The organism is Bacillus sp. FJAT-27986 (assembly GCF_001685035.1).
In the GTDB taxonomy this organism is placed as follows: Bacteria; Bacillota; Bacilli; order Bacillales; family Pradoshiaceae; genus Pradoshia.
Map to the genome: position 1 here is coordinate 115343 of NZ_MAYV01000017.1, position 57671 is coordinate 173013.

The following is a 57671-nucleotide window of genomic DNA, read 5'->3' on the forward strand; positions in this document are numbered from 1 at the left end:
CCACCCTTTCTAATCTATCTACTCTCGAAAAAATATACCTGCAACGAATGATTGACATAAAATACAGCCATCTTATAGAATGAAACAGTCACTCATTTATATAGACCAGTCATTATACTTGAAAAGAGGGATTTCATGTGAGTGCAAAAATGGACTCGCGTCAAAAAATTTTAGAGGCTGCTACTCGCCTTTTCAACATACAGGGATATCATGCAACAGGCTTAAATCAAATTCTGAAGGAAAGCGGTGCCCCTAAAGGGTCTTTATATTATCACTTCCCTGATGGTAAAGAACAACTGGCCGTAGAAGCAGTCAATAAAATGGCCGTTCAAATTGAAAATGATATTAAGCTGGCCATGAATCAGTATGATCATACCTTAGAGGCATTCCAATATCATATTGAAAAAATCGCTCAACATTTCAATAAAAATGACCTTTTTGAAGGTTTACCAATTGGATTATTGGCAGCGGAAACTTCCTTAATGAGCGAACCTTTACGCAAAGCGTGCAAGGCAGCATTTGAAGGCTGGGAAACACTTTATTATGATAAAATGCTTCAAGATGGCTTTGAACCAGAAAAAGCGCACCGTTTAAGTCTATTGGTTAATTCAATGATCGAAGGAGCCATCACCCGTTCGCTAACCAATTTAAATGGACAGCCTTTACTAAACATCTCTAAATGTCTGCCCGATATATTAAAGAAATAAGCAAACATAAATGTATATCCTTAATCAGCGTATTATATAGACTGGTCTAGTAATTATACATAATGAAAGGGGAATATTATTTGAGTAATAATCATGCTACAAATTTAGAAAATAAGCAGATTAAGCCACTTCCAATCGTGATTGCTATTATGATTGGTGCTTTTATTGGACTCTTCAGTGAAACTGCCTTAAATATGGCTTTTACAAACATTATGGATGACTTTCACATTGGTCCCCATGTCGTTCAGTGGTTAACAACAGGATATTTACTTGTACTTGGGATTCTTGTGCCTGTAACTGCATTACTGCTCCAATGGTTTACTACCAAGCAACTATTTAGTGCCTCCCTCATTTTTTCAATCGTAGGGACCTTAGTAGGAGCTATGGCACCTAACTTTGCCATTCTTCTATTAGCACGTGTCATTCAGGCTATAGGAACAGGTCTATTACTACCGTTAATGACAAATGTTATTATGGTTATATACCCACCTCATAGACGCGGAACAATTATGGGGATGATGGGGCTTGTCATTATGTTTGCACCTGCTGTCGGTCCAACCCTATCAGGATTAATCGTAGACAGTCTGGGCTGGCAATCGATTTTCTGGCTATGCTTACCTTTGCTTATTTTTACATTCGTATATGGTCTCATCTATATGCAAAATGTATCAACCATCACAAAACCAAAAATAGATATTCTGTCTATTATTCTTTCATCCATTGGTTTTGGAGGAATCGTCTTTGGTTTCAGCAGTGCCGGGGAGGGTGCTGGCTCATGGAGCGACCCAGCTGTTCTTTTACCGATTATTGTTGGGGCACTCAGCCTTATCCTATTCTCTTTCCGCCAGTTTAAAATGGAACAGCCAATGCTTAATTTACGCGTATTTAAGTTCCCTATGTTCTCTATTGGACTTTTAATGGTATTCCTGGGTATGATGATCATCTTATCCTCATCCATTCTATTGCCTATGTACTTAAAGGGCGGAATGTTATTGTCAGCTTTTGCAGCCGGCCTTGTCTTATTGCCTGGCGGTATTGTGAATGGAATTATGTCACCAATTACGGGGAAATTATTTGATACCTTCGGGCCAAAATACTTGGTTATTCCCGGTTTTGTATTAACAACAATATTTACCTACTTATTTACTAATATAACAACCGAAACTACCCAATTAACGGTTATCATCTTGCACACATGCATGTTGATTGGGGTTGCCATGATTATGATGCCTTCGCAAACAAATGGGTTAAACCAGTTGCCAAGACAGTATTACCCTGATGGAGCTGCTGTCATGAATACACTTCAGCAAATTGCAGGGGCGATTGGGACAGCAGTTGCTGTTAGCATCATGTCAGCTGGCCAGGCAAGCTATTTGGCTACAGCTGATCCCAATAATCCGCTTGCTGCCTCTGAAGCTTTGACAGCCGGTGTGCAAAACGCCTTTCTATTTGCGTTGATTGCCTCCATAATCGGATTGGTAGTTTCTTTCTTCGTTAAGCGTGTAGATGTTTAAAAGTATATAGAATAAGAGGGTGGCAAAAATCATGCCACCCTCTTTTTTATTTATTAATCTAATAACATAACAAAATCTCTCTTGTAAACCCAATCTTCTTTGCTTCACATCGATCCTGTATAGTTAAGCCAGCTTCCTTGATCATGTCATCAATCCGTTCCCCTGTAACAATAACAATTCTGTCTGCAATGCGATTTGCATGCGTTAAAATTGATAATTGTTCTTTCGGGCTCGCTGTATGGCATAAATTATAGGGTAAATCAATGATAGCTGCATCATAATGGTCCGTAACTTCCTCAATTGCACCGATTGCTATATCACAGCTATATCCAAAATGAGCTACATTTTCTCTGGCACCAATAGCTGGCAATGGCTTGATATCACGTCCACAAATCGTAATCCCCATTGACAAGGCTTCCACCAGTACATTCCCAATTCCACAGCATGGGTCAATCGCTTTCACACCAACAGGGTTGGGAACCGCGATATTAGCAACAGCCCTTGCCATTCTAGTACTGAGAGCTGTCGAATACTCTCGTGGTTTCTTTTGATGATGCAACCAGACCGCTTCATTTTTTTCATAAATACCTACATACCATTTTCCGCCGCAAGTAATGATGCCAAGAACGATATCCGGCTTCTCCAAATCAGCTTCACCCTGGATTTTTAATCCTATTTCCCGTTCAATCTTTCTTCGGTGACTAAAGCTAACTTTATCCTCTAGATCATTTGTTTTCACAAAGATTGTTTTGAATGTCTGATCCGGAAAGGAAAGTTTGCCTGCCTTGTGATAAAGGGTCTCCAAACTATCCCCTTCGGTCAGGACCTCTATTCTTTCCCTAATAAAGGGGCTTCGGCTTGGATCGACTTTTCTTGTACTTTTAAAAACAAAATCATCAGGATTCATGTCAAACAACGCCCTGAATTCCATTTTGCATAAAGATTCTTCCTCTGAACTGCATGCATATGTGTATATAAAAATTGGCTCCACCAATCCCATTCTGTTGTATTCTCTTCAACAATCTATAAAAAGCTTATATCACTCTATTATAATGCATTTTTATAGGAAACTAAAATACCATCCATTATAGTTAAGAATATACCTCACCTGAAGGAGGCACCAAAAATGATTATTGAAATGGACGAAGAATCAAAAAAGTGGATTGTATCAAAAGGGGATCAAGTAACCATAAAAAATTTGGATGTTAAAGCTTGCTGTGCCCCCGGCGTTCAGGAACTTATAGCATTGCCCGGCAAACCTAAAACTCTAAATCATTATTCTCAAATCACATCCGATCAAGTATCATTTTATATTCATAAAAATGTGCGAAAAAAGGGGAAAGTGATTCTTACATTATCGGGCATTCCTTTCCTAAAATCCCTCTCCGTTAAGCTTCAATAATTCACTTTTAAACAATAAAAAAACAGGTAAAGGGGCCATTTATTACGACCCTTTACCTGTTTTTTTTACATTGTTTTCATCAATTCTTCCTCTGATTGTTTAACCAATTCTGCTTGTGGGATTTTGGATAGATTAACCCATTTTATGATGGAAGCCACCATAATCACGACACCTAACGCAAGCATGATAATGGATAGAACACCGTTCAATACATTATATCCACCTGCATCCGGATTCAAATAGACATTCTTAATCATCCAGAATCCACCCACATTAACCGTAACATATAGATACGCCAATGGGACTAAGCATGTCAGCATATACCAGCGTTTCTCTGCAATTTTTAAGACAACGGTAGCTCCGACAATCAGTCCGATTGACGCCATCAACTGGTTGGATACTCCAAACAGTGCCCAGACGGAACTGATATCTCCAGAGAATAATAGATATCCCCAAATAAAGCAGGCTAATGCACTGGCAAAAATATTAGCTCCCAGAGAATCTGTTCGTTTCAAAGGTTTAATAAAGTCTCCAAAGAAGTCCTGGATGAGATATCTGGCAACCCTGGTTCCTGAATCAATCGCTGTTAAAATAAATACCGCCTCAAACAGGATTACGAATTGATAAAAATAGGAAGCTAAGTGTTGGAAGAATGGTACACTGGTAAAGATTTCCGTCATACCAACAGCAAGTGTTACTGCTCCACCCGTTCTTCCTTCAAGGTCCATATCTACTGCTTCTTCCAATCTATCTAAATGGACTGTTTCCATTCCCAATGTTGAATAGACTTCAGGTGTAGAGTTAATCGCAAAATAATCTCCAGGTTGAAGGGCAACTGCAGCAATCAATGCCATAATAGCCACTAAACATTCTACTAGCATCGCACCAAAGGCTACACCTTTAATATCGCTCCAACGGCTGACCATTTTCGGAGTAGTACCTGATCCAACAAAAGCATGGAAACCTGAAATGGCACCACAGGCAATTGTGATTGAAATAAACGGCCATACTGGGCCGGCCACAATTGGACCTCCACCGTTAATGAAATCTGGAATAATAGCAGGAAACTCAACTGAAGGGTTAACGATAAATACACCAATGATAAGTGCCGCGAAAACTCCTATTTTCATAAATGTACTTAAATAATCACGTGGTGCAAGCAATAACCAAACAGGAAGTGCAGCAGCGAAAAAGGCATAGACTGGTAATATAATAGCAAGAGTGCTCTTTTCAAGCGTTAAGAAATCGCCTAACCATGTTCCCTGAATTTGTGGACCAAAGAAAATTGCTAGCATAATTAAGATAAATCCAACGGTCGTCGGGACTTTTAAATTCCCTGTCTTTTTATGATAGATTCCCACTAACATCGCAATCGGAATTGTAATCCCTACCGCAAATGTACCCCATGGGTTTCTTTCAAGTGCTCCAAGTACAACCAATGACAAACCTGCCATCGTAATTGTGATAATGAATAGCATGGCCAATCCTGTACAGAATCCTGCTACAGGTCCAAGTTCTTCTTTTGCTACCTCGGATAATGATTTACCATCGCGGCGCATAGAGGCAAAGAGCACTACTGTATCATGAACTGCTCCTCCAATTACTGCCCCAACCAATAGCCAAATCAGACCGGGTAAATAACCAAACTGAGCTGCCAAAATCGGACCAACCAATGGGCCTGCAGCAGCAATGGCTGCAAAATGGTGTCCAAATACTACCCATTTATTTGTTGGCACATAGTCCTGACCATCCTCAAGCTTTTCAGCTGGTGTTGGTTTATCATTGGATAATTTTAACACCTTGGCCGCCATAAATGTCCCATACAAACGATAGGCTATTAAAAGGATACAAATCGAACCAATAACAATTGTAATCGCATTCATTTTTGGTGTTCCCCCTTTTTTGCATACGTATTATATTTTCATATTATCAAATGAAAACACTTACACCTCATTTTCAAAATGAACCGCAAAATAAATGGGATGAATTACAACTTACAACTAATGAATAGCAAATCAATCCTATAATCCTAGTAATTGTTTCAGTTCCTTTACATAGGTTCGACTGACTGGAACCTCGGAACCATCCGACATACGTAAGTTATAGGTTGAATTAAACCATGGTAATATCTCCACGATATGATCGATATTCACAAGATAGCTCCGATGTACCCGAAAGAATTGTGTCCGGGGCAATTTTTTTTCTAATCCAATCAGTGCCTCACTTACTTTATAAAGATGATTAACAGCCCGGATTTTACACTTTCCTTCGTATGATTCTAGGAATACGATATCATTGCATGTAAGCAATATAATTTTTTCTTCTGTCATAACAGCTATTTTTCCCTTACATTGAAGATTACTGGTATCTACTTTTCCAGGCTCCTTTGTGTGTAAATGAAGCTTTTTAACTTTGTCCAGCATTTTATGAATACGTTCTTCACTGAACGGTTTCAAAAGATAATCTACCGCATTTACGTCAAAAGCCTGAAGAGCATACTCGTCATAGGCAGTCGCAAAAACGATAGCTGGAACCGGGTTCAGACCTTCTAGTTTAGCGGCTAAATGTAATCCGTTCTCTCCCGCTAATTCAATATCTAAGAAGACAATATCCGGCTTTAACAGTGGAATATCATGTAATGCATCATCTATACAATCACTCTCACCCAAGATCTCCACTTCTCTGCTTCTTGCTAGTAAATATTTCAATTCGTCCCTGGCTAATGGTTCATCATCCACTACATAGGCTCGTAGCATCCTGCTCGTCACCTCCTTTACTTTCCAGCGGGATTAAGATATTAACAGTGGTGCCCTCACCCACTTTGCTATCAACCTTAAAATGGGCTTGGTTATTATAAATACCTTTTAAGCGTTCACTAATATTAAAAATGGCTGTACCGTTTCCACCGGCTGACGGTACAACCTGCTTGCTCAGACTTTTCAACCTTTCTTCCACAATCCCCTGTCCATTATCCGCAACAATCATTCTCATATAATTGCCATGTGAGCACACTTGTATATTAATTTTCCCAAACTGTTTTCTTTGTGGAAATGCATAATGAATCGCATTCTCTACCAAAGGCTGCAATAAAAATGGGGGAATCAATACATTTTCTAATCCATTCTCTATATCAAAATTAACTTCATATTTATGAGGAAAACGTGTTTGCTCTAAAGATAAATAGGCTTTCACATTTTCCAGCTCTTTTTCTAACGGGATCAGCAACTGTCTGGCTCCCTGTAAATTGCCTCGAAAAAATAAACTTAATTCCAATAGTAGTTTACGAGCTTTATCAGGATCAGTCCGGCATAAGGCAGATATCGTATTTAAACTATTAAATAAGAAGTGTGGATGAATCTGAGCCTGCAGGGCTTTTATCTCAGCATCCTTTAAAAGCCTCGCCTGCCTTTCCGCTTCTGCCAGCTCAAGCTGAGTTGAAAATAAATTAGCCAGCCCCTCTGCTAACTGCTGCTGAACTCTGTCTAATTTATCCGGCTTTGTATAATACAATTTTAAAGTTCCAGAGATTTCCCCCTTCACTTTTAAAGGGAGGACGATGGCAGCTACGAGCGGACAGTCCTTATGCCTGCACTCGATTTCCTCCTTCGATTTGGCTATTGAAACATATCCTGATTCAAGTACTTTTTTAGTCAGCCCAGTACTCGGCTTCACGCCAGGTTTATGATGATCGGAGGCTGCCCCCAAATGTGCAAGAACCAAATGTTCATCCGTGATAGAGACAGCATCTGCATCGGTTAAATTAAGCATAATTTTTGATATTTCTTTGCATGATTGGGTGTTTAAGCCCTGTCGAAAATGCGGAAGAGTCTGGTCCGCAATTAAAAATGCCTGATTGGTTTGATTCGCACGCGCTATCTCCCCATCACGTTTTATAGACTGAACGATCAGCATAAATAATAGTGTTCCGAATCCATTCATGGTGATCATTGGTAAACCGATAAACTGCACGAGGCTCCATGCATGCTCAAGAGGTTTGGCAGTCGCAAGGATAATCACCATTTGCAAAGCTTCGAGGGACATCCCAATTCCTGCAGCAAACAAAGGAGTTATCTGACCCCCGCTCCTTTTTCTTCTGTTGCCTATATACCCTGCCAATATTCCGGCCAGGATGGTAGAAAGGGCGCAGGAAAAGGCTGTAAACCCTCCCAATGTATAACGGTGTATACCGGCTATCAGACCAGCTCCTCCTCCAACAACGGGACCTCCCAATAATCCGCCTATCACAACACCCATCACTCTTGTATTAGCAATGGCACTATCTTCTCCAATAGCTGAAAGCCATCTATTCTCTTCAACCATAGAATGATAAACTTCTATTCCAGTATAATTACTAATAATCCCAAACATGCCGAATAATAGAAATAATTTCAACTGCTCATTTAGATTATGGTCTGGGTGAATGATTTGGCGAAAGGAATTCATTTTAGAAATTAAAAAGGCTACAATGACAATAATGCCTACCTTTTCAAGCATAATTGGGACTAAATCTAACATAGCCATCTCCCCTGGTTAGCGAACTTTCCATCCTCTTCTATAATTGTTAATTCTCCCTTTATTATATTTGAAAAATTAAGAAAAACAAAAAGATAGCCCTTTCATTACTATTGTTATATTAAATGCACACTTCTATTATAGATTCATCCTTTAAATCCCTTGACACAGTTTACAATGAAATTATATTCTTGACTCTGTGACTCTATTAAAATTCATTTTTATTCACAGCTCTGCTCTCCGTTTTGCAATAGCAGCAGTAACGTCTTCTCACTTGAGTAAACGATTTTGTATGTCTTGTTATACGGGGTTCAGAAAGCTTATTAAACTTCAACAAGGAGAATCGTTATGTGGTTTATTTTTTCACTACTAACAGCTTTAGCATGGGGTGGTGCTGACCTATTTTATAAAAAGGGATCAGACAGCAACGACAAGTACAGCCATATTAAAATTATCATCATGGTTGGTCTTGTCATGGGAATTCATGCAACAGCCTATATGATTATAAAAGATATACAGTTCAATCCAATGGAGATGATTCATTATTTACCAGTATCTTCTTTATACATCCTTTCCATGGCATTTGGGTATATTGGTTTGCGCTATATTGAATTGTCTATCGCCTCACCAATACAGAATTCCTCAGGTGTCGTAACAAGCATTCTGCTCTTCATCTTTTTCACTCATGAGCTAAGTATCATTGAAGTACTTGGGATTATCATCATCACTCTTGGGATTGTGGGGATAGCCGTTCTGGAAAAAAGAGCAGAAGATGAAGCTCGTCGACTGAATTCTGAGCATATCGATAAAAAATACCAAATTGGTTTCTTGGCTATTATCTTCCCAATTTTATATTGCATTATTGATGGACTTGCTACATTTGCGGATGCCATCTATCTGGATGAATTGAATCTAATCAGCGAAAATTCAGCTTTACTTGCGTATGAATATACCTTTTTCCTATGCGCTGCCGTATGTTTTATCTATCTTCGCTTTATAAAGAAGGAATCCTTCCATGTATTTAAAGAGCGCGATAAAGGGATAGCAGCTATTTTGGAAACGATTGGTCAATTTTTCTACGTATTTGCCATGGCATCAGGCTATGCAATTATCGCAGCACCATTGATTGCTTCTTACAGTATCTTTTCAATTATCCTGTCACGAATCTTCCTAAAAGAGAAGCTGACTAAAAAACAATACATGATCATCGCAGTTGTTATCTTCGGTATTATCCTGCTGGGGATAGCGGATGAACTCTAAATTTGAATTTGCCTTTTAATAATGTAGATTAAAGACCAAATCCCTTATGGATTTGGTCTTTTTTTCAGAATGAATTGTGCTACTGCTAAGATAAACATGAAAAAGAGAGCTCTCGATTCTGGCCTTCCCCTTAACCTCATTGCCATGCTTATATTTCTAAAGGAAAAAACAAAAAAAGAGAGATACCTAGTACCTTTCTTTACTATTTAATACTTATAGTATGGTTTATCAGAACTGAAGCTTGTTTAGTATCATTAATTGATTGTTCAAAAGCATATGGATTATATATATTTCAAGTAAATCTTGGGCTCTTCCATATGCTTCAACAAATCATTTAATTACATGTACTTAGTTTGACAACATAATAATTTAGTGATAGCATTTTTTTCATAATATTTTTTCAGAATTATGTTAATAAGTTAACATAATCTAATAATTGATAATTTAATATAGCACGCTTTGATCGCTGTGGATAAAACTATGGCGGGAGCAGCTTCTGGAGAGACTGTATTTATACAGCGCCGAAGGATTCACAATCTCAGGCAAAAGGACAGAATGGTAACGATTTTTGTTATTCTTGCCCTTTTAGAGATTGGAGACAACCAATCTCTTTTTTTATTGTCAAATATCAATAGTGAGGTGAGACATAGTATCTAAATAAAGCGAGAAAAATGATAAATATCTATTTTACTAGGTGCCTGTTTTAGACATCTAAGATTAAACGGGGGCATGCAACTTGGCTAAGCAAGAGTTAAAAAGGGATTTAAAAAATCGTCATGTACAATTAATAGCAATTGGGGGCACAATTGGAACCGGCTTATTTTTAGGCTCCGGAAAATCCATTCATTTAGCCGGTCCATCCATCTTATTTTCTTATCTGATTATCGGAGTAGCTCTATTTTTTGTTATGAGAGCACTGGGTGAATTACTTTTATCCAATACAAATCATACATCATTTATCGATTTCGCAGCTGAATATTTGGGTCCATGGGCTGGATTTGTGACTGGCTGGACGTATTGGTTCTGCTGGATTATGACAGCCATGGCTGATATTATCGCTGTTGGTTTATATACACAATACTGGTTTGATATCCCGCAATGGGTGCCTGCCATCATCTGTTTAGTAATTCTATTAGGATTAAATCTATTAACCGTCAAACTGTTTGGTGAGTTGGAATTCTGGTTTGCGATTATTAAAGTCGTCACTATTGTTGCACTAATTGTCGTAGGAATCGTACTGCTTGTGATTGGATTTGAAACAGATAGCGGAACTGTTTCTGTTTCTAACCTTTGGAATCATGGCGGCATGTTCCCGAATGGAATATCAGGGTTCTTACTATCACTGCAAATGGTTGTCTTCTCCTTCGTCGGAGTTGAACTTATTGGTGTATCTGCTGCTGAAACAGCTAATCCACGAAAAAACATTCCATCTGCTATCAACAAAATACCGGTACGGATTTTACTGTTTTATGTAGGTGCCTTATTTGTTATTTTATGCATCAATCCTTGGGATCAATTAAGTGCGACAAGCAGCCCATTTGTAGGTGTCTTCGCCTTAATCGGGATTCCAATGGCGGCAGGTATTATCAACTTTGTTGTATTAACATCGGCAGCCTCTGCTGCAAACAGCGGTTTATTCTCAACCAGCCGGATAATGTACAACTTAAGCAATCATAATGAAGCACCAAAAAAACTTGGCAAATTAAATAAACACCATGTACCGAGCAATGCATTATTAACTTCTACTATTGTAGTTTCTGTCGGTGCACTGCTTAGCAAGCTGATACCAGAGCAGGCCTTTACAATCGTCACAACAATCAGCGCCATCTGTTTCATTTGGGTATGGAGCATTATTTTAATCTCGCATATCAAATATGTAAAAACAAGACCTGATTTAAGAGCTAAATCTACATTCAAAGCTCCATTAACACCAGCTATAAATTATGTAATCCTAGGTATGTTTGCTTTCATACTGATTGTAATGCTCATTGCTGCGGAAACACGCTTAGCAATGCTGCTTACACCATTATGGTTTGTCTTATTGTTCATTTTATATAACTATCATAAAAAGAAGAGATTATGATAATAGAGCAAAAGCAAAAATAATAATGCACTCCAGTTGTTAGATTACACTTAACAATTGGAGTGCATTTTTTTTCTATAGTATTCTGCTTGAGGTTTATTACTTAAGGTTATTGATTGGAATTATTCGTGTTTGTGCATATCGATGACCATACGGCCCTGGATTTTACCTGCTTCCATTTCTTCAAAAATATCATTTACTTCATGCAAGCATCTTGTTTCAACGATTGGCACTACTTTGCCCTCTGCTCCAAATTGGAAAGCCTCTTCTAAATCCTTACGTGTACCAACTAAGGAACCAACGATTTGAATACCATCCAATACGGTTTTCACGATAGCCAAATCCATTGTTTCAGGAGGTAATCCTACTGCAACAACTTTAGCAGTGGCACGAACAGAGTTAACAGCCTGGTTAAAGGCAACTTTGGAAACAGCTGTAACAACTGCAGCATGAGCTCCTCCAACTTTCTCCTGAATCCACTCACCTGCATCTCCATCTGTTAATGGGTTACATACAAGATCTGCTCCTACTTCTTTGGACAATGCCAATTTATCATCATTAATATCCACTGCAATTACTTTTGCATTGAATACATTTTTCGCATATTGGATCGCAAGGTTACCTAATCCACCACAGCCATAGATAGCAATCCATTGACCAGGTTTAATATCAGAAACTTTAATTGCTTTGTAGCAAGTTACCCCTGCACATGTAATACTGCTCGCTTGAGCTGGATCAAGACCTTCAGGTACTTTAACCGCATAGTCCGCTTCTACGATACATTGCTCAGCCATTGCTCCATCAACCGTGAAGCCGGCGTTTTGTACGCTGCGGCAGAAGGTTTCATTTCCCGTCACACAGTATTCGCAAGTTCCGCATCCCTTAAAGAACCAGGCAATGCTGACACGATCTCCTACTTTTAAACTTGTAACGTCGTCTGCAATTTCTTTCACAATGCCGATTCCTTCATGTCCAGGAATTCTTCCCGGAACTGCACCGAAATCACCTTTTGCTACGTGCAAGTCTGTATGACATACTCCGCAATATTCTACATCAACTAAAGCTTGACCGGGTTTTAACTTAGGAAGCTCCTTTTCAACTAATTCTACTTTACCAGGATTCTTTGCACTCACTACAGCTGCTTTCATTCCAATCAATCCTCCGTATGTATATTAACTTGCTCAATGTTTCACATACTTATTATAATTATAATAGTTAGCAAAGTAAATACATATTGAACGATTTTATATATTCAGATTATTAAAATATATACATCTCCAACTAACTTCCACAAATACGACTAAATTACGTGTTTTAGCAGAATTGTATACTCAGAAATGTATAATACACCTCAAAATTCAATACACCACGTGTTGCTTTCTTACTAATAAATCCATAAACACTAAAATGGCCATTCCATTTGAAGAGAAGGCCATTTTAGTTTCTATATATGATTATCATATTTGCATTTGTACAATGATTATTCAGCTTTTACTAATATTTTAATATGATTTCGTTCGTTTAATAAACCTTCAAAGCCTTCTTCAATCACATCATCCAACTTAATTCGTTTGGTAACGAGTTTGTCAGCTGGGAAGTAGCCCTGAGCCATTAAATTGATAACAGCAGGAAATATATCACGGTATCCAATAATACCGTTGATTGTACGTTCTTTCATAACAATATCGTTTGGATGAATAGACGCTTCTTTTTCAAAAATACTAACAATCATCGTTTCACCATTAAATTTAGTTGAATGAATAGCTTGTTTTAAAACAATCGGTACTCCTGTTACTTCATATGAAACGTCAACACCGCCATTTGTCAATTTAGTTAATTGTTCAACGACATCACCCTGATTCGGATCAATAGCAATAGCACCAAGTTCTTCTGCTTTTTGCCTGCGTTGTTCTGATAATTCTACTGCATAAATTTCAGCCGCACCAGCTGCTTTTAACGCTTCAATAACTAATAAACCAATTGGTCCTGTTCCAAATACCGCTGCTTTATCGCCAACTTTAAGTTTACTTTGTTTAACAGCGTGTACAGCAACAGCTGAAGGTTCTACGAGTGCCCCTTGTTCAAATGAAACATTTTCAGGCAGCTTATGTAACATATGTTCCGGTATAGAAGCGTATTCAGAGAATCCTCCACCGCCTCCTGCTAAACCATAAAAGCCCATTAGCTCACATAGATTATATTTTCCTTGTTTACAAGCTTCGCATTTTCCACAGGAGTAGACGGGCTCAACTGTAACACGGTCACCAACTTGGACTCTGGTTACGCCTTCGCCAACCTCTACAACTTGTCCAGAAAATTCATGTCCCATTACAATCGGAGCTTTCTCCTTACTCAATGGGTGTGGCTCTTCGGTTGGGATAAAAATTGGACCGGCTGTATATTCGTGTAAGTCACTTCCACAAATACCGCACCATTCAACTTTAATTTTTGCTTCTCCCTTTTTGGCAGTAGGTTCCTCTAAATTGTCTAACCTTAAATCTTTAGCATTGTACCATCTGAGTGCTTTCATATTGGTCATCTCCTAAAATTTTGTTAGAAACGCATAATACAGAACACTTTTATTATATCATTATATCGATTGACAACAAATTTATTAACTGATTAATCTGAATTATATTTGTTTTTATGACAAACACTTGAACAATAGAAAGGTAATCTTAATAACCCCTAAAAATATCTTAGTCATATATTTGTGTAAAATAACTTAAATATTAAAGGATGACTCCATCACTAAGAGCCATCCTTTAATTCACTAAAAACCAAGTTTTAATTAAAATCCTGCTTACGCTTCAATTCTTTTGCTTAAAAACAACTTAACTTCATCCATACTTGGATAAGAATTCTGTGTACCACGTTTTGTGACACTTAATGCTGCAAAGGCATTAGCCATTTTTATCGATTGGACAATATCCCCATTCTGAATATAATTATAGGCGAAACAGCCGATGAATGCGTCTCCGGCCCCCGTTGTGTCTACAGCATCAACCTTGAATGAATCAACGATTTGCGTTCCTCTATCGGTTATCCACATCACGCCTCGGCTTCCCATCGTCACGATAACATTTTTAACTCCTTTATCTATCAGGCTGACTGCAGCAGCTTTAATTTGCTCAATCGTTGAAACAGGCATGCCAGTCAAGATATCCAGTTCACTTTCATTGGGAACAAAAAAGTCACATTTGCATACATAATTGAAATCCAAATTTTTGGTAGCAGGAGCAGGATTCAGAATAACAGGAATCCCATGCTCGTTCCCAAATTCTATCGCCCGATAAACGGTTTCGAGCGCGATTTCTAACTGAAGAATAATTAAAGAACATATCTTGAGCTTTTCGGCCGCTTTATCGACATCCTCAGGTAAAAGGTACTGATTGGCCCCTTTAATGATTAAAATACGATTTTTGGAATCCGAATCTACAAAGATTGGTGCGACCCCGCTGCTGCTTCCGGGGACCTTATTCGTAAATTCTGTATCAATTCCATAGCGTTTAAGATTTTGAATGGTGTTATCTGCAAAAATGTCATCGCCTACCTTCGTAACCATCATGACCTTGGAGCCCAGTTTTGCAGCTGCCACTGCCTGGTTGGCCCCTTTTCCTCCACACCCCATTGAAAAGCTAGGTGCTTCAAGTGTTTCTCCCTCTTCTGGCATTCTATCAATATAGGAAATTAGATCGACCATATTGGATCCTATCACCGCAATATCCATGCTATTACCACCTTATTTTTCTCTTGCCGACTGAATTAAATATAGATCATTTTTTTTTTGCAGCGCTGCATTTCGGCAGAATAAGAGCGCCCGTATCTGTTGGTTGCTGTTAGTAAAATTAAACAGCCTGTCTCCAATCTCTTGTTCCATTCATGGGTGAATAATTCTCTTTAGATGTAATAGATAACCTGCAAAATTTATCTATCTAGTAACGAGTAATGGAAGACACATTTTTTTCCTATTTCTATACTACACTTATACATCATATTTCTCCTATATTCACAGTCATATTATTTGAAATTTTATTAAATTAGACAAATAATAGTATAGAAAACGCTTCACTGGTGTATTTTTATTCCAAAGTGGCATCAAAACTTTATATTTAAGAGTTTTCAATACGAACATAGGGGAGATATCAACATGATTTATGCAAATCCAAATACAGAAGGCGCAGTTGTGCATTTCAAAGAGAAATACGATAACTTTATCGGCGGAAAATGGGTCGCACCTGTTAAAGGTCAATACTTTGAAAATAAATCTCCGGTAACCGGAGAAGTTTTTACAAAGGCTGCTCGTTCTTCTGCTGAAGATATTGAATTAGCATTAGATGCGGCACATGCAGCAAAAGAAGCTTGGGGGAAAACTTCTACTGCTGAACGTGCACGTATTTTAAATAAAATTGCAGATCGTTTAGAAGAAAACCTGGAAATGCTCGCTGTAGCTGAGACTTGGGATAACGGGAAAGCAGTACGTGAAACATTGAATGCTGATGTTCCTTTGGCAATTGATCACTTCCGTTATTTCGCAAGTGCCATTCGTACACAAGAAGGAAGAACTACTCAATTAGATAATGATACAGTAGCTTACCACTTCCAAGAACCACTTGGTGTTGTTGGTCAAATCATTCCTTGGAATTTCCCAATTCTAATGGCTGTCTGGAAGATTGCCCCGGCATTAGCAGCAGGTAACTGCATCGTATTAAAACCAGCTGAACAAACTCCTGCATCCATTATGGTTCTTGTTGAGTTAATTCAGGATATACTCCCAGCGGGTGTTCTGAACATCGTAAATGGTTTTGGTATTGAAGTAGGAAAACCACTTGCAACAAATCCACGTATTGCGAAGATTGCCTTTACTGGTTCTACAGCAGTGGGACGCCAAATAATGCAATATGCTACTGAAAACATTATTCCTGTCACATTGGAGCTTGGCGGTAAATCACCTAACGTATTCTTTGAAGATGTAATAGACAAAGATGATGAATTTTTAAATAAAGCAATCGAAGGCTTAGTGATGTTTGCTCTAAACTCCGGTGAAATTTGCACATGCCCTTCCCGTGCATTAATCCAGGAATCAATCTATGATAAATTTATGGAACGTGCATTAGAGCGTGTGAAAGCTATTAAGATTGGCAACCCACTTGACACAGAAGTTATGATGGGCGCACAGGCTTCAAATGAACAAAAAGAAAAAATCTTATCCTACATTAAACTCGGCAAAGAAGAAGGTGCTGAATGTTTAATTGGCGGAGAAGAAAATGACCTTGGTGAAGACCTTAAAAATGGTAACTATATTAAACCGACTGTTTTCAAAGGTCATAACAAAATGCGTATATTCCAGGAAGAAATCTTTGGTCCAGTTCTTAGTGTAACGACTTTCAAAGATTTTGACGAAGCAATGGAAATTGCAAATGATACCTTGTACGGATTAGGTGCCGGTGTATGGTCCCGCAGTGGAGATCTTGCTTACCGTGCCGGCCGTGCGATACAAGCTGGTCGTGTATGGACAAACACATATCATCAATATCCAGCAGGTGCTGCTTTCGGCGGTTACAAATTATCCGGTATCGGCCGTGAAAACCATGCTATGATGTTAGATCATTACCAACAAACAAAATGTTTGTTAGTAAGCTATGATAAAAATGCTCAAGGTTTCTTCTAAAAGGAGTGACTCTAAAATGGTAGAACGTGTCGTAGCAACCGAAGAGGCACTTCAATTAATAGATTCATTAAAAAGAACTCACGGCTCTATTATGTTTTACCAATCCGGAGGCTGCTGTGATGGATCTGCTCCCATGTGTTATAAGGAAGATGATTTTAAAACGGGGGATTCTGATGTATACCTCGGTTCCATTGGAGGAGCACCGTTTTATATCCATAAGATGCAATATGAGTACTGGAAACATACTCAATTGATCCTAGATGCTACTGATGGAAGAGGAGCAGCCTTTTCACTTGATAGTATAGAAGATTGTCATTTCATTACGAAATCACGAGTATTCTCTGATGAAGAATATGCAAAACTAAAAAATCAAATAGAAGCCTAAATAAAAATGCCCCAAAGTTATCAATAACTTTGGGGCATTTTCTATTAAACATTATTTATTCTTCTTTATTTATCACACATAATCTAACATTTTTCGACATATTTCTATTAAATAAACAAAATTATAGTCTCTCAATTTTGATTTTTTAGTTAATCTAAAATAAAATGGTATATTGTACTACATCATGCTAAAGGAGAGAGAATTTTTGGTTAAATTAAACAAACAGTCGGGTGTTCCAGGCATTCCGAACACAGGTTTTTTCGGACACCCTAAAGGACTTTTCACATTATTTTTCACAGAGTTTTGGGAACGTTTTTCGTATTATGGAATGCGGGCCATCCTGGTCCTCTACTTATACGCTGAAGTTAGCAAGGGCGGACTGGGGTTTGATCAAACCACAGCCATGTCAATTGCTGCAATCTATGGATCTTTAGTCTATCTATCAGGTATTATCGGTGGATGGGTTGCAGACCGTTTACTTGGGACAAGCAGAACCGTATTCTACGGTGGAGTTTTTATTATGCTTGGTCATGTTGTTCTGGCATTACCGCTCGGGGCTGAAGCCTTTTTTGCCAGTATGTTCTTAATTATCATTGGTACCGGATTGCTAAAACCGAACATTTCCAGTGTTGTTGGTGACTTATATACAAAGGCCGACAATCGCCGGGACTCAGGATTCAGTATCTTCTATATGGGGATTAATTTAGGTGCTTTTATAGCTCCATTTGTTGTAGAAGGATTACGCGGGCATTACGATAGCTACCATGCAGGTTTTTCAGCTGCTGCTGTAGGTATGTTTCTTGGATTAATCGTATTTGTTATTACGAAAAAGAAAAATCTGGGCACCATTGGAACACAGCCACCTAATCCATTAAGCCCTGAAGGCAAAAAGAAATTTGCTCTTTATTTTGGGGTAACAATTGCTCTATTAATTGTCCTTTTCTATGCTCTGATTACAATCGGTTGGCTAACCATTGATCGATTTGTTTTACTCGTAACTATTTTGGCAGTTATTATACCAGTCGTTTACTTTGTTTGGATGTACAAAAGCTCTAAAACAACTGCAGAAGAACAATCAAGATTACTTGCCTATATTCCATTATTCCTGTCAGCAGTTATCTTCTGGGCTATTTATGAACAAGGCTCTAATTTACTGAATATTTATGCTTTAGAACGGACTAATTTAACATTGTTAGGCTTTAAAATCGCACCTGGTGTGCTACAGGCAATGCCTGCCCTCTTCGTGATCATCTTTGCACCAGTTGCAGCTTGGTTATGGATGAAGCTTGGGGATAGACAGCCTTCAACTTCCAGAAAATTTTCAATTGGCTTGCTATTAGCAGGTCTATCATTCATTGTGATGCTTGTACCAGGATACTTAAGTGGCGGTGACTCACTTGTTAGTCCTTATTGGCTCATATTGAGCTACCTAATCGTCACACTTGGAGAGCTTTGTCTATCTCCTGTTGGTTTATCTGCTACAACTAAATTGGCACCTGCTGCATTCTCCGCTCAAACGATGAGCCTATGGTTCCTCGCAAGCGCAGTTGCACAGGCTATAAATGCACAGCTTGTAAAACTTTATAGTACGGAAACGGAACTCCTGTATTTTGGATTAATTGGTGGATTCGCAATTCTATGTTCAATTATTATTTACTTCATCTCACCAACCATCCAAAAATACATGAGAGGCGTTAAATAAGGAAAAAAGATGCCCCTGGTTTTAAAACCGGGGGCATCTTTATGTTCTGAATGTTCTCTGCTATCAGGCAGCGAACAGACAATCACTTTAGCGCTCTCTGTTCACCATATAATTCAATAAGTGCTTTAAAAATGAACTCTTCGGTGAAATCTGTACAATAGCTTCCATAGCATAGCAGTAATGATCCCACATTACTTTACGAGCACCCTCCCTGCCAAGAACTGATACAAATGTAGAATTATTATTCTCTTTGTCCTGTCCGACTGGTTTTCCAAGTAAAAGGTCATCCCCCTCCAGATCAAGCAAGTCATCTTTAATTTGAAATGCGATTCCGGCATGATGGGCGAATTTTTTTAACTTCTCTATCTCGGATTCCCCTACTTGAGCAAGAATGGCAGGCATAATGAGTGATGCCTCAAATGCGATTCCTGTTTTGTAGAAGGAAAGCGTGTTTAATTCCTCTAAAGTCAGCATTTTCCCTTTCGATTCCAAGTCCATTGCCTGCCCTCTGCACATATCCATGGCTACCTGGGATGAATATCGAATTAACTGTAGAACAGACGCAGCATCAAACTGTTTCAGTGATGCTTGTTCCTTCATAGCATTCTGAATAAGATATACTGAAGTTATTTCTGCTATTCCTGTATTATGGACCGTATGCAAGGTAGCACGGCCTCTTCGAATAGGCGCATTATCCTGAGATGGCAGATCATCGAGAATAAGAGATGCCGTATGCATATATTCCAGGGATTTAAGAAGCGGCACAATCGCTGTAGAATCCAGCCCATACTCCCTGACTCCCATCATCCAGGTCACGATTGGCCTTAGCCTCTTTCCATCACCTTCAAGACTGTAATTTGCCGCATCAATGATTGGATCATTCGTCAAAAGTGTAGATTCTAGTTGATTAATAGGCAGATATTGATTAATCTCCTGACGAATGCTCTTTATTGTGTTAGCAAATTCGCTTTCCTCTTGACGATCCTTTCTCAGATTGGAAAGGATATGATCTCGGAGCAATTTATCAAAGAAATCCACATCATCTGCTTTCTGAACCATCGTTTGGATAAGGCGATTAAATGTCGGCATATTTGCTGTTAATAAATTCATCAATTCATCATACTGCTTAGTACCTAATCGTTCTTTATTTCTTTTTAGGCCATTAATTGCTCGATCTAGTATGACCTCACAAGCATGTGGATCAGAATCATATACATGATGAATCAAGTTGAAAATAACCGTCCAATATAATTCGAATGGGTTAATAAGGTCAGGACGCTTATCATGATAGGTTAGATAATACGTATATGGAGTGACCGCTCCTGCATCCATATCATCAAATAAATCCGCAAAGTCATCTGCCAATTGATTGTATATTCCATAGTAAAACGTGCGTTTGTTAAACCCTTCATCCTCTGGTGCACTAATAACAGAACGAACGATCAATCGTGAAGATGATGATTTTAATATGATTGGAATAAACAAATCTTCATTGGTGTAATGTTCATTTGTTAACTCTTTAACTCGGTCTACTTCCTGTGAATGAAAAAACACATACGCCTGGTCGAAAAATATCCTGGAATTTTCAGGGCTTTGGCAACCTTTAATATACTCGAATGCTTCCTTCAGTTCTGAATGAATAAACCGGATAAGTTCTTCATTTTTACCAGACCACTCGTCTATTTCTGGGACTGTCCCATTTATAAGCGTCATTCTAATGATAGTTGAAAACTGCTTTTTCTCCTCATCGGATAAAACATTTGCATCTAGTAAATCATCTATAAAAGGATAGGTCAGACCATAGGAATATCCTAGCCGAATGGCTTCATCAAGTTTCTGTGCCCGTTCCTCCGGGGAAATATCAGAGCCCATCTCTTCCCTAACGTGCATCATAACTCCACCTATGATTTTGATTAATTTACGTTGGGCATTTTCGGCATCCATTCCATTCGGTATAGAGGATGACACGATTCTTAGCTTGTCGAATAGCCAGATGATTGTTGACTCGATATTCTCCTTTTGACCCCATCTGTACAAACCGTGTGTACTAAACAAATCAAACTCACTAGCTTCTTCAAATTTATCTGTAACTATTTGAGAGATGAGCGTATCCACGACTTGTTTGATTTTAGTTTGTGTTTCAGGCTTGTCCAAGGCTTTGCCCAAATCTCTCAGATAGATATATGAAATACTTCGATGAAGATACTGCTCCAGTTTCCCTCTCTTATTCAACCAGCTTATATACTGATGATACTCCTTATTTGTTGTTTTTTTATTTTTATGAGCAAAAAGGGAAGCTAAGGATCGATGACGAATATGATTCTGCTTCCACGATTGAATATCTTTCGTTAATGCATCGATATAGCTCTTTTCAATCACCTGCGCACGCAAGGATTCAAAATACTTTTCAGCCTTCTCTTCAGCCAATACATAACATTTATCACTATTATTTATGACCTTCTCATTCATAAGTTCAACTACCTCTTGTTTTCTTTTGGTTATACAATTTCCTACTCACTTAATACAAAAGTACCATCTTTATAAGCATAAAGCTAAAATAAACAATGTGGTATTTTTGACCTATTTCTCACTGAACGATTATCGCCCCTGACCAACGACTTATTTATATACTCGTCAGGAAAACATACCTTTACTAACTATAAAAATCCCCCTTCAAACTTTGAAAGAGGATTTCTCATGCATGTTTTATAAATAACATTTAATTGATTTTTCAATCCAATAGGTAAATATCGTATTTGGACATCTTTTTTCAAATAATTTCATTTTTAAATACATATCAATCCCATCTGAAACATCATGCCATAAATCCGTAAAAACAAAATCAAATTGACCCTTTGCCATAGATTTTTGAGCATATTCAAAGGCATTAGCTTTAATGATCTTAATCTTTTGATGGTTTTTGAATTGCGGCAATATATACGTTTGGAACAAGTTAATAACGTCTTCATTCATTTCGACTACCGTGATGCTATCAACATTTTCTTTTTCAGAAATCATATAGGTATAATAGCCAAGTCCCAACCCATATGTAAGTACATTTCCAAACGCCTGTTCAATCGGTTCTTTCATGGTTTCAATTTCATTAGGCGTTACTGTCATCCATATTCTTCCGTTTTCCAAAATAGCTGGATACTCAAATTCTGTTTCAAAAAAACCAATTTGCGGGATTTGCCTGCCTTCTTTTGTTTTGACAATATCATTGCATACAAAGCCCTCAAACGGTTTATACTTTTCATATTTCAGTTCACTATTACCAATCTTCAACGTTGGGATCTTGATATTCTTATAATAAGTGTTTTCGTAAAATTCCTTTTCATCCAGTTTAAAAAACATTCCATTAAAGTAATTGTTGAATAGATTCTTATCATCCATCTTATCCACAATATCCAATCCAAAAGCAGACGCTAAAATGACCGCAAACGCATGCTCATAAGATACTCCAAACTGAACAATCTCTTTTATCTCTTCCCCATCAACAAAATCGGGCGCCTTATTTAAATAATTGCTTAGCAATGCGAACACTTTATAATTATCTTCTTTTACTCCATCATTCGGTTTCATTTCTTCACCTGTATTCATTGAGTTATAGTAAAATAATAGCGAAAAAATCGAGATGGAGCAATGAAACTGGAATTCCTCTTAAGTAAAACAGGCACTTCAGATAAATGAATGAATAAAAAAGTCCCTGATTCCAGTATAGAAATCAGGGACAGCTTACTGTATAGCTTTGCTGTAATTCGATTAGCAATTAATTATGTTACTTACTATGCACTTTTCGCCTTAGCTTGTTTACTTTCTCCAATTTTTTCTATATCCTCTAAACTGCGACCGCGAGTTTCAGGAACGCATGTCCGTATAAATAGGACTCCCAGTAAACAAATACCGCCGAAGATGGCAAAAACAGCTTCTTGAGGCATAAAAGCAATCATGATTGGGAAAAGCAATCCGACCAAGAAAGAACCAATCCAGTTAAATGATGAAGCTAATCCTGACGCACGTCCGCGAATGGCTAGCGGGAATATTTCTCCAACTATGACCCAAGTTAAAGGAGCCCATGTGAATGAATAAAACGCAACATAGATACTTAGAAAAACAACCATCATCATCGGATTCACATTAGGAATTAGTATGTTTAAGATGGCAGGAAAAATAAAGGAGAGTCCCATAATGGTTCCGCCAACTGTTAATAAAGTACGGCGCTTAAATTTATCAGCAATGACCAGGAATACTAATGAACCTATTACGAGGATAATCCCCTGAATGATTGGCCACATCAACGCGGAACTGGCTGCATGACCCGTAGCATTTTCCACAATCAAAGGAATGTAATAGAAGATGGCATTTGCACCCTGGAATTGTTGAAAAGCTGCTACACCTACACCCGCAAAGACCAAGTAACGGTATTTACCACTTAAGAGAGTTCCCCAAGACGTTTTCTGACTTACCGTTTTTTCTTCTTTTGCAGCTTCTTGAATTTGTTTTATTTCAGCATCAATATCTTTTTTATTTGAACGAATATAGCCCAATACCTTACGAGCTTCATCAAATTTATTATTCTTAATTAAAAATCTTGGTGATTCAGGTAACTTTAACATTCCAAAAAATAAGATGATAGCAGGTACTGCAGCCAAACCAAGCATCATCCGCCATGCCATAGTTTCTGGCAGGTCTTTCAATAGATAATCAACAATGTATGAGAGCAACATCCCAGAAACGATCATGGTTTGATTTATTCCTGACAGACGACCGCGCAATTTTGCAGGCGCCATTTCCGACATATAGGCTGGAACCAACGCAGAGGCAGCCCCAACAGCTAGTCCTAGAAACATCCGTGATACAATCAAAAATAGTATTCCATCATGGGGGGCTATGCCTGACAATATGGATCCCACAACAAAAATGACAGCAGATATTAAAATCATTTTACGTCGTCCTAAACGGTCAGACAGCTGACCAGCTACGACACCTCCAAAAATAGCTCCAAACATTACCGAAGAGGTAATCCAACCAATAGCGGTAGCTCTTCCTTCGAGGCTCCAATCACTTTCTAAAAAAGGTAATGCTCCCGTCATAACACCTATATCATAACCAAAAAGAATGCCGGCAAAAGCTCCAAAGAAATAAATAAAGCGACTTGATATTTTCTTTTCATTAACCATGAATGTTCCCTCCACAAGGTGCAAAAATATATTGCTAGAAATCCTACCACTAAGACTATTAATAGCCTTAACATATATAAAAGCGTTTTCAAGTCCTGCAAAATTGCTATAATACCAGTAAGTTTTTAATAGAATATTTACGTTCATAGCTTGTCTTACATGATAGTAGGTGTTGCCTATTTAATAATAGAGATGCTCTGTTTAATTTAATGAATAACGCATTAGGGTACTTTTGAATCAAATATAATGAATCCAAAAACATTTAGTTTTATTTCTTCATCTTAAACGCTTTCATATATATAAACAAAGAACACGCTTACAAATAAAAGCATCTTATTCTACCTTCTGGGATAATCTATTATCCTCCAAGAAAGCATAAGCCCCCTCGGAGGATAAAGCCATTACCTAATAACTACATAATCTAAGTCAACAAGCTTTGCATACGTGATAATTTGATCTGTTGTCAGATTCAATGAAACAACTGTATGGTGACCGCCGCCATTCTCAATCCACGCTTTAACCCCATCCTGGAAGTTTGGCTTTACTTCCCATAGTACACGTGCTACTGGAAGATTAGGTGCTTTAACAGTTGGCTCAAAAGCAGAAACTTCATTAATCAAAAGCTTGTAATGTGTACCAAAGTCAGCCATTGAAACAACAACACCATCTCCTGCCTTACCATCGAAAACTAAACGAGCCGGATCTTCACGATCACCGATACCTAATGGAGATACGACAATTTTTGGCTTGTTGCAAGCTAATGTTGGATCTACTTCAAGCATATGTGATTGAAGAGCAGCTTCTTGCCCAACAGCTAGTTCATAAGTGTAATCCTCCATAAATCCAGTCGATTGGTTATGGCTCATCACTTTAAGTAAGCGATCTAGGGCTGCAGTCTTCCAATCCCCTTCACCAGCAAATCCATATCCTTGGGCCATCAAACGTTGCACTGCAAGGCCAGGAAGCTGTTTCATGCCATATAAGTCTTCAAAGTTAGTTGTGAATGCATTGTAACCACCATCATCAAGGAAACGCTTAATGGCAATTTCATAGCTTGCTTGCACCTTCACGCTCTTTTCCCAATCTTCTTTGCTGTATATGCCATAATCAAATTCATATAGTTCCGCATACTCAGCAATTAAATCGTTCACTTCTTCGTCCTTAACGTCATTCACATATTGAACAAGATCGCCTATACCAAAGTAGTCAACAGTCCATCCAAATTGAATTTGAGCCTCTACCTTATCCCCTTCGGTTACTCCAACATTACGCATGTTATCACCAAAACGAGCAACTTTTATATTGAAGCTTTCGTTATAAGCAACCGCTACATCCATCCATTCTGCTATTTGCTTTTGGACTTCAGCACGTTTCCAGTAACCTACTACAACTTTATTTTGCTTTTTCAAACGCGCATTGATAAATCCATATTCACGATCACCATGAGCTGATTGATTCAGATTCATGAAGTCCATATCAATGGTTTCCCATGGAATACTTTCGTTAAACTGCGTTGCTAAATGTAGCAATGGCTTTTGTAATAATTTTGTTCCGCGAATCCACATTTTTGCTGGTGAGAAGGTATGCATCCAAGTAATTACGCCCGCAACCTCATCACGATAGTTCACTTCTTTCATAATGCTTGTAATTTTATCTGCACTTACAGCTAAATCCTGCAATACAAGCGGGTAAGGTAATATACCGCTTTCATTTAAGGCATCCGTCATCGTTTGTGCGTGTGCTTTGACTTCCGCCAGTGCTTCTTCCCCATATAGATGCTGTGAACCTACGACAAACCAAAACTCTTTTACTTTAGACATAATAATCCTCTTTTCGTAGTTTGATAGTTTGTATTATTTTTGCCCATAGTAGGCATTTTTTCCATGTTTACGTAGATAGTGCTTATCTAAAATACGTTGTGGCAATTCTTCAGCAAAATGATTTAGTTCTCGTGTAAATAAATTCATTTTTGAGACCTCTTCTAATACCACACTGTTCATAACCGCTGATTTTGCATCTTTGCCCCAAGTAAATGGTCCGTGTCCATGAAGTAAAATACCGGGAACTGCCAATATATCTAATCCACGTTGTTCAAATGTTTCGATAATGACCTTTCCAGTTTCCACTTCGTACCCACGGTCAACTTCCTCTTGAGTTAAAAACCTTGCACATGGAATGGAACCATAGAATGTATCGGCATGAGTAGTTCCCATCGCCGGAACATCTAAACCTGCTTGAGCCCATATAGTCGCCCAGGTTGAGTGCGTATGCACAATGCCGCCAATCTCTGAATAATGCTTGTAAAGTACTGCATGAGTTGCTGTATCTGATGAAGGATTCAATTCCCCTTCAACCACCTGACCATCCAAATCAACAACCACCATATCACTTGGCTTCATCGTCTTATAATCAACACCGCTCGGTTTGATAACAAATAAGCCACTATCACGGTCAATTGCACTTACATTTCCCCATGTATATTTGACGAGTCCATGCTTGGGCAATTCTAAATTTGCTTCAAATACTTCCTCTTTTAACTTTTCTAACACTTGAACCCCTCCAAACTTGGACTCATAAAATCAAATGATCGACAGCTGCCTGCTCAATTACAAGACCTTTTTTATATCGCTCTATAAATTTCTCAAAACCTTTAACATCAAACTGATCCGGATATATTTCTTGACTATCAACCTCGAAAAAGACTTTTTGGTCAAGGAATTCTTCCAAGTATTCCTTCTCATTTTTGTTCATCATGTAAGAAGCCAGAATAGCCATCCCCCACGCACCGCCCTCTCCGGCTGTTGCCATAACGGATACTGGTGCATCAATGGCAGCTGCGACGATTTTTTGACCTACAATAGGTGTTTTGAATAATCCGCCGTGAGCCAAAATGCCGTCAATTTCAACACTTTCTTCTTTAGTCATAATGTCCATTCCAATTTTTAATGCGCCAAATGCAGTAAAAAGATGAGCTCGCATAAAGTTTGCTAAATTAAACTGACTACCAGGAGGTCGTACGAATAGCGGTCGCCCCTCATCTAATCCTGTAATATTCTCACCGGATAAATAGCCATAGCTTAGCAATCCGCCAGCATCCGGTTCAGCCTCCAAAGCTTTATTCAGCATCACTTCATATAATTGATCCGTTTCTATCTTTTGGCCCATTGCTTCAGAGAACTCACGGAATAATTTCAGCCAGGCATTTAAATCACTGGAGCAGTTATTAGCATGAACCATCGCTACAGGACTGCCATCAGGTGTTGTTACTAAATCAATTTCCGGATACACTTTTGAGAGTTCTTTTTCCAGTACAATCATGGCAAAGACTGATGTTCCTACTGAAATATTACCAGTACGCTTTCTCACACTATTTGTAGCAACCATTCCTGTACCCGCATCACCTTCCGGCGGACAAAGCGGAATACCTGGTTGTAAATTCTGTGATTGATCAAGAATTTTTGCCCCAACTTCAGTCAATTCACCAGCTTGTTCTCCTGAAAGATAAACTTTAGGAAGAATCTCCTCTAGGCTCAAAGGACAACCCTTCGTGGAAATTAGTTCATCAAATTGCTTAACCATTGATTCATTATAATTCTTTGTTGATTCATCGATTGGAAACATACCTGAAGCATCTCCAATACCGATCGCTTTATTACCAGTCAGTAACCAGTGGATATAACCTGCTAAAGTCGTAACATAATCAATACGCGGCAAATGTTTCTCTTCATTTAAGATAGCTTGATAAAGATGAGCAACGCTCCATCGTTCTGGGATATTGAATTTAAATGTATCAGTCAATTCTTTAGCTGCCGCACTCGTTGTTGAGTTACGCCAAGTACGAAACGGAACAAGTAATTCTCCTGTATGATCAAAGGCCATATATCCGTGCATCATGGCTGAGATTCCAATAGAACCAATCTTCCGAATCGTTATCCCATAGTTTCTTTCAACTTCTTGCTTCATCTCACGATACGCTGCTTGTAGTCCAGTAATAATATCGACTAGGCTGTATGTCCAAAAACCATCCTCCAAGCGGTTTTCCCACTCATAGCTTCCAGATGCAACCGTTTCAAAATTATGATCAATTAACACTGCCTTGATACGTGTAGAACCAAATTCAATTCCAAGAGAAGTCTCTCCCCTAGCAATTGCCTCTTGTATGTTTGCTTTGTTCTTTCTCATATAAACCCCCATCTGATAGCGGTTTCAATATCCGGAATGATTACGCTTTCTATTTGTTAACTTGATTATATTTATTTGTACGTACAAATGTCAACTAATATGTAATTAGTACACACAAATTTAACATTCTCGATTTTAGTACAAATCAAACAAAGACCCACAAAACCATTTATTGGGTATACTATTAAAAGAACTAATGAAAGATGTTACTTATAAAATAGAATTAGATTGCTTATTTTATTTCTTACTAATTCAAAGTAAAATATGTACATACAACTATTTCGAATCAATCAATTAGTGCAAGAGCACCAATGAAGGAAGTGAGCTATAAATGAAACCAAAATATCAGGTCATCATTGATGATATAAAAAGCAAGATTCTTTCGGGAGATTATAAAGTTGGTGACCAAATCCCTACTGAAGCTTCCCTCCAAGAAAAATACGAAGTGAGCCGACAAACTGTTCGTAAAGCTATTTTAGAACTATCAAACGAAGGATTTTTAAGAAGTGAAAAAGGGTCTGGCACTTATGTCAGTAACCAATATCAAGCAAAATCTGGCGGTCAATCTAACACTAAAACAATCGGAGTCATTACAACCTACATTTCTGATTATATTTTCCCCTCCATTATTCGAGGGATTGAAGGCAGATTAAATGAAGAGAATTATTCGTTATTATTAGCCAGTACAAATAATGATGTCGAACAGGAAAAGAAAGCTTTGGAAATGATGCTGTCATTTGGAGTGGATGGTTTGATCATAGAGCCTACGAAAAGCAATCTATATAATCCAAACATCTCTTATTACCTGTCATTTAAAGAACAAGAGGTTCCATTCATTATGATTAATGCTTATTATGAAGAATTAAGTGTTCCCTTTCTTTGTCTTGATGACGTCCAGTCCAGTTATCTCGCAACAAAGGAATTAATTTCGAAGGGACATACACATATCGGGCTAATATCAAAATCAGATGACCTACAGGGAAAATATCGAATGAAGGGATATATAAAAGCGCTTGGAGAAGCCAAATTAGGATTTCGACCTGAGCATGTGCTTACATTCGATACAGAAACAAAGCCCAATTTATCAGCTAGCTTGAAGAAATTTTTAGAGGAAAACATTCGACTATTAACAGCGATTGTTTGCTATAACGATGAAGTCGGTTTAGAGGTAGCAAATGTGTGTAAACAGCTTAATATTTCAATTCCAGAGAAATTATCAATAATTGGGCAGGACAATTCCTATATTGCCAAAAACGCTAATATTGCACTGACAACATTAACCCATCCACAGGAACAAATGGGACGTGATGCAGCTGATTGGCTTATTAAGAAATTACAAGGAAAACGAGATTTACCAAACGAAACCTACTATCAGCCAGTGTTAGTTGAAGGAGAAACAGTAAAAGATTTAGAGATACATTAAGCAATAGTTATGAATATATTTTATTTCATATGGTGCTACTAAATTACTTAATGAAAAAGAAAAGCCCTGTTTATGCTCGTTATGATACCCGAGCATAAACAGGGCTTTACTCTATTTCTGCTATATATGGTATTTGACTGTGCACTAATCAAATCTTAACTACCAGTTAGCTACTTCCACCTCTGCTTTTAACCATTTTTCCCAAACAGAATCCGTTATTTTGAGTAAGCTTAATGAAATACCTTTCATATCTAAGGAAGTTAAATGGTTTCCAACCTTCACAAATCTAATATCCAAGCCTTCCAGCTCGCATAAACGTCGGATGTCATTGGTAAAGATATACTGTTCCATCAGCGGTGTAGCCCCTAACCCATTCACCAAAATGGCAAATTGATCTCCTTTTTTCCAACGATAAATACTTTTAAGTTTATTCATAAGCTCTATGGCTAAAATCTCAGATGAATGAAATTCTTCTTTCCGGTATCCTACTTCACCATGAATCCCGATACCGTAAAACACTTCATTATCCTGTAGTATAAATGAACTTCTATCTGTCTCAGGATGGGTTACCGGTGAAAGCGCAACTCCCAATGTATGTAAATGACTGATGACAGACTGGCCAATTTCCGTTAATTCGTTTAGAGAATATCCCTCACGTGCAGCAGCTCCAAGTATTTTATGGACAAACACTGTACCAGCCACACCACGTTTCCGCTTATTGAAGGAATTGTCGTCTTCAATGGAGACGTCATCACTTACAATGACATGATCAACAGTCCAGCCTTCTTTTTGGGCGATGGATTCAGCCAATAAGAAACTCTCTAAATCCGCTTTAAAGTTTTTGATGATGAGTAAAACACGCTTATTTTTATCAATCATCCGAATGGCGGCTACTATTTGCTCAGTTGTTGGCGGAGTGAAAATTTCTCCATTAACAGAAATGGAGAGCATTCCTTTCCCTACATATCCATAATGAGCCGGTTCGTGTCCGCTGCCGCCTCCGCTAATAATGACTACCTCCTCTCTTATATCTTTTAAATCTTTCCGATAAACAATATCATGCTTGGGCTCATAAGAAACCCTTTCTTTATGTTCAAAACAAAATCCAGCCAACATGTCTCTTACAACATGCTGAACATCATTAATTATTTTTTTCATTCTTATTCCCTCTCGCTGCTCACTCCTGCAGAAATGGCAGTAATTGATCATTTATCATATATTTCATCAAGGATGACATCGTGGAAGATTCGAGAGTGCAATCTTTCTCAATCCACTCTTTGATTATCCCTACAAACCCATAGCTATAAAAAGAAGCCATTAATTCTTTCCTTTCATTAGAAACCTTTAATCCGCTTCCGTCCAAACGGTTAGTAATAATCTCAAGATACAAATTCTTTGTGTGTTCATATAAGTATTCGTTAAAGGAATTTTGCTCTTCTACTTTAAATGCATTTTGATAGAATCGTCGATTCTGACTGAAGTATTCCAATAACAAATGAAAGATGTTCTCCCACTTTTCATATCCAATAAAGTCTGTAATATTTTCCTTCGTTTCTTCTTTATAAATCCAGCCAAGCAATTCATATTTATCTTGAAAATGGTAGTAAAATGTTTGCCTTCGCATCTTACAGTTTACCATAATGTCGCTTACTGAAATTTTATGAAAAGGTTCAGTTACCATTAAATCTTTTAATGATTTTGCAATTATTTTTTGTGTGATAATCGATGAGGTCATGGGTTACCTTCCCTATTAAAATTGTAATTTAATTATACAAAAATGATATAATTACGGCTATTTTGACAAATACGGTTATTTGTCCGTTTACTTTAAAACGCTTACATTATACTGTTAACAGTATGAATAAATTTAGCAAGACTACCAATTTTTAATAGAAACGGGAGGCAATACAAATGAAGAAGATTATAAATAAACCTGAGAACCTCGTAATGGAGATGGCTAATGGATTAATCATGGCACATCCGGAACTCGAGTTTCTGAAGAAATATAAAATTATTAAGAAACGAGTAATAAATGAAAACAAAGTGAGCTTAATTAGCGGGGGAGGCAGTGGGCATGAACCTGCACATGCGGGCTTTGTCGGAAAAGGTATGCTTGATGCTGCAGTATGCGGGGATGTGTTTGCTTCGCCATCACAAATACAAGTGTATCAGGGAATCAAAGCAGCTGCCGGTCAAAAAGGGGTCCTGATGATTATTAAAAATTACAGCGGTGACATCATGAACTTTAAAAATGGTGCCGCTTTAGCAATCGAGGATGGTATCCAGGTTGAATATGTTCGAGTAGCTGACGATATAGCCGTTGAAGACAGTCTGTATTCTGTAGGACGCCGCGGTGTTGCAGGAACTGTACTTGTTCATAAAATTGCCGGTGCAGCTGCCGAAGAAGGCAGAGACCTTATGCAGGTAAAAGCAATTGCAGAAAAAGCCGCAGAAAATGTAAAAAGCATCGGGGCAGCTCTTACATCCTGTACCGTTCCAGCTAAAGGAACTCCGACATTCAAATTAGAAGAAGATGAAATCGAATACGGTGTCGGCATTCATGGAGAACCAGGAATCAGAAGAGAAAAATTGATTTCTGCAAATGAGTTGGCTAAACAAATGATAGATGATCTTCTAAAGGATTTTGGACAAGATGGGGATGAAACATCTGATATTGCTATTCTTGTAAATGGCTTCGGAAGTACTCCACTTCAAGAACTCTATTTATTTAACAATTCGGTTATGAGAGAAATGAGTAACAGAAATATTCATGTTTATAGAACCTTTGTCGGCAATTATATGACAAGTATTGATATGGCTGGAGTATCCTTGACAATTATGAAGCTTGATGATGAGCTGAAATCATTATTATCAAGCGAATGTTCTGCTGCGGCATTTAAAGTGGATGCACCTGTTGAGGGTGTTCAGTATACCGATCCTATTGATGAGATTGAAGAAAGAAGCGTTTCATTCAATACTGAGACAAGTGAGGAATACGCTGTAATCCACGATGATGTCCTTTCCTTAGAGAACATCATCTATCTCATTGATAAAATGAGCGAAGTCATTATCCGTAATGAGATACCATTCTGCGAGCTTGACTCTCATGCCGGTGACGGAGACTTTGGTATGAGCGTTGCTAAAGGATTCAAGCAATTGAAGCGAGAATGGAGTTCTATCTTAAACCAAGAACCATTAACTATTGGAGCATTCCTTGATGCATGCTCAATGGTCATTATGGAATATTGCGGTGGAGCGTCCGGTCCAATTTGGGGTTCTGCATTCCGTGCAGCCGGCAAAGCCGCAGGCGATAAAAATGAATTAACGATCGAGGAGTTTGCAAACCTACTACAGGCAGCTGTTGAAGGAATACAAGTAACTGGTGAACGTTCATTTGGTAGAGGTGCAGTCGTCGGTGACAAAACTCTGATTGATGCTTTAGTTCCATGTGCTGACTCTTGGTCTGAGTGCGCAAAAGCTGGAATAGACTTTAAAACTGCCTTTGAAAATGGGGCAGCTGCTGCAGTTAAAGGCGCTAAATATACAGAAACAATCGTCGCCCGCATGGGACGTGCTGGTACGGTTGGAGAAAGAAGCCTGGGTTATCCTGATGCTGGAGCTTATGGACTTGGAGTTATCTTCACAGAGCTCTCCAGCAGCCTAAGATAAATAGTATTGATTGCCAACCATACAATTCTTATAACCTAACCACTCTAAGGGGCTGCAAACTTTGCAGCTCTTTATTTATAGAATAATAAAGCAGCTTCAGTTGATAGGGCTATTTTCGAACAATGGTAACAAGGAAAATTAAAAGGAGCAACTTTTGGTCATCCTTGTTCAACTTAGACATCTTTAATAAATATTATTTAAATAATAGGTATAGAACAATGGCACTGACTACGACTATTCCTCCTATTGTTGGACTTCCATAAACGGTTCTATTCCAACCATCCTCGGTGTCATCTTACTTTTGTTACGCTTATCTTTGTCGTCATTCAACGATAACACCTCCATATATGTGCTAAAACGCTTTTAAAACTACTACCTTAGGCGATGAAATTTTGAAAAAGATGGACGGTCAAAACTGTTGTTAACAAACACCCACAGGAAGTTAAGACTATTGTTTTTCTATTGTCTTGTTTTTCTTCAGGTTTATTGAACTCATTAATTTGTATAATCCATATTGTCATAGTTACAAGGGCAAGAATTCCGATGGACATATCAATCACTTCCTTTTTCCCTTTTATTTTTTTGAAGACTATCTCACTTCGAATTGTAACATTCTGTAAATCCGCAATAAATCCTTCTTAGCTAACTTGTCCCTTTAATACCATAAGAAATTCAACATAGAAAGACATCTTTTGGTCAACTTGGCCTTCTGCTCTTTCCCCTGTCAATTCCAACCTTTCCCCTTTTACATCCACTCTTTTCCGTGTTCACTAATGAACTTGATATCATTTTGATAATGTTCAAGGTGTCCTTCATCTATCATTTTTTGAAAATTACTATCGCCTTCTTTAGCTTTTCTTTCAATTGTTTTACATAGCCCTTGTAATCGCAACAATACCATCTCTAAAAAAACTTCTTCCACTTCCTTTCCATAGGATTCAAAAAACAATTTTACTCTGTGTTTTATTTTCATAGCGTGGTCTAAGAAATTATAAATAACTTCTTCACCTGTTTCAGATTGATAAGCTCTACTTAAAGGAATACAAGTATAAAGGGTATAGGCAATGTCCCAGAGTCTCGGTCCAGGGCCAGCAACATCAAAATCAATTATACCTACCGGTCGTTTACGATTAAAGATAATGTTATATATAGCGAAATCATTATGACAAAGCACCTCGAATGGTTGCGGAGTATTATCTATCGACTTCCAATCTTCTTCAATTAAAAAATCACTCACTGAATCGTGGTAGAGACTAAGCATCTGAGCTATTTCTTTTAAAACTTCATCAGACCACATATATCCCTTTAAAGGATAATTACCAGCTTCACCTTCTATATATGACAAAATCTCTCTACCTTTTTCATCAATACCAAAAAATTTAGGTGCATAAGTGAATCCTTTATTTTCTAAATGTATTAATAGCTTGTGAATTTTCGTACTGTCTGGCTTTAAATCTCTTCGAACGGTATCTCCTAAACGATATACGGTTGAGACATTTCCTCCAGTTAGAATTTCTTCTTTTTCGTATTTTGACATTTCACAAATACCCCTCAATATAAATTTGCCACCGTTTAGTTTCTGTCTATTGTTTAACATTCCTGCTTCTTTATCTCCATAAGAAATTCAACACGAAAAGGCATTAATCCTCCTAAGATCAACGCCCTGAAAATTTAAGTGAGAATTCCACTTACTATATGAATTATAAACATGGCTACTTACGTTTTTGGATTATTTGACGCACTGGAGATGCCAAAGCAAAAAATATAAGTGCTATAAAAATTGCTTTAATTAAAGAAACTTGCTCCATCATAGGTGTATGCGTTGAACGGCTCGAGGAAAAGATAGACCACCAACTTGGTTCGGCGTATGGTAGAGATACTCTGTACCAAATGATAAAAATTAAAAACACTAATAACCAGTAAATCTTCATAAAAACTCTCCTATACTTTTTAGATAAGTAAGGCTCGAATTAGTTACCATTATCTCTTATTTTCTAAACTTTTCAGCCAGTGTCTAAGTCCTTTGCCAGCATAGGGTTCATCACTAAATCGAGGAATAATATGTAGGTGAGAATGCATGATATGTTGACCTCCAATTGCATTGCAGTTCCAACCAATATTGTACCCATCAGGTCGATATGTTTCATCCAGGAGATCTTTCACTTCTTGCAGTAATGAATAGGTTGCAAACCATTCATCTTCTGTTAAGTCAAACACTGTTTCACGGTGTTTTATTGGAACTATTAATCCTGAGCCGACTAATACTTCTTGTGGCATTTGCAGAAACATACAATGTTCATTTTTTACAACAACTTCTTGCAGTTCTATTGTTTCAGGATTACAAAATGGGCATTCTTTCACTTCAATAACCTCCTCAGTTTCAGTTTTATTTTATATTATTTTACTCTTATTATAGTAACCTTTAAGAAAACAATTTTTAGAATAAACAAAAACGCAAAGGCAGTCATATAATCCTCCAAATTTAAAATTTGGTTAAATAATTCGATTAAAACATATAAATCCTTCTTAATCTAACCTGCATTCCTAGTTAACCGGCTTGTTATAGGAAATCAATTGAATAAGATAGGAAAGGGTCCTCCAGAAAGTCAGTAAAACTAACGTTCCGGATAACCCCCAAAAAACTTTTGTTATGATTTTGTTTTTCTCACTTCATAAAATAAATAAATTCCGATCAATATATATGTTATAGCTAAACCCATAATTAACTGCAATTCTTCATTTAAAGTTGTTCGAGCTAATACGATGGTCGGTAAGTGAAATGAAATTAAAAAAACGGGCAGGATTGCGGTTTTTGCCCAAATGGAGAATGTAACGATAAAGCAAAGAAAAAGTAAGCCGATGACTGTACTCCCTAAAACACCAAAGTTAATGGTTGGTGTAGGATAGATTGAATCAGCGACAAGCAAACCCATAAAGACGACCATACTAATGAAAATAGGGGCTAATAATATTAAAAACTCTCGAATTTTAGACACTTGATTCCTGGCTGTATAGCGAAATGCAATCATTACTCCGATAAAAAAGAGCACACAATACACAGCCGTTCCAATGATTTTTAATACACTATAGCTTAATGTACCTTTCAAAAGATCTCCGAAAATCGAAAATGACATTGCTCCAGCTATAATCAGGGGTATATATTTTACCCATGCTTTATAATCCGTCCTCATTTCATTGGAGATACTCTGCATATACTCTTTAGGAGAAGATCCAATAATCTGATCAATAGATTTACCATTTAGCTCGGCTTCATATAAATGCTCCTCAAGTTCTTTCGTAATATCATTAATCTCCTGATCATTTTTTCCACTTGAAAACAAGTATATCTTTAAATCATCAATAAACTTCTGACTTTTATCAGACAGTTGAAGTTGCTCCACTTTTGCATCACCTCATCCTTCAATTTCTTTTTTAATGACCGCGTTTACGCTGTTCTCAAGGTAACCCCATCTAACCAGAAAATTTTCTAAAGCTACCTGTCCTTCATCTGTTAATGAATAATATTTTCTCTTTGGTCCAGCAATTGAATCCCGGCGAACAGACGTAATAAGTCCTTCCCGTTGCATTCGGAGCAATAATGGATAAATGGTACCTTCGCTGATTGTCTCAAATCCATACTCACTTAAACGTTCTGCCATCTCATATCCATAACATTCTTTTCCTTTGATAATAGCCAAAAGGCAACCATCCAATATACCCTTCATCATCTGGGTTTGCGACATCTATAATCCACCACTCTTTTTATCTTGCATTGCAAGGTATATTACCAGTTTAAACCACACTACCTTGCAATACAAGATAATTGTTAATTACTTACAAATATCTTTCTTATATGAAGGTCAAAAAGAAAACACTAGGGCAAGATCCCCTATTAAATTCAAGTCTCTCCATCTCTCAAATAGAAAGAAGCAATGTAGCCCACTACATTGCTTCTTTAATGAATCCGCTCGATTAATTTATAAGCTTATCCTTCTATTTATTTTTTAATTGGTATCCATATTTCTGAATAATAATCCTTAGAAGATGGATCTCCATCACTTAAGTAAACCTCCATCTCAGGTCCACCCGAATGCTCATAGCCTGTTGCCGGAAACCATTCAGAGAAAATTCGATTCCACACCTTTGGCATGGCATCAGGCATAGCGCCATGAACAGGAAAAACAGCCCAGGTAGCAGCCGGAATCTGTCGTTCTTACCAATCATTTGGGACATGTTCTATATGTTTCTCTGCCCCGATCAAGTAAGTTAGATTTTCTTGTAGTTTATCAAAGTCCATACAAACTCCAATTAATCCAAGAGATCCACTATTTTTAGCAAGTACAGCGGCGAATCCATTCTGATTAGATTCATCCCAGAAAGAGGCTATTTTCCGATTGTTCTCTCCCCCACTAGTACTCGTGCGTATGCTTTTCCCAACAACCTTAAATGCTTCCTTTTCGACAATCTTATAATCCATTCCCACATCACCCTTTAACTGAATTTGAAAAGAGAGCCTCGGATAAGCCTTCAAGGATTGAGTATTTTTCTTTGCAGATGACGGATTGATTCCATGAATTTTCCGGAATGCTTTTGTAAAGGATTCCGGAGTTTCATAGCCATATTTCAGTGCAACATCGATTACCTTAGACTTGGAATATACCAGTTCCTGCGCAGCAACTGTGAGACGGCGATTCCTAATATATTCACTTACGGTATATCCCGTCAGCATGCTGAACATCCGCTGGAAATGAAATTTTGACATACACGCAATTTTAGCAATATCTTCCATACAAAGATACTGTTCCAAATTACCTTCTATATACTCGATGTTGTCGAGCATCCTTTGAAGCCCCTCCATGTAAGCACTCTCCTTTCTAAACTCAGTCTACCAACATGAGTTTAGCAAATCCGGTTAATCCGTGCTCTTTTATGACAGTCCAGAATAGAATAAGAGCACCCAATTAGTTCATTAAGCTATCTCTATTTAACTGCCTGAATATCGCATAACAAAAGTTTTACTCAAACTATTTTCAGAGTTCACTTTCCCAATTCCAAAATTCTATTTCGTCTACTTCTAATTCACTTACTTTTCCTTCATCCTGTAATTTTAATACTTCTTTTGTTGGTCCTGTAATAACAGCCCCGTAATGCTTATAACCATGCTTCTCCATGTATTGAATACGTTTTGATAGATTTAGCTCTCCCATATAAAACTTTTCAGCTTTTCCTTCATATTTTTCCAGGAATTGCAGTGTTTTTCGGAATTGCTTATGCAGTGGTTCTCCTTCGCCTACCTCATATTCCGGTGAGGAAAACCCCTCAGAAACTATTTCAGTTCCAAAAAAAGCTTTTTCCTCTTGTCGAAAATCTATAATCATATCATCCTCATGCCAAGTTGGTTCACTTGGTCTCTTTCTTTTCAAAACCAGTATCCACTGCAAGCCATATTAATCTCATATCCTTAGTCTCGAATAATGAAAATACCTCTTCTGTCTCTAGTAAATCAGTAAATGAAACATAGGCTGAAACAACCGTCCCTTCCGGAACCTTTTTTAATCGTTCCCACCCTGAAAAACCTCGTGGGCTTGAGCCCGGATAAATAAAAGCAGGACTGTTAATAGATATAGGGCTGAAATAGGTAACTTCGGGATATGACATCCTTGAGAAGAAAAAATCAGTTTCCATTTCACCTACTTTGATCGTATCATCTCCAATAACCTTATTTATATCTTTTGAGGCTGTCATTCCAAAATAGGCAGAAGTGCTCGTACTTGTACCATCCATATGACCATAAGGATTCATTACAGTCAGACTGTAATCAACGATATTACGTAATTTCTCTAGTCGGTCAGGAGTCCCGAACGAGTAATACATCAGAGTTAGGATGGAAGAAAAGAATGAGAATAGAAGAAATAAACCTATAGCCATAAGTGCTGTTTGAAATCTCGCCTTCCATTTTGCAAATTTCATAATTCGTTGTTGTTTTTTTATGCCAATATCAGAATCAGTTAACTTTCCCCTATTTTCTTCATCAGTTTCTATTCTATTATATATAGCTTAACTAAAATAGCCTCCAGCATTTTAGGAAGAGACAAAATTAGAATAGAGATAGGGTGACGAAGACATGGACAGTATTTCAAACAAAATAAAGTTTGAATACAATTTTGTAGTAGATAAAGAAATGATCTCAAAAAAGCATAAAAGGGATGTGCCTGCCATATTAGCCGTGGATGCCACATTTACAATAAAAATCAACAACGAATTATACTTTGAAACAGAACTAGCTATACTCGAATTCTATAAAGCATTGTATAGATGGAAAGAAGAGATTACGAAGAAGAATCCTACACCGGAATTCCATTATTACACGATTGAATATGCTGACTATGAGAATGGAGCTATCCTGTCATTAATCCCCTTTTCCAATAAGGCCAGAGTGAAATCAATCTGGGCAGAACAAGATCTATATAATGTTTTCGATCTAGACTATATTGTAATGGAATTCATTCTACTAGAAGAGATACTAAAACGGGATATAGAGGATTATTTTGATATAAGATTAAAAGATTTCATCAAACACATTCCTGTCCAAATTTCAAACCCGCTTTTGCTAAAGGGGAATTTGTAAATGGTTTAGGTAGCAGGACATGTTCAAAAAATTATATTAAATAGACAAACCTATCTGCTAATCGGATTCAATAAAAAAAGACCCAGTTTTCATAAAAGATTATTTATACGAAAACTGGGTCGATTAACAAATGTTTATTTAGTTAGCCAAGAGTATTTTTATTGGTTACACCTTCAACATAATCTCCACAACACATTCAATATGAGAGGTTTGTGGGAACATGTCCACTGGTTGGATATATTTTGGTCTGTATTTTTTGCTTAGGTAGTCCAAATCCTTGGCCAGTGTGGATGGGTTACAGGATACATAGACGATTTTTCTTGGACGTGTGCGCAGGATGGCATCCATTAATTTATGATCCAAGCCGCTTCTTGGCGGATCGACGACAACGACATCTGGCTTCCAGCCTTCGCGCAGCCATTTAGGCATGAGAACTTCTGCTTTGCCTACTTCGAAGCTGACATTATCCATATGATGCTTTTTAGCATTCTGAATGGCATCTTCAATTGATTCCGGAATGACATCCATGCCTCTAACTTCTTTACAAAAATCCGCAAGCCACAATCCTATCGTTCCTACTCCGCAATAAGCATCTACTACTCGTTCATGACCGTGAAGGCGAGCTGCTTTTTTCACTTCATCATAGAGCTTCACGGTTTGTACTGGATTCAATTGGAAGAAGGTACGCGCTGATAGCTCATAGGATAAATCGCCAAGTTCTTCTTCAATTGCTTCTTCTCCCCACAGATGAATCGTCTTTTCGCCGAATATAAGCGGAGTCTGTTCTTTATTCACGTTTTGAACAATGGAAACGACTTCCGGTAAACGTTTGTTGATTTCTTCTATGATTTGGCGCTTCTTAGGAAGCTTTTCAGAAATGGTGATGATCACCACTTGGACCTGATCCGATGAGAAGCCGACACGGGTTACGACCGTTTTAACAATCCCGCTTTTCTTTTTCTCATCATAGGATGGCAAGCCAAATTCCTGCAAAATATCCAAGACTGTACGAGTAACCTTGTTCGTTGCTTCATGCTGAACAATACAATTTGGAATATCAATCAAGTTATGAGTATTTGCCGCATAAAGGCCGGCAATCAACTTTCCAGTCTCATTGGTGCCAACCTGGAATTGGTTTTTATTACGGTAATTCCATGGATTCTCCATCCCAATTGTTGGACGGATATCTACATTGCTGGCATCGTATTGGCTATGGCGCTCCAATGATTGAATAACGATATCACGCTTTTCCTTCAATTGTTGGCTGTATTCCAAATGCTGCAATTGGCATCCACCACACACGTCATAAACCGGACATGGCGCTTCGACTCGATGTGGCGATGCCTTTTTAATCTTTTTGACAAGACCTTCCGAATACTTCGGATGGACCTTCGTAATCTTTACTTCTACGATTTCATCCGGCAGAGCACCCGGTACAAATACAACCTGACGTTTATAGTAGCCGACTCCCTCACCATTTATGCCAAGGCGTTTAATTGTTAGTAAAATCTCTTGTCCTTCACGGACTAATGTTGCCTGTTGGTTCATCAATATTCCTCCGTTTTTCAATGCTTCTCCATAAGTAAAGCGAAGCGTAGCTTAAATAAGGATGCCACTCCTTACTGAATTGCTCCATCTCTTCCATTGTTGGCTTTCGGTCTAGGTTATATAGCAGTTTTATGGCATTTTGAATACCGATGTCTGCTTTTGGAAATAAATTCGGGCGGCCGAGACCAAATAACAGAAAGTTTTCAGCCGTCCATCTGCCTATACCGCGAATCTTTGTTAATTCTTCTATAATTTCTTCATCTGTCTTTGTGCGCAACTCTTCCAACCTGAGTTCACCGCTTGCAATCTTTTCTGAAAGGCCAATGACATACTCTGCTTTTCTGCCGCTGAATTTCATTCCTTTTAGTTCATCTACTGTGAGAGCAGCGGTTGTCTCTGGAGATGGATAAAACCATACTCCGTCCTTCTGATACCCATAGGCTGTGACAAAATCCTTCGTTAGTTTTTGAGCAAACGCCATATTCAGCTGTTGATGGATAATACTTTTCACGAGACAGCCATATAGGTCGAATTCTAAAATAAGCGGGGTACCGCGATGGCGAGTAAAAATATCATTGAGCTTCGTCTCTCCAAAGTGAGCATGTATATCTGAAAGTGGCAGATGCCACTGAAAAATCTCCATTAAACGATCCGTCGCCAATACTTGTTCTTCTTTGCCGCTAATCGTAAAGGCCGGCTTATCTACCGTACCGATCGCTTGGACGGTATAAACATTGGGCTTACCATTAATCAGTAAAGGGACCTGAATCAAGCGATTGCGGTAATCTATTTCATACAGAGGATCAAGACCGATCCTTTCCAATACCAGGTCAAAATCATAGGGAGCTTCTACATGAATGGTTTCTTTCCACATCATTATCACTCCTTTATGGACTAGTCCAGTTATTATAACAGGTTTTGCAGCTATATGGGTACATAGGAAAACGGCCCATTAAATTGGAGCCGTATCCATGTTCTTCTTCGTTATTACCGCTTTAATCGCACTGTAGCTGATTTCATTAGGAAGATGCTCTTTAATTGGCTTTAAAAAATCATTCCCCACTTCCTCAATCGCCTGTAGAATCTGGATTTCCTCCTCAGGTGAGAAGAAATACTCCCAATTCAGAGGCAATCCTTCTTCTGCACATCGGAATAGATGCCTTTCTACTGTTTGAGAAGATAAATCTCTTTCTTTTGCAATCTCCTTCAGCGTAAGCCCTTGTTTATATAATTCATACGTATCCATATGTGAGTTGGCAGTACCTGCCTTGGATTTTTTCATCGCAGGCATTTTCCCCTCTTGTTCTACAATTGGTGCTTCATAATCATTTTCCTTTATAAACGCTGTGATCACTTCCACAAATCGCTCACCATACTTATCTGTCTTTTGAGCTCCGACTCCCTTCACCTCAAGGAACTCATCTTTGGTTTGCGGTTGTTTAACGCACATATCGCGCAAAGCTTGGTCGGAGAATATCAAATATGGAGGCACTTTTTCCTCTCCTGCAATTTGTTTTCGCAAATTACGCAGCACTTCGAATAAAGGATCATCTGTTGAAATAGCGGTGATTCGCACAGCTTCTTTTCTCATTACCGCACGTTTCCCGAGCAACACTTCTTTGCCGGAAGCTGTGACATATAAGAGCGGATATTGCCCACCCGTAATCCCAATTAATTGCTCAGATGTTAGAAAATCAATCAGTTCAGCGATCTCTTTGGTTGATTGATTTTTCATTAACCCATACGTTGATAAGGATTGAAAGTTTTGTTCAAGCAATTTCTTATTGGATGAGCCAGTTAACACTTGGGCAATCATTGTTTTTCCAAAACGTTCGCCAGTTCGGATTATACAGGATAAGACCATTTGGGCATCTTTTGTCACATCCTTCGCACTTCGTTCATCCAGACAGTTAGAGCACCGCCCGCAGTCATCTGCCTCCTGCTCACCAAAATAATGCAGAATATAGGCCTGCAGACATCCTTGAGTATGGCAATAGTCACGCATTTGATAGAGCTTTTGCAACTCTTGATTTTTATGGTTTTCATCACCAAACGATTGATCAATCAAAAAGCGCTGGACCTGAACGTCCTGTTCAGATTGAAGCAATATACATTCACTCGGCAAGCCATCACGTCCGGCACGGCCTGCCTCCTGATAGTAACTTTCCATATTTTTAGGCATTTGAGCATGAATCACATATCGTACATTTGATTTATCTATCCCCATCCCAAACGCATTCGTTGCGACCATGACAGTAATTTCATCACTTAAAAATTTATTTTGCTCTGTTTCACGTTCTGTACTTGATAAACCCGCATGATATCTCCCAACTGATATACCTTTTTGTTGGAGACGTTCATATAGATGGTCCACTGTTTTTCGTGTGGCACAATAAATAATCCCGGATTCCTGTTTATTTTTTCCTACATACGCATCAATATATTTTTGTTTATTTTGCCCTTTCACGACCTGGAAGCTTAAATTTTCCCGTTCGAAGCCAGTTATAACCGTATGTGAATCCTCAATATTCAAGGACCGGCGAATATCTGCCTGCACTCGCGGAGTTGCTGTTGCTGTCAGGGCAAGGACAACCGGATTGGAATTCAATTGTTCGGCTAATGATTGGATGCGTAAATAACTCGGGCGGAAATCATGACCCCATTGTGATATACAGTGAGCTTCATCTACAGCAATTAATCCAACCGGCAATTGACGGATATCCTCAATAAAGCCATGGGATTCCAGTCTTTCAGGCGCCAAATATAAGAGCTTATAGGCCCCCTGCTGGATGTCATACAAACGATCATTCACTTCACTCGCGGTTAGGGAACTATTAATAAAGGTGGCGGGTATTCCGGCCTGATCCAGTGAATCTACCTGGTCCTTCATGAGAGAGATTAATGGAGAAATAACGAGGGTAACGCCCGGTATTATCATCGCCGGGATTTGATAACAAATTGATTTACCTCCGCCTGTCGGCATAATTCCTAGTGTATCGATTCCTTGTAGCACCTGCTCAATAATTTTGGCTTGTCCATTGCGAAAAGAATCATAACCAAAATACTTCTTTAAAAGAGAGCTTGCTTCTGTAAGCATGAATTCCCTCCTCCATTCATTGATCATTCTACCATCCATTATAGCTTATAGAGATTGATCTATACTAGTGAGACAAGATAGCTGGAGTCTTAAAAATCACCAAATATATCCTTCTTATATGATAAACTGATAGTAATCTATAACTGGAGGTTTTCCGATGCTGGCTGATTCCTTGAAATCATATCAAATAATAGATGAAACTCGTGAAATGGAAGATTTAAATAAACCAATTTTGATCAGTACTTTCACTCTTATGGTCGGATTGCTTATCCCCTATTGGTTCATTTGGAAAATCGGTGAGATTGACCTATTCTTTTTAATTGAACTGGCTGTTGGATACATCCTCCTAATTTTCATGCATGAAGTACTGCATCTAGTAGGCTACATATTTTTCGGGAAAGCCAAAATAAGTGAGGTTAAACTGGGTGTTTTATGGAAGTATCTTACTCCTTATGCCCATTGCAAAATACCAATCAGGATCAAAGCTTATCGGATCAGTGTTTTATTACCGATTGTCCTCGGAATCGTGCCATTAATTTATGCATTTTTAAACGGAAATGATTATTGGTTTTTTATTGGATTGTTTATGACTATCGGATCATTAGGGGACCTTATCATTCTTTGGATATTGCGCAAGTATTCAGTAGATGTCCTTGTTCAGGACCACTCCAGTAAAATTGGCTGTATTGTTTACACTCCTCAATCTTAAATGTTTTTCGATTCCATACTGTCAATGAAAATGAAAGTGAAAGGCTCCCAAATCGATTGACAGGAATCCAACCATCAAAAAGGGAACCCCACACAGGAATGCCCTTATCTTACCATTTTCTCAAGATAAATATGATGCCCGTTGTTTTTTCAATATTAATACTAAAAACCGCTTATTATTTGTAAGCGGTTTTTTTGTTTAGGCACATTATATCTTTATGTCTATTTTCTGTTTTTGTGGTGTCTTCTGTGGTTTTTCACAATTCATATCATCCAAGCTTTTAAAGGTATACCCTCTCTTTTTTAAATCTGTAATCACCTGGCCAAGTGCTTCTGCATTGTCCTTAGACACAGAATGTAAGAGCAAAATGGCACCGGGATGAATTTGAGCCATAATTTGATCATAGGAATGCTTCCACCCCTGCTGACGATTCACATCCCAATCAAGAAAAGCAACCGACCATAAAATATGTTTATAGCCCAGATCATTTGCCACCTGTAAAGTTCGTTCACTAAATATTCCTCGTGGCGGTCTGATATAGGACATACCCTTTTGCCCTGTTAATTCCTCTGTCTTCTTCTTAACCCGTTCCAGTTCATCAGCTATTTTATCATCCGATACCTGTGTGAAATTGGGATGGCTCCATGAATGATTGCCAACTATATGCCCTTCCTTCACCATTCTTTTCACTAACGGTTCAGCTGTATTCAAATAATGACCTGTAACAAAAAAGGTAGCCGGAACTTTATGTTCTTTCAGTACATCCAGTACCTTCTCCGTATATCCATTTTCATAGCCATTATCAAACGTTAAGTAAATCTCTTTCTTTGTCGTGTTTACTTTATAAACAGCACCGTATTTTTCAACGATTGCATTATATTTAGGCCCTGCATCAGCAGGCTGTTCATTCTTTCCCTTATTAAAGCCCCAACCATACTGTACGTTTGAAATCGCCTCAGCAACGCCCAGGAATAATGTCCCCGAAAGCATGATGGCAGATAATCCGGTGATAAGCCATTTTTTCACTATTTTCCCTCCTGAATATACTTTTGATAAAGATAGTTTTAATCAGAGTAAGGGAATTTATGCAGCACAGCGAATGATTGCATTAACGATATAATATAAAAAAGACAAATCCGCTTATAACGGATTTGCCATATAATCTTATTCATTTATACCTCTTTATTAGGTTCTGTTTCCGGTCGATTTTGAAAGCTTTGAAACTTCTCCTCAATTGAATCCACGATTTCAATTAGGCGGTCAATATCTTCAATATCCGCTGTTTCAGGCTCAATCCGGTCTAAAACCTCCATAAATAACTCAAGTCGGTCTTTTAAGTATTTTACTTGTTCATCTTTATTATAAATCGGTGTTGTCAAACTAATCCGGCTCCTTTCATCATAAATATTATCCTAAACGATAGTAGCCTATTTCGCAACTGACCATTTTCTATTTTACCCAAAAGCAAGAAGCTTCAACCAAAACCGGCTGAAGCTTGCAGACTTAAACGGCAATCAATATGGTCGGTTGACCGCTCTGAACTGGAATGAAACATGATCTTGAATAGGAATCCAGGCTCCAATCCCTTGTGAGGTTACATTCCTTACTACAATCTCACGTTTGCTTCCTTTCAATACTAAATAGACCTCACCATATGTGACTTTACCCTTCTCGTTTATTGCCGGCGCATACCCATAGAGGTAGCCAAGTCTCATTGGCGGTATATTGTATACTCTGTCTTTTTTTGTACCGCTACCTATGATGGTCTCAAATGCCAGTGGCAGTTTAGATTTTTCTGATGCTCTCGCCAGCATCATTTTTTGAATATCCTGACTGGAAGGTACTTTTGCTGTCAATCCTCCGCGCACCACTTTTTGTGTCTCTTGGACATAATGAATTTGGAAATTCGTATCCCCGCCACGGTTATCATAAAAATTCGTATTGATTTTTTGATACTCCCAGTTTGGAGAGGTTTCCATCGATTCATAATTTAAAGCCCACTTACCTAAGTAAACAGTGGCTCTATACCAAAAGGCAACCGGATTGGTTCCGATATTGGTTTCATTAAGCATGTGAACTAATTCAGGATTTTCTATTTTAACGTTGCTGGACTTAAGCAATTGTTTGGATAACTCACTTGGCTCAAGCATTGGCGTGTCCTGACTGGAATTGGGATATGTGTTTTCTTTATTGATCGATAAAACGGACTCCGGAATTTTATACTTAGCTTCCTCAACCGTAGGGTCTGCTCCTTCTTTTGGGGCAGCCCAGTTATGCTGGGTTGGAATAATAACGAGCATGGCTATAACGATCATGATAAAAAAATTTCTTCTCATGCTTGAAGCTCCTTTCTTACATACAAAAAAGAATGATTGTTCCGTTATTTTCCCTCTTAAGCAAAAAAACTATTCAAAAATCAGGATTGTTTTATTACACCTTGCAGTTACTAGAATTAACAGATTGTTAAGCTATATTAACTGTTTATTTAGCACATTACAAACCAGTATTTTTTGTCACAGTTTTGTAAAATTCAGAATATTTACAAAACTACAGGAAGGTGCTATACTAAAACCAACATATCGTAAAGGAGGCGAAATCAACAGCCGGAATAACTGCAGGGAGGAATGCTTATCGAAACCATCCTCACACGGAAAACTTAATGTAGATTTCGTCACAAATCAGGACAATAAAGATAAAGGATGTGACCTATAGGGCTAACTAACATGACTGTTTAAAACAGAAATATCTACCTTTGAAAAGATACATTTATTTTTGGAAGGATTAGAATTTAGTTAGACATGACTTATGATGAAGCAAATTGGAAAAACATAAAAAAGACTCTGAATCCATAGTAGATCAGAGTCTTTTTTAATTTATTATTATAACAGAAAGAAACCTATCCCCATCACTAAATAAGCAGCAAGTAAGGTGAGTCCTTCAAACCAGTTTGTTTCCCCATCGTTCGTTATTACAATCATTAAAAAGACAGATAGCACCATCGCCACAAGTTCAGGCAATGTAAAGACAAGTGGCATTTGCGTTTCAAATAATAAAGATACCAGAACAAGTACCGGTGCTACAAACATGGCCACCTGTAAAGTAGAACCAACAGCAATTTCAACAGCAATGTCCATTTTATTTTTGTAAGCGAAAATAATGGCAGATGCATGCTCAGCTGCATTTCCGACAATTGCTACAATGATAACCCCGATAAATAATTCAGACCAGCCCAATTGATTCCCTACGTCTTCGAATGTATGTACCAAATTCTCAGATACATAGGCTACTGCCACTGTTGCCAAAGCTAGGACCATAATCGACCATTTTTTGCTCCACTCTGCTTCTTCAGTTTCTTCCTCTGCAAAAGACAAGTCTTCCTTACGTTGATAGACACCGCGATGGGTGACCAATTTAAAGAATAAAGCAGCCAAATATAAACAGATCAGGATAATGGATATGCCTGTACTCATGACCATTTGGTTACTTCTTTCCATCTCTCCGGCAAATACTTCAGGAATGATAAATGCAACTAATACACCGAATGTTAATAGCCCTGCATTGTGCCTGGCATCAAATACATTAAATTTTTGTCTTTTATACTTAATACCACCCAAGAAAAATGAAGCCCCACTAACTAATAATAAGTTACCGATGACACTTCCTGTTAAAGAAGCCAATACAATTCCCACCAGTCCCGCTTTAAGAGAAAAAATGGAGATGATCAGCTCAACAGCATTTCCAAATGTTGCATTTAGCAATCCTCCAATCCTCGGTCCGGATATGATTGCTAAGCTTTCTGTCGCCCTCCCCATAAAACTTGCCAGAGCAATAATCGTTAAACAATAAACAGCAAACATGAGCAGACTTGGCCAATGTAAAATGGAGCCGGCTATGGATACCGGTAGGCCAATCATTAGCATTGCAGAAAATATTTTTTGTCCCATCCCTTGAATTCCTTCTTTCTAATCTAAAATATATTCATTTATTCCCGAATTACCTTTAGATTAGTCTTCAAAATCTCCTTGCTAAAGTTTGTGAACAACTCTAATATTGATTCAGATAGATATAGGAGAGATAATTATGAACTATCAAAAAATTAGATTTTCTGCACTTATTATTCTAGTTGCTGTGTCAGGTTTCTCACAGGGAATGCTGTTACCCTTAATTGCCATTATTTTTGAACAGGATGGAGTAAGCTCCGGTCTAAACGGATTAAATGCTACAGGACTATATCTGGGAATACTATTAATCTCACCTTTCATGGAAATTCCTCTGCGAAAATTTGGTTATAAACCCCTGATTTTTTTCGGCGGACTGTCGGTGATTATTGCGTTTCTGTTATTTCCGATCCTAGATTCTTTCTGGTTTTGGTTCATTCTTCGTATGATTATCGGAATTGGAGATCATACCTTACATTTCACAACCCAAACCTGGATAACCGCTTTTACGCCAGTAAACAAGAGAGGCAGAAATATATCCATTTATGGCTTATCCTTCGGCATAGGTTTCGCAGTTGGGCCATTACTGACTAATTTAATTGAAGTTAATCGGGCATTACCCTTTATCGTTGCATCAGCAATCAGTCTTATTGCTTGGTTGACCGTCTTTTTATTAAAAAATGAATTTCCAGATGAAGATTTGGAAACAACCAATGTTTTCGGTACCTTACATCGTTTCAAAAAAGTTGCCAAGTATGCATGGGTTGCGTTCTTGCCTCCTTTTGGTTATGGATTTTTGGAAGCATCCCTAAATGGAAATTTCCCTATCTATGCTTTACGAATTAATATGGATGTTCAACAAGTCTCCATCATCTTGCCTGCTTTTGCAGCAGGCAGCATTATTACCCAGATCCCATTAGGAATTTTAAGTGATTCCTTAGGGAGGAAACGCGTTCTTCAATATGTTCTTTTTAGCGGTTTTGCCATCTTTTTAACAGCTGCCTTAATTGAACAAACCGTTACAGGTTTATTTATCTGTTTCTTTATTGCAGGTATGCTTGTCGGCTCCACCTTCTCTTTAGGAATCAGTTATATGACCGATCTATTGCCTACACAACTGCTTCCTGCCGGCAATATTATTTGTGGAATAGTCTTTAGCCTTGGAAGCATCTCTGGCCCATTTTTTGGCGGCTTGGCCATTCAATATCTGCCTAATGGGAATTTCCTTCTTGTAATCAGTGTTATCCTGTTACTGATTTTCATCGCTCTTAGCAGATTTAAAAGAAATCCAATTAATGACCAGATTCAAACCTCTGTGTAAGCAGAGGTTTTTTCATTCGACTTTATTACTGTAATTGTTGCTGTATTTATTCATCCACTCAATTTTATCTCATATTCACCTTCACGCATCTTCAGTTAAAATTTCCCCTATCCACAAATAAGCAAGGTAGAAAATTGCTATTTTTTCTTTTCCAAATAAATTCACTTAACTTCTTTAGCGACTCATGTTATACTAATATGTAGATAATAATTATTATAAATAAGAAAGAAAAATGTTGCTGTCACAGTATTTGTGGCAGCATCCGCTATTTTATAAGCCTAATGATTTTGAACATCATTCTCAATTAGAAAAGAAAAACAACGAGATCTATTCTCAATTACAAGGAGGTTATTCACATGGAAACAGCACTGAATAAATCAAGCTTGAAAAATTCACCTAGCCAATATAATAGATGGAAAGAATTCACCTCTAAACTTACGTCCAATTGGGAGCTCTTGGCTGCCGGTTTAAGCGGAATTCTGATTTTATGCGGCTGGCTATTATCAACAAAGGATTTGAATGCCTCATCTGCCTTCGTCTATATACTGGCATATGTAATTGGGGGTTATGCCAAGGCTAAAGAAGGCATCACTCAGACGATTGAAGAGAGAAAACTGAACGTAGAGCTTTTGATGATTCTGGCAGCGATTGGGTCAGCCATTATCGGATATTGGACTGAGGGAGCAATCCTGATTTTTATTTTCTCTTTGAGCGGTGCACTTGAAACGTATACGATGAATAAAAGTCACAAAGAAATTTCTTCATTAATGGATTTGCAGCCTGAACAGGCTTTGAGAATAGTCGATAACACTGAAGAAATAGTACCGGTTTCTTCCCTGCAAGTTGGAGATTTGATTTTAATTAAGCCTGGGGAACGCATCCCCTCAGATGGAGAAATCTTATTTGGAGAGACTGCTGTTGATGAAGCTGCAATTACCGGAGAATCGATTCCCGTCAGCAAATATATTCAAGACGAGGTATTTGCAGGGACGGTTAATGGACATGGAACCATAAAAGTTAAGGTTACAAAACCTAACAGTGAAACTTTATTCCAAAAAATTATCACACTTGTTCAAAATGCGCAAAGTGAAAAATCTCCTTCTCAATTATTTATTGAAAGATTTGAGGATACGTATGTAAAAGTTGTTCTTGTTGTCGTTGGAATTATGTTGTTTCTCCCACATTTTGTTCTGGGTTGGTCCTGGACAGAGACCTTCTACCGGGCAATGGTTTTGTTAGTGGTAGCTTCTCCATGTGCATTAGTTGCTTCTATCATGCCGGCTACTTTATCCGCGATTTCGAATGGCGCTAAAAGTGGGATTTTATTCAAAGGCGGTATCCATCTAGAAAACCTAGGCAATGTAAAGGCCATTGCTTTCGATAAAACAGGGACACTAACTCAGGGGAAACCCGTTGTGACGGATATTTTAATCCGCGATGACATCGATCAAAAAGAATTTTTATTAAGTGTAGCTTCCATTGAACAGAATTCGAATCATCCGCTGGGACAATCCATTGTTAAGCATGTTGAACAGCTTTATTCACAGACCATGCCGCGCGTAGAATCTGAAGAAATATCCGGATTTGGTGTTCAAGGACATGCAAATGGGCACTATTGGAAGATTGGGAAGAAGGATTTTGTAGGCGAAGAAGCAGCCATGTCATTTAAAAATGGAGCGGCACTTGAATTAATGTCTGAAGGGAAAACATTGTCCTATGTAAAAGATGAGAAAGGTATTGCAGGAATAATTGCATTAAAAGATATCATTCGTAAAGAGACTGCCGATGCTCTCGAAGCATTGAAGGAACTGGATGTATATACATGCATGCTGACTGGAGATAACGAGCACACTGCCAAGGTAATCGCCAAAGAAAGCCATTTATCTGGGTTTGTTGCTGGATGTTTACCTGAACAAAAGGTAGAAGAAGTTAAAAAACTTAGAGAGAAATATACTACCGTTGCCATGGTTGGGGATGGCATTAATGATGCGCCTGCGTTAGCTACTGCTTCTGTCGGAATTGCCATGGGTGAAGGATCTGATGTGGCTCTTGATACAGCTGATATTGTTCTCATGAAAAACGACTTACCAAAAATAGCAGAAGCCATTCAATTATCCAAACGAATGAACCGAATCATTCGCCAAAATGTTATCTTTTCAATTTCCGTCATTATGATTTTAGTTGTATCAAACTTTTTTCAGGCTCTCGACCTACCATTCGGTGTAATCGGCCATGAAGGCAGCACCATATTAGTCATCCTAAACAGTCTCCGTTTATTAAAATCTAAATAGAATACAAATAGAGGCTATCCTGTAAGTCTGTTAATGACTTTCCGGACGGCCTCTATTTTCTTTATTCATGGGAAGTTAATCTGAAACACATCAAATCTTCCTAAAACTACGGTGGCTGTTCATTTAATAATCAATCACCGTTCGTCCGCACATTAGTTCTGAACCATTATAATTTGAATCCACGCTCTACTTATTTAATCGTCCAGTGCCTCTTATTTCTGGACAATACTGCATTAATTTCTCCGCCTACAATAATGACAAGACCTGATATATATAACCAAAGCATTAAAACAATCAAGCCTCCGAGACTGCCATATGTGGAAGAATAGTTACCAAATGTACTCACGTAAACTGAAAATGCCCACGATGATAGCGCCCATCCGACACTCGCGAAGATTGCCCCTGGTAAAACGTCTCTACATTTCATTTTAAGGTTGGGCCCAATCCAATACAAAATTAAAAATACAAAGGTAATGACAGCAATAGAAATCACCCAGCGCAGTAAATCATAAACAAAGGAAGGCTCGTATCCTAGGAAATCAAATACAATATTGAGAATATATTTCCCAAACACTGGCAATAGCAAAGAAACCACTACAACCAGGATTAATCCAATGGTTAAAATCAAAGCTAATCCTCTTGTTTTAATAAATGATCTGGTTTCCTCAACATCATATGCATGATTAAGAGCCTTTATAATGGCATTGGTCCCGTTGGATGCTGACCACATCGTTGCCAAGATACCAAAAGATAACAAGCCGCCGTTTTGGTTAGCCATGACATCCTTTAAACTCGATTCTAATAAATTTGCCGATTCTGCAGGAGCATACGTATGCAAAAGCTCCATCAAATCCGCTTGGGAAACCTGCAAAAAAGGCAATAACGTGATAACAAATATTAAGAGCGGAAAAATTGAAAGTAAGAAGTAATAGGCTAATTGCGCTGCCAAGCCTGTTACTTCATCACCTTGAATTTTATCGTATAAATGTTTAAATACGCTTTTATTTACATACTTCTTCCTACCTTCCATTCCAGTACCACCTCTATTCAGCTTGTTTGACTTTATTTGCGCGTAGAAGTGGTACTTATATCATCAGATACAGAGGAAGTATTACTGTTCTCTGTCGTAGAAGCCGAACCATCAGAAGATTTTTTGTCTACCAGTACTTCTTTTGTTTCCTTAATAACCCCTGCTACTTGCGGTGGCATTTCTTTCATTTCATCTACCTTTTCAGATATAAAAGATACATCCTGACCAATTTGATCTATGTTTGTACGAATTTTACCAGACATATCCTTCACATTTTCCACTATAGAATTCGGATCTTTAGCCATCGATTTAACATTCGTTATCATTTTTTGGCCGCCTGTCATTACTGTTTTGCGAGTGTTCTTATCCAATAGGCTGATTGCAAAACCTGCTGCTGCTCCACCTAAAATTCCTAACCATAGCTTATTGCTCTTTTGACTGCTTCTACTCATTATTTATCCCTCCCGAATTAATTTTACTTGCTTATTCTTATATTTATTGATTTACCTATAATAGCGGAATTCTAAACATAAAATGTCAATTAAGTATTTTTTATCTTGACGCAAAATTGTTTCAAGAATATTCTTAATATTAACAACATACAGATAGGGTGAATTTACTTGATTGACTTTTTGAATAAGTTTTCAAAAGATTTGACTGTACTTTTAGAAACAATAAGTAATTTTCTTTGGGGGCCACCCCTCTTAATTTTAATTGTTGGTACAGGTATTTATTTAACATTTCGAATTGGATTTTTACAAATTAAATTATTGCCTTATTCATTAAAATTGGCCTTCACTAAAAGCCAGGATAAAAAATCGGACGGAGATATTTCCCATTTCCAGGCTTTAATGACTGCTCTTGCAGCAACAGTCGGAACTGGGAATATTGTTGGAGTGGCTACAGCAGTCGTCAGCGGTGGACCAGGGGCCGTCTTCTGGATGTGGGTTGCTGCCTTTTTTGGTATGGCGACGAAATACGGAGAAGCAGTACTTGCGGTTAAATACAGAATCGTAAATGCTAATGGTGAAATGTCAGGTGGACCTATGTATTATTTAGAAAAAGGGCTGAGAATGAAATGGCTTGGCGTCGCCTTTGCGATTTTCGGTGCGATTGCAGCTTTTGGAATCGGTAATATGGTCCAAGCTAATTCAGTAGCCAACACGATTCATGATACTTTCTCCATCCCAACCTGGGTAACCGGGATTGTCCTGACTATTTTTGCCGCTCTTGTGTTAGTCGGAGGCATTAAAAGCATCGGTAAAGTCACCTCCTATTTTGTACCGGTTATGGCCGCCTTTTATTTAATTTGTGGAATCTTAATTCTTATCTTAAATGCTGAACTCGTTCCAAATGCAATTAAACTGATTTTCACAGATGCCTTCACTGGACAGGCAGTAGCTGGCGGTGCAATCGGTACTGTAATCCGTTGGGGTGTGGCTAGAGGTGTCTTTTCGAATGAAGCTGGTTTAGGGTCAGCTCCGATTGCGGCAGCTGCGGCTAAAACGGATTTTCCTGCCCGACAAGCACTTGTATCAATGACGCAAGTATTTATTGATACAATCATTATTTGCTCAATAACAGGAATTTCACTTGTAATGGCAGACCAATATCATAGTGGATTAGAAGGAGCAGAACTGACATCCGTCTCCTTTGATTTATTATTAGGTCCTGTTGGTTCCTACATCGTTTCAATCGGGTTAATTTTCTTTGCTGCCTCCACAATTATTGGTTGGGCTTATTATGGTGAGAAATGCTATTCCTACTTATTTGGAGATAGGACCGTAATTAGCTATCGAATCGTTTTTGTTTTAGCTGTTTTTATTGGCTGCGTAAGCTCCCTTGATCTTGTTTGGAGCTTTGCTGATATTATGAATGCTTTAATGGCAATCCCTAACTTGATTGGCCTCCTCGGCCTTTCAGCTGTGATTATAGCTGAAACAAAAATCATTATCAGAATTATTAATAGTGAAAAACAAAATAAGCAGAGAAAGACATTTGAAACTTGAATTTGACAGATAGCGAATTCCATGGAATGATATTTCTATCTAGTGCGGAAGGGATGAATGAAGTGGCAGATTTATCGGTTAAATCCACTGAGAATATTAAAATTATGATTAATGGCATCCAAGAAAAATTACAAATGATCAACAGTTCAGCTATGCGTGCAGACAGCTTTAATGATAGCTCCTATGAGGATTTACTGGAGATATATGAAATGGTCATGTCCAAGGACCGCTTCAGCCCTAGTGAAATGCAAGCAATTGTCGAAGAGATTGGCAAATTGAGAAAGTAAATAGGCAATAAAAGCTCCTCTGTTCATTGAACAGAGGAGCTTCATTTTATTTGGACAGCAATGCAAGGGATTCTCTGTTGAAAGCTGGGATATCATCAGGCTGTCTGCTTGTTACTAATTGTTCTCCACATACAAATACCTCTTCATCATGATAAGTGGCACCTGCATTCTCGAGATCAACTTTAATTGATTTATAACCTGTTGAATCTCTTCCTTCCAGCGCTTTTGCAGTAATCAACAATTGCGGACCATGGCAAATTGCGAATACTGGTTTCTTTGCGTCCATGAATTCCTTGGCAAAAGAAACAAAACGATCGTCTCCTCTTAAAATGTCAGGAGAGAATCCACCCGGAATAAATAAAGCATCAAACTCATTCGCTTTTACCTCATCAATGCCCTTTTGAATTTCCACCGTTTCTTTTCCTTGCTTACCTTCAACATTTTGTCCACTTTCAAAGCCGATGGTTACTACTTCATGACCAGCTTCCTTATAAGCCTTAGCAGGGTCTGTATATTCTACATCTTCAAACATATCCGTTATGACACATGCAATTCTTTTACTCATACTATCAATCTCCTTTTTTGAAAAATAATAGTTACAGTTTCATCTTTCCCTCGGCAAAATTTTCATAAACATTCTCTTTTATCTAATCAAGGAATATAAAAACAGTGTGAATGATATTCACACTGCCTAAGTCATTCGCTTAGAGATTTCCACATTTCCCTAATAAACTTCACCGTTTTACAATGTCTTCAAAATCTTTGAACTAATCCTCATCCTACCTAACAATCAGATACCCCCTCTAAATTCATTAACCAACCTAATGGATAATCCACTACTCACCAATTAATGTTTTACGGGGCATGATGAGGATTTCTACGCGTCTATTTTTCTCCCGCCCACTGTCAGTGGTATTAGGCGATACTGGTTTAAATTCTCCAAAGCCTTTTGCACTAAACCATTCCGGTTTTAATTTTTTATTATCTTGAAGAAGCTTCATAAAGTTAACAGCTCTCATAACGCTTAATTCCCAATTTGACTCAAACTCTGCATTACGAATCGGAACATTATCCGTATGTCCGCTAATGATAATATTTCTGGGAGGTTCCATTACAAGCAGTT

General features: G+C 38.1%; 48 protein-coding genes, 1 pseudogene and 1 riboswitch (1 of these 50 cut by a window edge). Of the genes and pseudogenes, 16 read left to right on the plus strand and 33 right to left on the minus strand.

The features are described 5' to 3' along the window. Positions 1–149: 149 nt before the first annotated feature. A complete protein-coding gene (locus A8L44_RS15070; RefSeq protein ID WP_066108573.1) occupies positions 150–707 on the plus strand; it encodes a TetR/AcrR family transcriptional regulator in 558 nt (185 codons plus the stop codon). Positions 708–826: 119 nt separating this feature from the next. Beyond that, complete coding sequence (locus A8L44_RS15075; RefSeq protein ID WP_441294139.1) at positions 827–2221, plus strand: DHA2 family efflux MFS transporter permease subunit; 1395 nt, start codon at positions 827–829, stop codon at positions 2219–2221. Positions 2222–2279: 58 nt separating this feature from the next. On the opposite strand, the gene A8L44_RS15080 is transcribed toward A8L44_RS15075, so the two are convergent. Further along, on the minus strand, positions 2280–3221 hold the full coding sequence (locus A8L44_RS15080) for a TRM11 family SAM-dependent methyltransferase (RefSeq protein ID WP_066108163.1): 942 nt from the start codon (positions 3219–3221) through the stop codon (positions 2280–2282). 126 nt (positions 3222–3347) lie between these two features. Between A8L44_RS15080 and A8L44_RS15085 the strand changes: the two genes are divergently transcribed. After that, on the plus strand, positions 3348–3623 hold the full coding sequence (locus A8L44_RS15085; RefSeq protein WP_066108164.1) for a CC/Se motif family (seleno)protein: 276 nt from the start codon (positions 3348–3350) through the stop codon (positions 3621–3623). Positions 3624–3688: 65 nt separating this feature from the next. Here A8L44_RS15085 and A8L44_RS15090 read toward each other — a convergent pair whose 3' ends face one another. The 3 genes from A8L44_RS15090 to A8L44_RS15100 all read right to left on the minus strand — a co-directional run bounded on the left by A8L44_RS15090 (position 3689) and on the right by A8L44_RS15100 (position 8138). Next, positions 3689–5506, minus strand: coding sequence for a carbon starvation CstA family protein (locus A8L44_RS15090; protein ID WP_066108168.1), 1818 nt, complete (start codon positions 5504–5506; stop codon positions 3689–3691). 138 nt (positions 5507–5644) lie between these two features. Then, positions 5645–6379 carry a LytR/AlgR family response regulator transcription factor gene (locus A8L44_RS15095; RefSeq protein ID WP_066108171.1) on the minus strand — a complete coding sequence of 245 codons (735 nt, stop codon included), beginning with the start codon at positions 6377–6379 and terminating at the stop codon, positions 5645–5647. Continuing rightward, a complete protein-coding gene (locus A8L44_RS15100; protein WP_066108175.1) occupies positions 6354–8138 on the minus strand; it encodes a sensor histidine kinase in 1785 nt (594 codons plus the stop codon). Before A8L44_RS15100 ends, A8L44_RS15095 begins: the two co-directional genes overlap by 26 nt. Before the next feature lie 345 nt (positions 8139–8483). Here A8L44_RS15100 and A8L44_RS15105 point away from each other — a divergent pair, with 345 nt between their 5' ends. After that, positions 8484–9395, plus strand: coding sequence for a DMT family transporter (locus A8L44_RS15105; RefSeq protein ID WP_066108178.1), 912 nt, complete (start codon positions 8484–8486; stop codon positions 9393–9395). Positions 9396–9881: 486 nt separating this feature from the next. Then, positions 9882–9959: riboswitch (glycine riboswitch) on the plus strand. 172 nt (positions 9960–10131) lie between these two features. Beyond that, positions 10132–11478, plus strand: a complete 1347-nt coding sequence (locus tag A8L44_RS15110; RefSeq protein ID WP_066108180.1) for an amino acid permease — start codon at positions 10132–10134, stop codon at positions 11476–11478. A 122-nt stretch (positions 11479–11600) separates the two neighbouring features. On the opposite strand, the gene adhP is transcribed toward A8L44_RS15110, so the two are convergent. The 3 genes from adhP to rbsK form a co-directional block, all read right to left on the minus strand. Continuing rightward, positions 11601–12626 (minus strand): alcohol dehydrogenase AdhP, encoded by a 1026-nt coding sequence (gene adhP / locus A8L44_RS15115; protein ID WP_066108183.1) that lies wholly within the window; start codon positions 12624–12626, stop codon positions 11601–11603. 332 nt (positions 12627–12958) lie between these two features. Continuing rightward, on the minus strand, positions 12959–14008 hold the full coding sequence (locus A8L44_RS15120) for a 2,3-butanediol dehydrogenase (RefSeq protein ID WP_066108186.1): 1050 nt from the start codon (positions 14006–14008) through the stop codon (positions 12959–12961). 273 nt (positions 14009–14281) lie between these two features. After that, the gene (gene rbsK, locus A8L44_RS15125; RefSeq protein WP_066108189.1) at positions 14282–15208 is read right to left on the minus strand and encodes a ribokinase; all 927 of its coding nucleotides are present in this window, start codon (positions 15206–15208) and stop codon (positions 14282–14284) included. A gap of 420 nt (positions 15209–15628) precedes the next feature. On the opposite strand from rbsK, the gene exaC reads away from it, so the two are divergent. The 3 genes from exaC (at position 15629) to A8L44_RS15140 (ending at position 19236) form a co-directional block, all read left to right on the plus strand. Beyond that, complete coding sequence (gene exaC / locus A8L44_RS15130; protein WP_066108192.1) at positions 15629–17149, plus strand: acetaldehyde dehydrogenase ExaC; 1521 nt, start codon at positions 15629–15631, stop codon at positions 17147–17149. Positions 17150–17165: 16 nt separating this feature from the next. Continuing rightward, on the plus strand, positions 17166–17534 hold the full coding sequence (locus A8L44_RS15135; RefSeq protein WP_066108193.1) for a DUF779 domain-containing protein: 369 nt from the start codon (positions 17166–17168) through the stop codon (positions 17532–17534). Positions 17535–17739: 205 nt separating this feature from the next. Then, positions 17740–19236, plus strand: a complete 1497-nt coding sequence (locus tag A8L44_RS15140; protein ID WP_175354309.1) for a peptide MFS transporter — start codon at positions 17740–17742, stop codon at positions 19234–19236. Positions 19237–19323: 87 nt separating this feature from the next. Here the strand turns inward: A8L44_RS15140 and A8L44_RS15145 are convergent, their stop codons facing one another. From A8L44_RS15145 to A8L44_RS15170, 6 genes are all read right to left on the minus strand, one after another. After that, complete coding sequence (locus A8L44_RS15145) at positions 19324–21705, minus strand: polyprenyl synthetase family protein (RefSeq protein ID WP_066108199.1); 2382 nt, start codon at positions 21703–21705, stop codon at positions 19324–19326. A gap of 237 nt (positions 21706–21942) precedes the next feature. Further along, positions 21943–22818 carry a hypothetical protein gene (locus tag A8L44_RS15150; RefSeq protein WP_066108201.1) on the minus strand — a complete coding sequence of 292 codons (876 nt, stop codon included), beginning with the start codon at positions 22816–22818 and terminating at the stop codon, positions 21943–21945. 203 nt (positions 22819–23021) lie between these two features. Further along, entirely contained in the window at positions 23022–24416 is a 1395-nt protein-coding gene (locus A8L44_RS15155; protein ID WP_066108204.1) for a sugar porter family MFS transporter, read from the minus strand. 401 nt (positions 24417–24817) lie between these two features. Beyond that, positions 24818–26236, minus strand: a complete 1419-nt coding sequence (gene araA / locus A8L44_RS15160; RefSeq protein WP_066108207.1) for an L-arabinose isomerase — start codon at positions 26234–26236, stop codon at positions 24818–24820. A gap of 33 nt (positions 26237–26269) precedes the next feature. Further along, entirely contained in the window at positions 26270–26965 is a 696-nt protein-coding gene (locus tag A8L44_RS15165) for an L-ribulose-5-phosphate 4-epimerase (RefSeq protein ID WP_066108210.1), read from the minus strand. Between the two features lie 22 nt (positions 26966–26987). Next, positions 26988–28598 carry a xylulokinase gene (locus A8L44_RS15170; RefSeq protein ID WP_066108213.1) on the minus strand — a complete coding sequence of 537 codons (1611 nt, stop codon included), beginning with the start codon at positions 28596–28598 and terminating at the stop codon, positions 26988–26990. A gap of 331 nt (positions 28599–28929) precedes the next feature. Here A8L44_RS15170 and A8L44_RS15175 point away from each other — a divergent pair, with 331 nt between their 5' ends. Beyond that, positions 28930–30021, plus strand: a complete 1092-nt coding sequence (locus tag A8L44_RS15175) for a GntR family transcriptional regulator (protein ID WP_066108216.1) — start codon at positions 28930–28932, stop codon at positions 30019–30021. Positions 30022–30180: 159 nt separating this feature from the next. On the opposite strand, the gene dhaQ is transcribed toward A8L44_RS15175, so the two are convergent. Together dhaQ and dhaS are read right to left on the minus strand one after the other, a co-directional pair. Next, positions 30181–31179: a DhaKLM operon coactivator DhaQ gene (gene dhaQ, locus A8L44_RS15180; RefSeq protein WP_066108219.1), complete on the minus strand. Its 999-nt coding sequence runs from the start codon at positions 31177–31179 to the stop codon at positions 30181–30183. A gap of 19 nt (positions 31180–31198) precedes the next feature. Continuing rightward, a complete protein-coding gene (dhaS, locus tag A8L44_RS15185; protein ID WP_066108222.1) occupies positions 31199–31756 on the minus strand; it encodes a dihydroxyacetone kinase transcriptional activator DhaS in 558 nt (185 codons plus the stop codon). 176 nt (positions 31757–31932) lie between these two features. On the opposite strand from dhaS, the gene dhaK reads away from it, so the two are divergent. Continuing rightward, complete coding sequence (dhaK, locus tag A8L44_RS15190; RefSeq protein WP_066108223.1) at positions 31933–33690, plus strand: dihydroxyacetone kinase subunit DhaK; 1758 nt, start codon at positions 31933–31935, stop codon at positions 33688–33690. Between the two features lie 745 nt (positions 33691–34435). On the opposite strand, the gene A8L44_RS15195 is transcribed toward dhaK, so the two are convergent. The 7 genes and pseudogenes from A8L44_RS15195 to A8L44_RS15230 form a co-directional block, all read right to left on the minus strand. Beyond that, a complete protein-coding gene (locus tag A8L44_RS15195; RefSeq protein WP_066108226.1) occupies positions 34436–35227 on the minus strand; it encodes an aminoglycoside phosphotransferase family protein in 792 nt (263 codons plus the stop codon). Positions 35228–35670: 443 nt separating this feature from the next. Then, complete coding sequence (locus tag A8L44_RS15205) at positions 35671–36051, minus strand: HIT family protein (RefSeq protein WP_066108231.1); 381 nt, start codon at positions 36049–36051, stop codon at positions 35671–35673. Positions 36052–36338: 287 nt separating this feature from the next. After that, positions 36339–37091 (minus strand): DUF1129 family protein, encoded by a 753-nt coding sequence (locus A8L44_RS15210; protein ID WP_066108233.1) that lies wholly within the window; start codon positions 37089–37091, stop codon positions 36339–36341. Positions 37092–37103: 12 nt separating this feature from the next. Then, positions 37104–37433, minus strand: coding sequence for a PadR family transcriptional regulator (locus tag A8L44_RS15215; RefSeq protein ID WP_066108236.1), 330 nt, complete (start codon positions 37431–37433; stop codon positions 37104–37106). Positions 37434–37687: 254 nt separating this feature from the next. Next, positions 37688–38548: pseudogene (locus tag A8L44_RS15220) on the minus strand (AraC family transcriptional regulator). Positions 38549–38720: 172 nt separating this feature from the next. Further along, positions 38721–39113 carry an anti sigma factor C-terminal domain-containing protein gene (locus tag A8L44_RS15225; RefSeq protein ID WP_139063872.1) on the minus strand — a complete coding sequence of 131 codons (393 nt, stop codon included), beginning with the start codon at positions 39111–39113 and terminating at the stop codon, positions 38721–38723. Then, positions 39091–39660, minus strand: a complete 570-nt coding sequence (locus A8L44_RS15230) for a sigma factor regulator N-terminal domain-containing protein (protein ID WP_077248172.1) — start codon at positions 39658–39660, stop codon at positions 39091–39093. Before A8L44_RS15230 ends, A8L44_RS15225 begins: the two co-directional genes overlap by 23 nt. Before the next feature lie 154 nt (positions 39661–39814). Between A8L44_RS15230 and A8L44_RS15235 the strand changes: the two genes are divergently transcribed. Further along, positions 39815–40318 (plus strand): DUF7878 domain-containing protein, encoded by a 504-nt coding sequence (locus tag A8L44_RS15235; protein ID WP_066108243.1) that lies wholly within the window; start codon positions 39815–39817, stop codon positions 40316–40318. 165 nt (positions 40319–40483) lie between these two features. Here A8L44_RS15235 and rlmD read toward each other — a convergent pair whose 3' ends face one another. The 3 genes from rlmD to recQ all read right to left on the minus strand — a co-directional run bounded on the left by rlmD (position 40484) and on the right by recQ (position 44963). Further along, entirely contained in the window at positions 40484–41866 is a 1383-nt protein-coding gene (gene rlmD, locus A8L44_RS15240; RefSeq protein WP_066108244.1) for a 23S rRNA (uracil(1939)-C(5))-methyltransferase RlmD, read from the minus strand. Beyond that, positions 41838–42740, minus strand: coding sequence for a DNA-3-methyladenine glycosylase family protein (locus A8L44_RS15245; protein WP_066108251.1), 903 nt, complete (start codon positions 42738–42740; stop codon positions 41838–41840). The genes rlmD and A8L44_RS15245 overlap by 29 nt, the downstream gene beginning before the upstream one ends. Positions 42741–42818: 78 nt before the next feature. Further along, entirely contained in the window at positions 42819–44963 is a 2145-nt protein-coding gene (gene recQ, locus A8L44_RS15250; protein WP_066108252.1) for a DNA helicase RecQ, read from the minus strand. A 157-nt stretch (positions 44964–45120) separates the two neighbouring features. Between recQ and A8L44_RS15255 the strand changes: the two genes are divergently transcribed. Further along, positions 45121–45672 carry a DUF3267 domain-containing protein gene (locus A8L44_RS15255; RefSeq protein ID WP_066108256.1) on the plus strand — a complete coding sequence of 184 codons (552 nt, stop codon included), beginning with the start codon at positions 45121–45123 and terminating at the stop codon, positions 45670–45672. Positions 45673–45879: 207 nt separating this feature from the next. Here A8L44_RS15255 and pdaA read toward each other — a convergent pair whose 3' ends face one another. The 4 genes from pdaA to cax all read right to left on the minus strand — a co-directional run bounded on the left by pdaA (position 45880) and on the right by cax (position 49616). Further along, positions 45880–46662, minus strand: a complete 783-nt coding sequence (gene pdaA, locus A8L44_RS15260) for a delta-lactam-biosynthetic de-N-acetylase (RefSeq protein ID WP_066108576.1) — start codon at positions 46660–46662, stop codon at positions 45880–45882. A 182-nt stretch (positions 46663–46844) separates the two neighbouring features. Further along, positions 46845–47051 (minus strand): SE1561 family protein, encoded by a 207-nt coding sequence (locus tag A8L44_RS15265; RefSeq protein ID WP_066108258.1) that lies wholly within the window; start codon positions 47049–47051, stop codon positions 46845–46847. A gap of 135 nt (positions 47052–47186) precedes the next feature. Beyond that, positions 47187–48008, minus strand: coding sequence for a YfkD famly protein (locus tag A8L44_RS15270; RefSeq protein ID WP_066108261.1), 822 nt, complete (start codon positions 48006–48008; stop codon positions 47187–47189). Positions 48009–48551: 543 nt separating this feature from the next. Continuing rightward, entirely contained in the window at positions 48552–49616 is a 1065-nt protein-coding gene (cax, locus tag A8L44_RS15280) for a calcium/proton exchanger (protein ID WP_066108268.1), read from the minus strand. A gap of 136 nt (positions 49617–49752) precedes the next feature. On the opposite strand from cax, the gene A8L44_RS15285 reads away from it, so the two are divergent. Together A8L44_RS15285 and A8L44_RS15290 are read left to right on the plus strand one after the other, a co-directional pair. Beyond that, complete coding sequence (locus A8L44_RS15285; RefSeq protein WP_066108271.1) at positions 49753–50931, plus strand: MFS transporter; 1179 nt, start codon at positions 49753–49755, stop codon at positions 50929–50931. A gap of 356 nt (positions 50932–51287) precedes the next feature. Further along, positions 51288–53222 carry a heavy metal translocating P-type ATPase gene (locus A8L44_RS15290; RefSeq protein ID WP_066108274.1) on the plus strand — a complete coding sequence of 645 codons (1935 nt, stop codon included), beginning with the start codon at positions 51288–51290 and terminating at the stop codon, positions 53220–53222. A 190-nt stretch (positions 53223–53412) separates the two neighbouring features. Here A8L44_RS15290 and A8L44_RS15295 read toward each other — a convergent pair whose 3' ends face one another. Further along, positions 53413–54252, minus strand: a complete 840-nt coding sequence (locus tag A8L44_RS15295; protein WP_066108277.1) for a YihY/virulence factor BrkB family protein — start codon at positions 54250–54252, stop codon at positions 53413–53415. 32 nt (positions 54253–54284) lie between these two features. Beyond that, complete coding sequence (locus A8L44_RS15300) at positions 54285–54704, minus strand: YtxH domain-containing protein (RefSeq protein ID WP_066108280.1); 420 nt, start codon at positions 54702–54704, stop codon at positions 54285–54287. A gap of 201 nt (positions 54705–54905) precedes the next feature. Between A8L44_RS15300 and A8L44_RS15305 the strand changes: the two genes are divergently transcribed. Both A8L44_RS15305 and A8L44_RS15310 read left to right on the plus strand, forming a co-directional pair. Further along, positions 54906–56261: an alanine/glycine:cation symporter family protein gene (locus tag A8L44_RS15305; RefSeq protein WP_066108579.1), complete on the plus strand. Its 1356-nt coding sequence runs from the start codon at positions 54906–54908 to the stop codon at positions 56259–56261. A gap of 53 nt (positions 56262–56314) precedes the next feature. Further along, entirely contained in the window at positions 56315–56548 is a 234-nt protein-coding gene (locus A8L44_RS15310; protein ID WP_066108582.1) for a DUF1128 domain-containing protein, read from the plus strand. A 46-nt stretch (positions 56549–56594) separates the two neighbouring features. Here A8L44_RS15310 and A8L44_RS15315 read toward each other — a convergent pair whose 3' ends face one another. Beyond that, entirely contained in the window at positions 56595–57113 is a 519-nt protein-coding gene (locus A8L44_RS15315; protein ID WP_066108283.1) for a type 1 glutamine amidotransferase domain-containing protein, read from the minus strand. 271 nt (positions 57114–57384) lie between these two features. Then, positions 57385–57671 carry the 3' portion of a flagellar motor protein MotB gene (motB, locus tag A8L44_RS15320; RefSeq protein ID WP_066108285.1) on the minus strand. It continues 481 nt past the right edge of the window, so the window shows 287 of its 768 coding nt (coding positions 482–768); its start codon lies off the right edge, out of view — the gene reads right to left on this strand; it ends in the stop codon at positions 57385–57387.

Bases quoted from the DNA above. Each gene is read 5' to 3' on its own strand.
- A8L44_RS15310 (WP_066108582.1), top strand. From the start codon at position 56,315: ATGAATGAAGTGGCAGATTTATCGGTTAAATCCACTGAGAATATTAAA.
- A8L44_RS15150 (WP_066108201.1), bottom strand. From the start codon at position 22,818: ATGAAACCGAATGATGGAGTAAAAGAAGATAATTATAAAGTGTTCGCA.
- A8L44_RS15315 (WP_066108283.1), bottom strand. From the start codon at position 57,113: ATGAGTAAAAGAATTGCATGTGTCATAACGGATATGTTTGAAGATGTA.
- A8L44_RS15135 (WP_066108193.1), top strand. From the start codon at position 17,166: ATGGTAGAACGTGTCGTAGCAACCGAAGAGGCACTTCAATTAATAGAT.
- A8L44_RS15085 (WP_066108164.1), top strand. From the start codon at position 3,348: ATGATTATTGAAATGGACGAAGAATCAAAAAAGTGGATTGTATCAAAA.
- A8L44_RS15170 (WP_066108213.1), bottom strand. From the start codon at position 28,598: ATGAGAAAGAACAAAGCAAACATACAAGAGGCAATTGCTAGGGGAGAG.
- A8L44_RS15145 (WP_066108199.1), bottom strand. From the start codon at position 21,705: ATGAATGAGAAGGTCATAAATAATAGTGATAAATGTTATGTATTGGCT.
- A8L44_RS15105 (WP_066108178.1), top strand. From the start codon at position 8,484: ATGTGGTTTATTTTTTCACTACTAACAGCTTTAGCATGGGGTGGTGCT.
- adhP (WP_066108183.1), bottom strand. From the start codon at position 12,626: ATGAAAGCAGCTGTAGTGAGTGCAAAGAATCCTGGTAAAGTAGAATTA.
- exaC (WP_066108192.1), top strand. From the start codon at position 15,629: ATGATTTATGCAAATCCAAATACAGAAGGCGCAGTTGTGCATTTCAAA.
- A8L44_RS15300 (WP_066108280.1), bottom strand. From the start codon at position 54,704: ATGAGTAGAAGCAGTCAAAAGAGCAATAAGCTATGGTTAGGAATTTTA.
- A8L44_RS15070 (WP_066108573.1), top strand. From the start codon at position 150: ATGGACTCGCGTCAAAAAATTTTAGAGGCTGCTACTCGCCTTTTCAAC.
- dhaS (WP_066108222.1), bottom strand. From the start codon at position 31,756: ATGACCTCATCGATTATCACACAAAAAATAATTGCAAAATCATTAAAA.
- recQ (WP_066108252.1), bottom strand. From the start codon at position 44,963: ATGCTTACAGAAGCAAGCTCTCTTTTAAAGAAGTATTTTGGTTATGAT.
- A8L44_RS15090 (WP_066108168.1), bottom strand. From the start codon at position 5,506: ATGAATGCGATTACAATTGTTATTGGTTCGATTTGTATCCTTTTAATA.
- dhaQ (WP_066108219.1), bottom strand. From the start codon at position 31,179: ATGAAAAAAATAATTAATGATGTTCAGCATGTTGTAAGAGACATGTTG.
- A8L44_RS15255 (WP_066108256.1), top strand. From the start codon at position 45,121: ATGCTGGCTGATTCCTTGAAATCATATCAAATAATAGATGAAACTCGT.
- A8L44_RS15285 (WP_066108271.1), top strand. From the start codon at position 49,753: ATGAACTATCAAAAAATTAGATTTTCTGCACTTATTATTCTAGTTGCT.
- A8L44_RS15290 (WP_066108274.1), top strand. From the start codon at position 51,288: ATGGAAACAGCACTGAATAAATCAAGCTTGAAAAATTCACCTAGCCAA.
- A8L44_RS15195 (WP_066108226.1), bottom strand. From the start codon at position 35,227: ATGTCAAAATACGAAAAAGAAGAAATTCTAACTGGAGGAAATGTCTCA.
- A8L44_RS15080 (WP_066108163.1), bottom strand. From the start codon at position 3,221: ATGGGATTGGTGGAGCCAATTTTTATATACACATATGCATGCAGTTCA.
- dhaK (WP_066108223.1), top strand. From the start codon at position 31,933: ATGAAGAAGATTATAAATAAACCTGAGAACCTCGTAATGGAGATGGCT.
- cax (WP_066108268.1), bottom strand. From the start codon at position 49,616: ATGGGACAAAAAATATTTTCTGCAATGCTAATGATTGGCCTACCGGTA.
- rlmD (WP_066108244.1), bottom strand. From the start codon at position 41,866: ATGAACCAACAGGCAACATTAGTCCGTGAAGGACAAGAGATTTTACTA.
- A8L44_RS15155 (WP_066108204.1), bottom strand. From the start codon at position 24,416: ATGGTTAATGAAAAGAAAATATCAAGTCGCTTTATTTATTTCTTTGGA.
- A8L44_RS15230 (WP_077248172.1), bottom strand. From the start codon at position 39,660: ATGAAATTTGCAAAATGGAAGGCGAGATTTCAAACAGCACTTATGGCT.
- A8L44_RS15095 (WP_066108171.1), bottom strand. From the start codon at position 6,379: ATGCTACGAGCCTATGTAGTGGATGATGAACCATTAGCCAGGGACGAA.
- araA (WP_066108207.1), bottom strand. From the start codon at position 26,236: ATGTCTAAAGTAAAAGAGTTTTGGTTTGTCGTAGGTTCACAGCATCTA.
- A8L44_RS15215 (WP_066108236.1), bottom strand. From the start codon at position 37,433: ATGTCGCAAACCCAGATGATGAAGGGTATATTGGATGGTTGCCTTTTG.
- A8L44_RS15120 (WP_066108186.1), bottom strand. From the start codon at position 14,008: ATGAAAGCACTCAGATGGTACAATGCTAAAGATTTAAGGTTAGACAAT.
- A8L44_RS15235 (WP_066108243.1), top strand. From the start codon at position 39,815: ATGGACAGTATTTCAAACAAAATAAAGTTTGAATACAATTTTGTAGTA.
- pdaA (WP_066108576.1), bottom strand. From the start codon at position 46,662: ATGCTTTCGGGGACATTATTCCTGGGCGTTGCTGAGGCGATTTCAAAC.
- A8L44_RS15175 (WP_066108216.1), top strand. From the start codon at position 28,930: ATGAAACCAAAATATCAGGTCATCATTGATGATATAAAAAGCAAGATT.
- A8L44_RS15270 (WP_066108261.1), bottom strand. From the start codon at position 48,008: ATGAGAAGAAATTTTTTTATCATGATCGTTATAGCCATGCTCGTTATT.
- A8L44_RS15100 (WP_066108175.1), bottom strand. From the start codon at position 8,138: ATGTTAGATTTAGTCCCAATTATGCTTGAAAAGGTAGGCATTATTGTC.
- rbsK (WP_066108189.1), bottom strand. From the start codon at position 15,208: ATGGATATTGCGGTGATAGGATCCAATATGGTCGATCTAATTTCCTAT.
- A8L44_RS15245 (WP_066108251.1), bottom strand. From the start codon at position 42,740: ATGTGGAAAGAAACCATTCATGTAGAAGCTCCCTATGATTTTGACCTG.
- A8L44_RS15295 (WP_066108277.1), bottom strand. From the start codon at position 54,252: ATGGAAGGTAGGAAGAAGTATGTAAATAAAAGCGTATTTAAACATTTA.